This window comes from Rhodobacter sp. TJ_12, from assembly GCF_020023995.1.
GTDB lineage: Bacteria > Pseudomonadota > Alphaproteobacteria > Rhodobacterales > Rhodobacteraceae > Rhodobacter.
This window is the reverse complement of record NZ_NRRD01000006.1, coordinates 53,652-109,749: the sequence shown is the minus strand read 5'-3', so window position 1 is coordinate 109,749 and position 56,098 is coordinate 53,652. Positions and strand designations below refer to the sequence as shown.

Here is a 56,098-nt window from a genome sequence, read left to right as displayed (position 1 = left end):
TGTCCTCGGTGCAGACCGAAACCGTTGAAGTGCTGATCTCGCCCGGCTGCCGGATGATCGGGCGCAGCTTGGGCGATTTGCGGCTGCGGCGGCGCTATGGCGTTTATGTTCTGGCCGCGCATCGGCGCAACCAGAACATCGGTCGCAAGCTGGACGATCTGGTGGTCGTGGTGGGCGATACGCTGCTTTTGGAAGGCGCGCCGGGCGATATTGCGCGGCTGGCCGCCGATATGGACCTTGTCGATGTGACAAAGCCGACGATCCGCCCGTTCCGCCGCTCCAAGGCGCCGATTGCGGTGGGCGCGATGGCGGCGGTGGTGGGGCTTGCGGCCTTTGACGTGGCGCCGATCCTGCTGCTGGCCACTTTGGCGGTCGCAGTGATGCTTTTGTCGCGCGCGATTGACCCGGACGAGGCGTTTTCCTTCATCGAAGGGCGTTTGATGGCGCTTATTTTCGCCATGCTGGTTGTCGGCGTGGCGCTGGATCGGTCTGGCGCGGTGCAACTGCTGGTCGATGCGGTCGCGCCCGTCTTGCAAGGCGTGCCGCCGCAAATTGCGCTACTGGCCGTTTATCTGCTGGGATCGGTGTTGACCGAGACGGTGTCGAACAATGCCGTTGCCGTCATCTTGACCCCGGTGGCGATCCAGTTGGGGCATACGCTTGGCATCGATCCGCGCCCGCTGGTCGTGGCGGTGATGTTTTCGGCCTCGGCCTCTTTCGCCACGCCGATTGGCTATCAGACGAACACGCTTGTCTATGGGCCGGGCGGCTATCATTTCTCGGACTATCTGAAGGTTGGAGTGCCGCTGAACCTGTTGCTGGCGGGGGTGGCGACCTTTGTCATTCCGCTGATCTGGCCGCTGATCCCGGCCCCCGTTGCCCCCTGACCGATTGAAAGAGGTGTGTCCATGATCCCGCCACGCATTGCCCGTATCCTTGGCGCCACGCTTTTGGGGGGCGCTGTGCTGGCCGGTTGCGCGGGGCAGGGGGCATGGCCTGCGCGGCCCGATCAGGTCAGCTTGCATGGCACGGCGTTGAGCGTGCATTTCACCGATGGCGCGCGCTGCGGGGCCGATCTGGCGGTGGCGATGCAGGGGGATTTGGTCGGTTGTCCAACAGAGACCGCGTATCAGGTGGTTCAGCACCGCGCGATCTGGGTGCCAGGCGCGGAAGCCGTGCTGGAGCCCTATGCCACGATCACGCTGGTGCGCCACAGCGATGGGCGGCGCTTTACTTTCCGCACGCCCAAGGGCGGCGATCCGGACCCCGATCCCAATTACGGCCAGCCCGGCGGCGATGCCCTGCGCTGACAGCGCGGCTTGCGGCGCGCGCGGGCTGTGGCTATAGAAGCCGCCAACACGCGCAATGAGACGGAGACGGGCATGGCAGGCCATTCCAAATGGGCGAACATCCAGCACCGCAAGGGCAAGCAGGATGCGATCCGCTCGAAGATGTTTTCGAAACTGGCGAAGGAAATCACCGTCGCCGCGAAAATGGGTGACCCCGATCCCGACAAGAACCCGCGTCTGCGGCTGGCGGTGAAGGCTGCGAAAGCGCAGTCGATGCCCAAGGATGTGATCGACCGTGCGATCAAGAAATCGCAAATGGGCGATGCCGCCGATTACACCGAGATGCGGTATGAAGGCTACGGCCCCAATGGCATCGCGATCATCGTCGAGGCGATGACCGACAACCTCAACCGCACCGCGTCGAACGTGCGCTCGGCCTTTGCGAAGGCGGGCGGCAACCTTGGTCAGACCGGCTCGGTCAGCCACGGTTTCGACCGGGTGGGCGAAATCAGCTACCCGGCAGAGGCGGGCGATGCCGATACGGTGATGATGGCCGCGCTGGAAGCGGGGGCCGATGATGTCGAAAGCGACGAGGAAGGCCACTGGATCTATTGCGCGGTGGAAAACCTTTCGGAAGTGTCCGAGGCGCTGGAAAAGATCTTGGGGGAATCCACGGAATCCAAACTGATCTGGAAGCCGCAGGTCACCACCGAGGTCGATCTGGAAACCGCGCAAAAGCTGATGAAGCTGATCGATGTGCTGGAAGAAGATGATGACGTGCAAACCGTCACCCATAACTTCGACGTGCCCGAGGATGTGGCCGCGCAGCTTTAAGCTTGCGCGCATCCAGCCATGAAAAAGGCGCCCTGCGGGGCGCCTTTTGTTTTTGGGGGATAGCGGGGCCGTTCGATCCCGGCCCGCGCCCGGTGCGCCCGGTCAGGCGAGGCCCGCGTCGATCACATGGCGCGCCAGTGCCGCATAAGCCTCGGCCGCGGCGCCATCACCGGCTGCGATGGGCGTGCCCGCATCGCCCGCCATCCGCACCTCTAGCGCGAGCGGCAGCGCACCGAGGAACGGCAGGTTCAGCCGCTTGGCCTCTTCCGCGACGCCGCCATGGCCAAAGAGATGCGCCTCATGCCCGCAATTGGGGCAGACATAGGTGGACATGTTTTCAATCAGCCCAACGACCGGCACCTTGAGCTTGGCAAACATATCCAGCGCTTTCTTGGCATCCAAAAGCGCCACATCTTGCGGCGTGGACACGATCACCGCGCCATCAAGCGTGGTTTTCTGGCACAGGCTCAATTGCACATCGCCGGTGCCCGGCGGCAGGTCGATCACCAGCACATCCAGATCGCCATAGGCATTCCAGCGCACCTGCCCCAAAAGCTGCTGCATCGCCCCCATCAGCATCGGGCCGCGCCAGATCACCGCCTCATCCTCGCGCAGCATCAAGCCCAGCGACATCAGCACCACACCATGCGCCATCACGGGGGTGATGTTTTCACCGTCGTCCGACCCGGGGCGCTCGGTCGCGCCCATCATGCGCGGCTGGCTTGGACCGTAAAGATCGGCATCCAGAAGCCCGACCTTGCGCCCGGCCTTGGCCAAGGCTACGGCAAGGTTCGCCGCAACGGTGGATTTGCCGACGCCGCCTTTGCCCGAGCCCACGGCGATGATGTGGCGCACGCCCGGCACCGGGGTTGGCCCCGCCTGCGGCGTGGGATGGCCTCCGATCTTCACGCCCTGCTTGGGTTTGCCCATGCCTTTGGGCGGCCCCGCCGGGATCACCACGGACAGGGCATTAAGCCCCTCAAGCCCGCGCACGGCTTCTTCGAGGATCGGGCGTATCGCGACCAGCTCGGCTTCGGGCGCGCCCTCAAGCACAAAGCGCACCACCCCCGATTCGACGGCCAGCGCATGCACCAGATCGCGGCTGACGGCATCACCACCGCCCGGCAGGGGCGTGTTGCGCAGTTTTTCGAGCACCGATTCCTTCGTAAGGGCCATGAAAATCTCCTGTCGATTTGCGCGCGACTGTGGCGTTTTTGCCGCGCGCTGCAAGGGGCTTTGCCACCCCAAGCAAGATTCGCGCAAAATTTGAGCGCCAAATTTTGGAATTAACGCAGTTTGAAGGCGGAAACAGGTCAGAATCCGTTATGCATTTTTCGCAAGGCGGCGTTGCTTCTAAGCGCCATTGTGCAGATGCAGCAATTCCCCCATGTTAGCCCCAACAGCGACGGTGAACCACAGAGACATTCTGAGCCCACCGCGCAATGGTATCAAAGCTGAAAGACGAAAGAGACGACCGATGGCATTGGTGAGCGACATCCGCACTTCCGATATGGGCATGGCCCAGATCGTTGCCACCGTGCGTGAGGCGCTGGCGCGCCGCAAGGTCTACCGCCAAACGCTGGCGGAACTGCGCTCGCTTTCGGAACGCGAATTGAGTGATCTGGGCATGCACCGCTCGATGCTGACCCGCATCGCGCTGGAAGCAGCCTACGGCAAATAAGCATCCTGAGGCCTCTCCTCCTCCCTGGCCTCGGAGATCGGCGACACCCTCTCTCCTCCTCCCTGAGGGTGTCGCCAAACCTTATACCGGCCCCATCTGCCGGAATCGTATCAGGCCCCCTCCTCCTCCCTGGGGCTTGTAAAGAAGGCGGCGGCCTCTCTCCTCCTCCCTGAGGCCGCCGCTCCTTCGACCTGATACCGCGTCCTCTCCTCCTCCCTGGGCGCGGGATATGGTGCCGCTCTCCTCCCATTTGAGCGGTGCCGGACATACCAAGGCCTCTCTCCTCCTCCCTGAGGCCGCGGTTTTGAACGGCGGCGCCCCTCCTCCTCCCTGGGCGCCGCCGTTTTCATTTTTGGCGTGTTTCGCGGATCAAGGGGCCGTCTTGCTTGCAGGGGCGGGCCGTTGCAGGCAGGAAGGCGAAAAGGGGGACACCCATGCTGTCTTATCAACACGCCTATCACGCGGGAAATCTGGCCGATGTGCATAAGCATGCGCTCTTGGCCACGATGATCGATTACATGACCCGCAAAGAGAAACCGCTGAGCTACCTTGAAACCCATTCGGGCCGCGGGCTTTACGCGCTCGATGGGGCCGAAGCCGCGAAAACCGGCGAGGCGGCGGCAGGTATCACCCGCGCGCTGGCCGAGCGCTGGTTTGCCGACGATCATCCCTATGCCCGTGCGCTTAAAACCGTGCGCGCCAGCCATGGCAAGACCGCCTATCCCGGCTCGCCGCTTTTGGCGGCCACGCTGTTGCGCCCGATCGATAGTCTCCAGTTGTGCGAATTGCATCCGCAGGAATTTGCCGCGCTGAAAGCGGCGATGGCCGATCATGGCGGCATCTTTCACCAAAAGGACGGGCTGCAAATGGCGCATGCCATGTGCCCGCCGACGCCGCGCCGGGGGCTGTTGCTGATTGACCCGTCATGGGAGGTGAAGGCCGATTACGAGACAGTGCCGAAGCTGATGGGGCAGATGGCGCGCAAATGGAATGTGGGGGTGATTGCGCTGTGGTATCCGGTGCTGGCTGCCCATGTGCCGGTGGCCGAAGCGCAGGCGCGCATGGTGCGCACGCTCAAGGCCACGCATCCCGAGGGGCTTTTGTCCGAGGTGCGCTTTCCGCCTGCGCGGGCGGGGCATGGGATGGTCGGGTCGGGCATGTTCGTGCTGAACCCGCCTTGGGGCTTGGCCGAAGAGGCGGCTCGGCTCGACAAACGGTTCCACGCGCTTTAGCGGCACGGCTCAGCCAAACAAGATCAGATGCGAGCGCGCGATGGCATAAAGCGTCACCGCGCCATAGGCCGCAAAGCCCGCCATTGCCCACAGCGTGAGCCGCCGCAGCACCGGGGGCAGGGGGGCGCGCAAACTGCCACGCCGCTTGAACGGGGCCACCGCGCCAAGCCCCAAAGCCAGCGCCGTGGCGCCAAAAAGCGGGATGTAAAACGCATAACCGATATAGCCGTATTCAGGCTTTAGGATGCAAAACGGGCAATGGTGGTTCGGGTTTTCATAGACGTAAAGCGCGATCACTGAAACCATCGCGGTCAGCGCCACGGCAAAGAACACCGCCCCCGCCAGCGCAAAAAGGCCATGCCCGCGCCCGGTCTTGGCGGCAAAAGTACCTAGGGCCAGCACCAACACCTGTGCCCCCGCCAGCGCCCAAAGCGCAAGCGCGGGATCGACTGCGGCCATTTCATCGGAAATGCCTGCATTGGCCGGTGTGAACAGCTTGGAGCAACACGATGTAATCACATCTGTTTTTAGCCCCAGATACCAAGCCAGTTCCAACCCGCCCGCCACTATGACAAGCGGTGCAATCGCCAAAACCAGCGCATATTTCGCCCGTGTCAGCGGATAGTCGCGGCCCAGACGGTCCACATGGTCCATCACCAGCCAAACCGCCGCGGCGAAGAACACCCCGATCTTGGCGTAAAGCGCGGGGAAGCCATAGGGGTTCACATTCAGCGTGCCCACCGCGCACATCGCGCCGACGAACAGCGCGGCCATCCGGTCGGCGTTGAAGACAAACAGAAACAGCGCCACCGCTTCGGCCAGCATCACCATCGCAAACAGGGTTGAGATCAGTTCGGTACGCCGCTCCATCAGCAATTGCGCGCGGCTACCCGAGGTCAGATCCCACTGTCGCAGCACGCGTTGCCCAAACCATGCCGCACCCAAAGCCACCAAAATGGCAAGCGCCGAGACCAGAAGCAGCGTTAGAATGGGCGTGCGAAAGATCATCCCCGCCCCCTGACCATTTGGCCGTCGCGCATTTCGACCACGGCGGTTACGGCGCTGGCGGAAATGATGCGCGGGTCGTGGCTGGTCAGAATCACGGTTTTGCCCGCGTCGCGCAGACCGGCGACAATGTCCAAAAACCGATGCGTCAGCGCGGTATCAAGGTTCGCGGTCGGCTCATCGGCGATCAGCACGGGCGCGTCATTGACCAAGGCGCGCGCAATCGCGGCGCGTTGCGTTTCGCCGCCCGATAGCACTTCGACCGGCATCAAGGCTTTCTCTGCCAGACCCAGCGCCTCTAGCCGCATCATCGCGCGGGCTTGCACGGCTTTGGGGTCTTCGCCCGAGGGGGCGGCGGGCAGCATCACATTATCCAAGACGCTGAGACCGCGAATAAGGTTGAAACGCTGGAACACAAATCCAAATTTCACGCGCCGCAACTCGGTCAAGAACCGTTCGGGCAGGCCGGAAACCGGTTCGCCATCCAGCGTGATCCGCCCCGTGGTGGGGCGCGCCATGCAGCCCACAAGGCTTAAAAGCGTGGTCTTGCCCGAGCCAGAGGGGCCCATGAACACCGTCACCCCCGTGCGCGCGATATCAAGCGTGACGCCGTGCAGGGCGGTCACCGCATTCGGGCGCCCCTCGTTATAGGTTTTGGAGACATCGGAAAGAGAGATCATCGCATCACCGCATCGGGATCGGCACTTGCCACGCGCCACACGGGCACCACGGTTGCGGCGGCATAGGGCAGCACGGTCAGCAAAAACAGCGTGACCAGTTGCGCCGCATCAATCACCGGGGCTAGCGGAAAATCGGGGTAGATCACCGCCCAGCCTTTCAGCACCGGGGCAAAAAGCGTGGCGCCGAACCAAAACACATGCGCATAGGCGGCCACGCAGCCCAGCAAAAACGCGCCGATAGAGACGAGCCCGCCTTCCCACAGCTTCATCGCAATCACATCGCGCGTGTCCCAGCCGATGGCTTTTAAAATGCCAATCTCGCGCGATTCCTCGGCCGACAGGCCCGAGGCTTTGTCGGCGGCAAAAATCGCGAAAGCCAGCATCGCCATCGCCCCAAGGGCCACCATCAGCCCCTCGCGCCAATCGAAAAGCTTCATATAGGTGCGGGCAATGTCATCGCGGGTGACAAAGCGTTCATCGGGCATGATCCGCGTGGCTTTGTCGACGATGGTGGCCAGCTCATTGGCATTGCGCACCCGCGCGGCAATATCGGTATAAACCCCCGCCGGGACCGAAAAGAAGGCGCGGAAATCGGCCTCGTTCATCAACAACAGATCGGCCGTCAGCAGGGCAGAGTCACTGTCAAAGGTCTTGGCAATGTCAAACCGGCTCAGATCGCCTTGCTTGCGGCTTAGAAACAGCGGCGCGCCCTCCCAATCAAGGCCCCGCGCCCGCAAAACGCCTTCGCCCACGATGACCTGACCGGGCGGGGGCATCGCCCCGCCATCGGGCACCATCACCGTGTAATTCGCCCCCACCACGCGGTCGTAATAATACCCCCACAGCCGCCCGCGCACCTTGGACACGCCGCGAATGCTTTCCAGCTCGGCAATCCGGTCTTCGGAAATCATGCCCTGACGGCCAAGGCTCAGATGCTGCACAATCAGATCGGGCACGCCTTGCAGGGCGGTATCGGCTTCGTGCCGCAGCGCCGAGGCAAAGAACATTGCCGACGCAAGCAAAAACACCACAAGCGAGAACACGCCCACAAGCGCGCTATTCTTCACCTTTCGGCGGGCGAGGGCGGCCAGCGTGTAATCGGCCAGCGCGCGTTGGCGGCGTAGGGTTTTCATTGTGTGACCTCTTGCGCGTCAAAGCCGAGCCGCGCGGTGCCCCAAGGCCCGGCGGGCGGCACAAAGCTGCCCGAGGGGAAATGTTCGAAACTGCCCGGCGCATCTTGGAAGGGTGCGGCATGATCGGCCAAGGCCGGGTGGCGGGTGTAGCGCGCCTCGGTGAAAAGGGCGAGATCGCTGAGCCCAAGGTCGTGCACGATCTGCCGGTTGGCCGCGAGTCGGGCAGCCTGTTGCGGCGCGGTGGCCAGCGCATGCCCGCCCTGCGCCACTGCCAAAGCGAGCAAAAGACCAAGCGCGGTGAAAACCGGGGTCGAGGGGCGGCGGTAAGGGCGCGGTTGGGTCACTCGAAGGCGCCTTCATCCAGTTTGAAGGGCAGATCGGGCGTGATTTCGTCAAAGCGCAAAAGCCGCTGGCCCTTGTGGTCGGCCATGAAGTCGGTGGCATCGGCATCAGAGGCGAGCGGCACAAATTCATGCCCCATTGGGCCGAGCACATCTGACCCTACCGCATAAACCGCTTCGCGCGCATCGACGAGGCTGACCGCGTAATACTCCGTCACGCCCATGCCGGTGATTTGCTCGCGGGTGCGGCCCTGTGCATATTTGCCCGGGTCGTGCAGGAATTTGAAGAAATCCTTTGCGCCATCAAAATGGACCGCCTCGCCATCGGCAAATTGGATCGTCGCCACCCAATCGGGGTAGCGCGCCACGAACATGCCGCACACCGGGCAGGTGGCGCGCGGTCCGGGCGCGGGCAGGGCGATGGGTGTGGCTTTGGCGCGCGCCGTCTGCGGCGCCAGCGGAAGCGCGGTGGCCCCCAAAAGCAGCGCCAAGGTTGCGCGGCGGGTCGGGCGGGGAAGGGTGCACATGTGTATTGCTCCTGAACCAGCCACGCCCTTTCAGGCGTGGCCGGCCCTTTTACGGTGTTAGTTGCCCGCGGGCATATCCATGCCCATCTGCTTGCGTTTTTCGCCGCGCCGCTTGCGGATGGCGAGCGTATCTTTCGCCATGTCGAGATAGGCGAGCGTCAGCGCCTCTTCAAAGGTTGCGGTCTTCGCGGCCTCGCCTGCCGCTGCCGCTGCCGCTTCGGCCTTGGCCGCATCTGCATAGGCCCATTTGGACACGGCGGTCATCGTGCCGGGTTTGGCGGGGTCGATCACATAGGTCAGGGCGGATGTCTCGGCGAGCGGTTTCACCGCGCCCTCGGCCCCGGCATCGCCCGCATAAATTGCCTTGGGCCCCGCATCCATATTGAGCGAAAGCGAGATCGCCGCGCAATGCAGCGAGCAGGTGCCATCCACCGTGTCATTGCCATAAACGATCAGGTGGCGGGTATGCGAATACATCTGCCGCATCATCCCGCAATAGGGGCAGCGCGGGTATTTGGCGAATTCGTCGGTCAGCGGATCGGTGTCGTGTTTCAAAAACCGGGTCAGCCCGTTTTCATCGGTCCATTGCATCGGGCTGACGGGCTTTTCGCCGGGGCTCATCGCCATTTCGGCGCGTGCGGCGGTGCTGGCAAGCCCGGCCAGTGCCGCGCTGGTGGTGGTGCTCAAAAGAAAATCGCGACGGTTCATGGAAATCTCCGGAATGTGGCTAGAAGGCACCCGCGGGTGCCGCTTTGGCTTGGAAAATTGACAAGGTGTCGGGCGCCACAGGTTGAGCCTGTTTGCGCGCCCGACCGGGTCAGCCAAACTGCGGCGGGGCGCGGATATGCCCGGCGCGCAGCGGGGCCGCGACAAAGGCAAAAGGTTCAAAAAGAACAGGCTCTGCAATGGCTTGCAGGGTGAAGTTGGGAAGCGGTCCGGCCACATGGCCGGGGGCATCAAAGCTGCACACCCCGGCGCTGGCACAAACCGCGCAGCCGCCGTGATCGTTGGGCGCGGTCTCGCCCGGTGCGGTGACCATTTCGCCTGTGGCCGGGTCGTAAAGCGCGATCCCCTCGCCGGTGCAGATTTGCAAAAAGCCCAGCCGCTCGCCGGGGCTCAGTGGCCCAGCCGCATGAACCGCAGAGGCCCCCAGATGTTCGGCAAAGAACACCACCTGCACCAGCATCGCCAAAACCGCGAGCGCGCGCAGCACGGGGCTGCGAAACGGGCGCGAGGGGGCGGGGCGGGCAGATCTCAAGGGGGTTGTCTTTCCGGGCGGCTCAGTCTCGCGGCAGGTTCACCGCAGTTGGTTAAAAAAGCAATAACCTTTGCATGGCTTGCGGTGCGAAGCTGCGACATTTGCGCGCCGCCTTGCAAGCTGCGGCGCGGGCCTTTTGCGCGAAATCACGGCGATGATCTGGCGCGGCGCCCCGGCACAGGCTAGAGCGGGCCCGAAGGAGAGCGCTCATGTCCCCCAGTTTCGCCGCTGCTTTTGCCGGATTTCGCCTTGGTCTTGGGCTGATCTTGGCCATCGGGGCGCAAAACGCCTTTGTGCTGCGCCAAGGGCTGCGGCGCGAACATGTCTTTGCGGTGGCGCTGTTTTGTGCCGCCTCCGACGCGCTTTTGATCGCGCTTGGCGTGTCTGGCATGGGGACGCTGTCCAACCTTGCGCCTTGGGTGGCCGAGGCTTTGCGCTGGGGCGGCGTGGCCTTTCTGAGTTGGTATGGGATGCGCGCGGCACTGGCGGCCTGGCGGGGCGGCGAACGGCTAGAGGCGGGCACGGGTGCCGCGCCCACCCTGCGCAGCGTGATGGTGACGGTGGCGGCGCTGACTTGGGCGAACCCGCATGTATGGCTGGATACCGTGGTGCTGTTGGGGGCGGTCTCGGCGCAGTTTCCGGGGCAGGGGCTGGCGTTTGGCGCCGGGGCGGTTTGCGCCTCGTTTCTGTTTTTCTTTTCATTGGCTTACGGGGCGCGGTTGTTGGCCCCGCTGTTTGCCAAACCCATTGCATGGCGCGTGCTGGATGGGCTTGTGGCGCTGATTATGTTTTCGGTCGCGCTCAAACTGGCGCTGTCGCCGCTGTAACCGGCACAATCGGGTGCTTGCCAAGCGCCGGGCCGCGCCGCAGAAAAGAGATATGACTTCTGCCCCTGCCGCCCGCCCCGTGACACCCGCCGCCAAACCCGCCCAAGATCGCCCGCTGGCCGGGCTTTTGTGGATGCTGGGTACCACGCTCAGCTTCACGGCGGTAAATGTGATCGTGCATTACCTCGGCTCCAACCTGCCCGCGACGCAAACCTCTTTTGTGCGGTTCGCTTGGGGCTGGGTGTTCGTGGCGCCCGCGCTTTGGCATATTTTGCACATGAAGCTGTCGCCCAAGGTTTGGGGGCTGTTCGGTCTGCGCGGGCTTTTGCAGGCGATTGCGGTTTTGATGTGGTTTTACGCGATGGCGCGCATTCCGATCGCCGACGTGACGGCGATTGGCTACCTCAACCCGATCGTGGTGAGCCTTGGCGGCGCGCTATTGTTGGGCGAGGGCTTTGCGTGGCGGCGCGGGGTGGCCGTGGTGGTGGCGCTGATCGGGGCGCTGGTGATTTTGCGCCCGGGCATGCGCGCGATCGAGCCGGGCCATGTCGCGCAGCTTGGCGCGGCCTTTTTCTTTGGTTTATCCTATCTGATGATGAAGCGGCTTTCGGGCCTTGCGCCTGCCACGGTGGTGGTGGCGTTGATGACGGTGGTGGTCACGCTGTGCCTTGCGCCGCTCGCGATTTTGAACTGGCAGCCGATGACATGGTCGGAAAGCCTGTGGCTGGGGGCGACCGCGCTCTTTGCAACCTTGGGCCATTATTGCATGACCCGTGCCTTTGCCTGCGCCCCTGTTACAGTCACGCAGCCGGTGGTGTTCTTGCAACTCGTTTGGGCGTCGAGCGCGGGCTATGTGCTGTTTGGCGAGGCGCTGGACCCGTTTGTCTTCTTGGGCGCGGCGATGATCGTGGGGTCTGTCAGCTATATGGCGTGGCGGGAATCGGTGATCAAACGGCGCGCCGCACAGGCGGGCGGCTAAGCGCCGCCCGGCCCAAGCTTAAAGTTCCATGCTTTGCGGGTCGATCAGCCGCCCGATCACGCCTTCGCGGGTGACACGGCGGCCATCGCTCAGCGCCACGGCGGGGGCGGTGCGCAGCTTTTCCATCACCTCGATCACCGGCGTTTCGGGCGGCAAAAGCGCCCCGGGGGCGCGCCCCGGTTCGGCCACATCGGCGGCCGTCAGCACGCCGAGCGGGTTCATATGCGCCACGAAATCCGCGACATAATCATTGATCGGATTGGCGATGATCTCGCGCGCGGTGCCCACCTGCACGATCCGCCCGCCTTCCATCAAGGCAATGCGATTGCCGATCTTGAAGGCTTCATCAAGGTCGTGGGACACGAAGACGATGGTGCGCTTCAGCGTGGATTGCAGTTCCAGCAATTCATCTTGCAGCTTGGCGCGGATCAGCGGATCAAGCGCGGAAAACGGCTCGTCCATCAGCAAGATCGGCGCTTCGGTGGCAAAGGCGCGGGCCAGACCAACGCGCTGCTGCATGCCGCCCGAAAGCTCGCCCACTTTGCGGTCGGCCCAAGCTTCAAGGTGGACCAGTTCCAATTGCGCATCCACCCGCGCGCGCCGCTCGGCTTTGGTCATGCCGCCAAGCTCCAGCCCAAGCCCCACATTTTCGCGCACCGTGCGCCAAGGCAGCAGGCCAAATTGCTGAAACACCATGGCCACGCGGTTGAGCCGGATGCGCCGCAGGGTCTGGGCATCGGCATGGGTCACATCGACAAGCCCATTGCCGTCGCAGACCTCGACCTTGCCGCGGCACACTGGGTTGAGCCCGTTGACCGCACGCAACAGCGTGGATTTGCCAGAGCCAGACAGGCCCATCAGCACCAAAATCTCGCCCTCGGTCACCTCAAGCGCGCAATCATGCACGCCCAGAACCTGCCCGGTGCGTTCCTGAATATCGCCGCGCGACATCCCCTCATCCATCAAGGGCAGGGCGCGGTTCGGATGATCGCCAAAGACGATCGATACATTGTCGAACCGCACCGCGACGCCCGCGGTTTTCTTGGGGTCCATTTCCCTGTTCATTTCCGGCTCCCCATCCGCAGCATCCGATCCAGAATGATCGCCACGACGACGATGATCATCCCTGCTTCAAAACCAAGCGATGTGTTGACCGAGTTGAGCGCGCGCACCACTGGCACCCCAAGCCCGTTCGCGCCCACAAGTGCGGCAATCACCACCATCGACAGCGACAGCATGATCGTTTGGTTCAGCCCCGCCATGATCTGCGGCAGCGCATAGGGCAGTTCGACCTTCCACAACACTTGGCGCGGCGTCGCGCCAAAGGCGCGCGCGGCTTCCAAAAGCGCTTGCGGCGTGGTGGAAACGCCCAGATGCGTCAGCCGGATCGGCGCGGGCAATACAAAGATCACCGTCGAGATCAGGCCGGGCACCATGCCAATGCCAAAAAACACAATCGCCGGAATAAGATAAACGAAGGTAGGCAGGGTCTGCATCAAATCCAGAACCGGCTGCATCACGGTGTAAAGCCGGGGGCGATGCGCCGCTGCAATGCCAATCGGCACGCCAACCGCCATGCACACCACACAGGCCGACAGCACCAGCGTCAGGCTTTCCATGGTGGGCTTCCAATAGCCCTGATTGAGAATGTAAAGAAAGCCCGCCAGCACCAGCAGAACCATCTGCCATCTGCGCTGGGTGAACCATGTCAGCGCACAAAACAGCGCCACGATCACCAGCGGATGCGGGGTTTCGAGCAGCCACAAGATCCCGTCGATCAGGGCCTGCATCAGGGTGGAAAGCATATCGAAGAAGCCTGCGGCATTCTCCTTGAACCAGTCAAACACGACTTTCGCCGTCTTGCCGACCGGGATTTTGTGGTCCGTCAGCCACTCCATTGTGGGGGGAGCTCCTTGTCTTGTGCCGCGCCCCGGGGCACCGGGGAGCGGCTTTTCAAATCGCGCCTTAGTTCAGCGCTTCGGTCACGGCGGCCATCGCATCACCGCCGTCTTTCGTCGTCACACCGTCCAGCCAGGGGCCAAGCACCTCCGGGTTGGCCGCCAGCCACGTTTTCGCGGCCTCGTTCGGGTCTTCGCCGTCATTGAGGATCGCGCCCATGATCTCGTTCTCCATCGCGAGCGAGAATTCAAGGTTTTCCAGCAGTTTGCCGACATTCGGGCATTCGGCCACATAGCCCGCGCGCACGTTGGTCGCCACCTCGGCCCCGCCGAAGTTGGGGCCAAAGAAATCATCTCCGCCCGCCAGATAGGTCATGTCGAAATTGGCGTTCATCGGATGCGGTTCCCAACCCAAAAAGATCACCGGCTTGCCCGCCTTATCGGCGCGCTCAACCTGCGCCAGCATCCCTTGCTCAGAGCTTTCGACGACCTCAAAACCTTCAAGGTCAAAAGCATTGGCGGTGATCATATCCATGATCAGCCGGTTGCCGTCATTGCCCGGCTCGATGCCGTAAATCTGGCCATCCAGAGCGTCTTTATGCGCGGCGATATCGGCAAAATCCTTGATCCCCAGCGCGGCACCGGCGGCATTGGTGGCCAGCGTATATTTCGCGCCGGTCAGGTTGGTGCGCACGGTTTCAACGCTGCCATCTTCGCGATAGGGCGCGATATCGGCCTCCATCGTCGGCATCCAGTTGCCAAGGAACACATCCACATCGCCACCCGACAGCGCGGTATAGGTGACCGGCACCGACAGCAGTTTCACATCGGTCTCATAGCCAAGCGCATCCAGCACGGTCACGGTGGCGGCAGTGGTTGCGGTGATATCGGTCCAGCCCACATCCGAAAATACGACCGTGTCGCAATCGGCGTAGGCGGGCAGGGCGAGCGAAAGGCTCGCCGCACCGGCGAGAAGGATGGAACGAAGGGTCATTCAGGGTCTCCTGTTTGTTGCCCGGTTCGGGGGTCAGTCGTTTTTTGTTGATTGACGCGTCAATAAACTTTCATGTAGCTCCGGAATGCAAGGGATTTCTTTGACGGAGTCGCAAAACACATGCCGAAGCTTGGCGCAGAGCCTATTCGACGGGCAGCCTTGGTGAAAGCCACCATAGAAACAGTGGGGGAGGCCGGGTCGCTGGAGGTGACGGTCGCGCAAATCGCGCGGCGTGCGGGCATGTCCTCGGGCTTGGCGCATCATTATTTTGGCTCGAAAGAACAAATCTTTCTGGCCGCGATGCGCGCGATCTTGACGCTTTACGGGGCCGAGGTGCGCGGCGCGCTGGCGACGGCAAGCGATCCGGAATCGCGGCTGCGCGCGATTGTGGCGGGCTCCTTCGCGCCCGGCAGTTTTCGGCGCGAAACGATTTCGGCATGGCTCAACTTCTATGTGCTGGCGCAGACCAATGCGCAGGCGCATCGGCTGCTGCGTGTCTATCAGCGCCGCCTGCGGTCCAATCTGCGCCATGAATTGCGCCAGCTGGTTGGCGACCGCGCGGGGGCGGTGGCGCGCGGCCTCGGGGCGATGATCGATGGGGTCTATATCCGCGCCGCTTTGGCCGAAGATGCCCCGGATCCGCAATACGCCCTTGATATCGTTATGGAATATATCGACCGCGAACTGGAGGTGACGCCATGAAGGCACAACCGCAAGCCAGCCATTTCATTGATGGCACTTGGCACGAAGACAGTGCAGGCGAGGTGATCGAGGTCACCTATCCCGGCACCGGCGAGGTGATCGCGCGGCTTCATGCCGCCACGCCCGCCGTCATCGACGCGGCCATCGCTTCGGCGGCGCGCGCACAAAAGGATTGGGCGCGGCTACAGCCGGTGGAACGCGGGCGCATCTTGCGCCGCGCGGTAGACATCATCCGCGACCGGGGGGCGGAACTGGCGCATCTGGAAACGCTCGACACCGGCAAGCCGATTCAGGAAACCGAAGTGGCCGATTGGCCCTCGGGTGCCGATGCGTTGGAATATTTCGCGGGGCTTGCGCCGACGCTGACTGGCGAAACCATCCCCTTGGGCGGCGATTTCGCCTATACGATCCGCGAGCCTTTGGGGGTTTGCGTGGGGATTGGCGCGTGGAACTACCCCAGCCAAATCGCCTGCTGGAAGGCGGCGCCCGCGCTTTCAACCGGCAATGCGATGGTGTTCAAACCGTCCGAAGTCACGCCTTTGGGCGCGCTGAAATTGGCCGAAATTTTCATCGAGGCGGGCATGCCTGCGGGTGTGTTCAACGTGGTGCAAGGGCGCGGGCCCGTGGGCGCGGCGCTCTCGACCGATCCGCGCGTCGCCAAAGTCTCGCTTACCGGATCTGTGCCGACGGGCGAAAAGGTCTATACCGCCGCCGCTGCGGGTATGAAGCATGTGACGATGGAACTGGGCGGCAAGTCGCCGCTGATCATTTTCGACGATGCCGATCTGGAAAGCGCGATCGGCGCGGCGATGCTGGCCAATTTCTATTCTTCGGGCCAGATCTGTTCGAACGGCACCCGCGTCTTTGTGCAAAAGGGCATCAAAGAGCGGTTCTTGCAGCGGTTGGCCGAGCGCACAGGCACCATCGTCGCGGGCGACCCGCTGGACCCGGCCACGCAGTTTGGCCCACTCATCAGCGCCGATCAGCATGTAAAAGTCATGTCTTACATCGCCAAGGGTAAGGAAGAGGGCGCGCGGCTGGTTTGTGGCGGCGCGGCGGGCAATGAAGGCCCGCTTTTCGTGCAGCCGACGGTCTTTGCCGATGTCACCGACAGCATGACCATCGCGCGCGAAGAGATTTTCGGCCCGGTTATGGCAGTTTTGGATTTTGAGACTGAGGAAGAGGTGATTGCGCGCGCCAATGGCACGCAATTCGGCCTCGCTGCCGGGGTGTTCACCGCCGATCTGGCGCGCGGGCATCGCATGATTGGGGCGTTGGAAGCGGGCACTTGCTGGATCAACGCCTATAACCTGACGCCGGTCGAAATGCCCTTTGGTGCGGTCAAGGCCTCTGGCTTCGGGCGTGAAAACTCGAAAGCGGCGGTGGAGCACTACACGCAGGTGAAGTCCGTCTATGTCGGCATGGGGCCGGTGGATAGCCCCTATTAAGAAACTCGCCGGGGGCACCGCCCCCGGACCCGATGGTGTGTTGCAAGATGAAAGAGCACGGCATGGAAGCGGATTACGTGATCGTTGGGGCGGGCTCAGGGGGCTCGGCGCTGGCTTATCGGCTCTCGGAGGCCGGGAAAAAAGTCGTCATTATCGAACATGGCGGCTCTGACTGGGGGCCGTTCATCCAGATGCCCGCGGCATTGTCCTACCCGATGAATATGGGGCTTTACGATTGGGGCATGTCCACCGAGCCCGAGCCGCATCTGGGCAACCGCCGTTTGGTTACGCCGCGCGGCAAGGTGATCGGGGGGTCTTCTTCCATCAACGGGATGGTCTATGTGCGTGGCCATGCGCGCGACTTTGACCATTGGGCGGAGCAGGGCGCAAACGGCTGGTCCTATGCCGATGTGCTGCCCTATTTCAAGCGGCAAGAGAACTGGCATGGCGAGGATGATGGCGCCGATGCCGCCTGGCGCGGCCATCAAGGCCCGCTGCATGTGACACGCGGGCCTCGTGAAAACGTGCTTTTTGAGCATTTCATCCAAGCCGGTGCGGCGGCGGGCTACCCGGTGACGATGGACTACAATGGCCAGCAGCAAGAAGGTTTTGGTCCGATGGAGGCCACGATCTGGCAAGGGCGCCGCTGGTCCACAGCCAATGCCTATCTGCGGCCCGCGCGCAAGAACGGCAACTTGCAGATCGTGCGCGGCTTGGCACGCAAGGTGGTGATCGAAAACGGTCGCGCCGTGGGCGTGGAGTTTGAACGCAAGGGCAAAGTGCAGGTGCTGCGCGCCCGGGCCGAGGTGGTGCTCGCGGCCTCGTCGCTTAATACGCCGAAGCTTTTGATGCTGTCGGGCATCGGCGATGCCGAGCATCTGAAAGCGCATGGGATCGAGGTTTTGGCCCATCGCCCCGGCGTGGGCGCAAACCTGCAAGACCATCTTGAAATCTATATGCAATTTGCCGCGCAAGAGCCGGTGACCTTGTTCAAATACTGGAACCTTTGGGGCAAGATGACGGTCGGCGCCCAATGGCTCTTTATGAAAAACGGGCTGGGCGCATCGAACCAGTTCGAGGCTTGCGGCTTCATTCGTTCCGACAAGGGCGTTGAATATCCCGATATTCAATACCACTTCCTGCCGCTTGCCGTGCGCTATGATGGCAAGGTTGCCGCCGAGGGGCATGGCTTCCAAGTCCATACTGGGCCGATGCGGTCAAAATCGCGCGGCAATGTTACCCTGCGCAGCGCCAACCCGGCCGACAATCCGGTGATCCGCTTCAACTACATGTCGCATCCCGATGATTGGGCCGAGTTCCGCAAAGTGGTGCGGCTCACGCGCGAGATTTTTGCCCAAGCGCCGATGCAACCGCATGTGAAGCACGAAATCCAGCCCGGCGCCGATGTGCAAAGCGATGCGCAGATCGACGCTTTCATCCGCGAACATGCCGAAAGCGCCTATCACCCCTGCGGCACGGCGCGCATGGGCCGGGCCGATGACCCGATGGCGGTGGTCGACCCCGAGGCCCGCGTGATCGGGGTCGAGGGGCTGCGCGTTGCCGATAGCTCGATCTTCCCGCGCATCACCAATGGCAACCTCAACGGCCCCTCGATTATGGTGGGGGAAAAGGTCGCGGATCATATTCTGGGCCGCCGTTTGGCCGCAGAAAATGTCGAACCTTGGATTAATCCGAACTGGCAAACCGCGCAGCGTTAACGCTACATCTTGCGGTTTCGTTAAGGGGATCTACCGAATTTGCTTGCACGTGGCGCGGCGCGCGGTAGCGTCGCGCCATGGTGAAGTGGGTTTTTCTGATCATGGTGATGGCACTCCCGGCCTCGGCCGAGATGGTGCAGGGCCCTGCGCGGGTGATTGATGGCGACACGCTGGCGATTGGCGCGGTCCGGGTGCGGTTGCATGGGATCGACGCTCCCGAAAAGGCGCAACTGTGCAAGGATGCGGCGGGACGCGATTGGCGCTGCGGGGCGGCGGCAACGGCGGCGTTGCAGCGCATGACCGCGCGCGGCGAAACCCGCTGTGTGGGCGAAGACTATGACCGCTATGACCGTTTGATTGCCACCTGCCAAGCCGGTGGGCGCGATCTGAATCGGGCGCTGGTGCAAGAAGGCTTTGCCGAAGCCTATCGCAAATATTCGCAAGATTATGTGGCCGCAGAAGCGGCGGCCCGGGCGGCCATGCGGGGCATTTGGGCGGGGGCGCATCTTTCGCCTGCCGCCGTGCGCCGTGGCGCGCGCCTGGCCGGAGGGGACCCGCCGCCGGGTGCCTGTGTGATCAAGGGAAATATCTCGCGCGCGGGCCGGATTTTTCACACCACCGCCTCGCGCGATTACGCCGTGACAAAGATCGATACGCGCAAGGGCGAGCGGTGGTTTTGCACCGAAGCCGAGGCGCGTGCGGCAGGCTGGCGACCGGTGAAGCGCTGACGAATGATTGCGCTAACCTGAAGCGCGATTTGACACGGGTCAAAGCCCGCGCCGACTCGCGCCCCTAGGCTTTCCTTATAAACACAAGGGAAGGGGAGCCCCAATGTCCAACACACCGCATACGCTTGGCGAAGATTTTCCGTATGAAATTGAAAAAGTGCATAGTTTGAAAGTGGTCAATCTGCACTTTGCAAAATTGCTGGAAGACTATGATGAAGTGAATGACAAGGTGCATCGGGCCGAGACCAATGTCGAACCGCTCGAACATTTTGCCGAAGTGCATCTGCGCAAGCAGCGCGCGCATATCAAGGATGAAATCGCCTATATGCTGCACCATTCCTGAGCCTGTGAAACTGCGCTTAAGCCCCGGATATTCCGGGGCTTTTTTCATGCGATATCATAGGGCAGCAGGCCACGGCGATCGGGGTCCACCGTCAGGCGGCGTTCCAGCGGCGGCACCGAGCGCTGGTGGCATTCCTTGCGTTCGCAGATGCGGCACGAAATGCCAATCGGCTGATAGGCGCGCGGGTTGCCCAGTTCCATATCATCGGCATAGACCATGCCGCGCGCATGGCTGACCTCGCAGCCCAAGCAGATCGCGTAGCGGCGCACCGGGGCGGTGAAACTGCCCCCGGTTTTCGACACGTCCCGTGCCAGACAAAGATAGCGCACCCCGTCGGGGGTCTCTGCCAGTTGGCGCAGGAATTTCGTCGGTGTTTCAAAGGCTTGATGAACGTTCCACAAGGGGCAGGCGCCGCCGAAACGGGCAAATTGCAGCCGCGTGGCAGAGTGGCGCTTGGTGATCGTGCCCGCCTGATCGACGCGCACGAAAAAGAAGGGAATGCCCTTTGCGCCGGGGCGTTGCAGGGTTGAAAGCCGGTGTGCCACCTGTTCGATACTGGCGCCAAAAATATCGGCCAGCCGTTCCAGATCGTGCCGGGTCTCCTGCGCCGCTTCCAAAAAGGCGCGATAGGGCAGCAGCGCGGCACCGGCAAAATAGTTCGCCAACCCGATCTTGGCGATCTGGCGCGAGGTGTCCGATTGAAACCGCGCCAGATCGAGCGTGGCCTCCAGCAATTCATTTTGGGTCAGCAGCGCCACCTGATGCAAAAGCTGGAAAGCTTGGGTCGAGCGGCTGGCATTGGCGGAAAGCTGGATCTGGTCGCCGGTGCGGGTGCGCAATTCGGAAATGTTGGAAAACTGCACCGCGACCCCGCGGGCGGCCAGGGCGTCGATGGCCCGCGGGATCGGGTCTAACCGTTTGCCATCGGGGCAAGAAAAACGTTCTGCCGCGCGATCCACCGCATCGATATAGTTGTCGCAATAATGAAAGAAGTCCCGCACCTCTTCCCACGGGCTGACCACCGTCTGCGCGCCCTCGCGCCCCAAGGCTTCATCCAGCGAGGCCAGCCGTTCATGCGCCTGACGATAGGAACGATGGAGTTCCAAAAACGCACGGGCCAGCGCGGGCGCGTTGGAGGCCGCAAGCCGCAAATCGGCCAAGGGCGGGGTGCCGCCATCGGCAAAAACCGGATCGGCCAAAGCCTCGCGCATATCGCTGACCAGACGCTCGGCATCGCCTGCGGACAGTTCGGTTACATCAAGGCCGAATTCCCCCGCAAGGCCCAGCACCACCGCCGCCGAAACCGGGCGGTGATTGTTTTCCATCTGGTTGAGATAGGGCAGCGACACGCCCAGCCGGTCGGCAAAGGCTTTTTGCGTCAACCCAAGCCGTGCGCGGGTTTCGCGTAGCTTGACGCCCGCGTAAAGTTTTTGCGTTGCCATCGGCGCCTCCCCCGCGCTTTTGCAAAGCCAGTGTATGCTTTGCAAAGCCGGGGCGTCAAATGCCGAGCGCGCGGCGGCGTCGGCGCACCCACAGCATCATCACAACCGAAACCGCCGAGGAGCCGAACATCACCGCCACCAGCCGCAGCACCGAAACATGATCGCCCACCAGCGCGGCGGTCAGGCTGGATAGGGCCGCGCCGCAGCCAATCGTCAGCGTCGCGCCCAGCCCCGAAGCGGTGCCCGCCAGATCGGGGCGCACCGACATCATGCCCGCATTGGCCGAGGGCAGCGCCAGCCCGTTGCCCACGCCGGTGATCGCGACGATGGAAAAGAACAAGATCGGCGGCAGCGCCTCGGCCAGGGCCGCCACCAGCGCCAGCGCCAGCGCCGCCGTGGCCAGCGTTGTGCCCGCCAGTACCATCGCATCCATGCCGAGCCGGGTGGCGAACCGCCCCGACAGCCAATTGCCCACCAGATAACCTAAAGAGGGCAGGGCGAAGTAATAGCCCACCTCGACCGGGCTGAGCCCAAAGGCCTTTTCCCCCACCAAGGGCGCCCCGCCCAGATAAGCATAGAACAGCCCCGCCGAGGCCGAGGCCGAAAGTGCATAGCCCCAAAACCGTTGCGAGCGGATCAGCACCGGATAGGCGCGCGCCTGTGCCCGAAAGCCCAAGCCGCCACCCGCCACGGTTTCCCCCATATCGGCCCAGACCAGCGCGTATAGCGCGGCGCCAGCAACGGCCAGAACGATCAGGTTCGCCTGCCACCCAAAGGCGGTATCCAGCACGCCCCCCACCGCCGGGCCGATCATTGGCACCAAAGACATGCCCATGGTGACATAGCCGATTTGCGAGGCCGCTTCGGGCCCGGGGACCATGTCGCGCACGGCGGCGCGGGATAAAACAAAGGTGGTCGCGACCACCGATTGCACGAACCGCGCGAGCAAAAAGCTTTCTGCCGTGGGCGCGAACAGCGCCGCGACCGAGGCAAGGGTAAAGATCGCCACCACCGCAAGCGTGACCGGACGGCGGCCATAGCGATCCGAAATCGGGCCGATCAGGAATTGCGCCACCGCCGACATCGCCAGATAGGCCGAGATCGTCAGTTGCATCACCCCGTAATCGACACCGAAATGGCGTGCCATGCCGGGCAGCGAGGGCAAAAAGATATTGAGGCTTAGCGCGGCAAGCCCGGTGGCCAGCACCAAGGTCACGATATGCGGGGGGGTCTTACGGTCAAACGGCGTCATGCACAGCCGCTAGGCGGCGCGCGTCATATTGTCCACGGCAGAAATGTATGCGTCACAAGAATGCGCGTCGCCTGTGGCGGCGCCGGCGCAAAAGCATGATTTGGCCCGGGAAAGGGGGATTGGGGGGCCTGACCCCTGTTTCAACGGGCCTGAGGGGTATTTGCAATGTTGCAATTCGCAGCGCGAGCGCTGAGAATAATTTGCAAATTTTCGGAAATCCTCTTGGTAACAATGTTGCGTTCCATTAGGTTGCATTGAAATTCTCGGAGGGGACCGCAATGAAAGACATTCTGAGCGAGCTTGAAGCCCGCCGCGCCAACGCGCGCCTTGGGGGCGGGGAGCGCCGCATCGAAGCGCAGCACAAAAAGGGCAAGCTGACCGCGCGCGAGCGCATCGAACTTCTGCTCGACGAGGGTTCGTTCGAAGAATTCGACATGTTCAAGGCGCATCGCTGCACCGAATTCGGGATGGAAAAAGAGCATATTCCGGGCGATGGCGTCGTCACCGGCTGGGGCACGGTCAACGGCCGCATGGTCTATGTGTTTAGCCAGGATTTCACCGTCTTTGGCGGCTCGCTCTCCGAAACCCATGCCGAGAAGATTTGCAAAATCATGGATATGGCGATGCAAAACGGCGCGCCGGTGATTGGCATGAACGATTCGGGCGGGGCGCGGATCCAAGAGGGCGTGGCCTCGCTGGCGGGCTATGCCGAGGTGTTTCAGCGCAATATCATGGCCTCGGGCGTGGTGCCGCAAATCAGCCTGATCATGGGCCCCTGTGCGGGCGGTGCGGTCTATTCGCCCGCGATGACCGATTTCATCTTTATGGTGCAAGACAGCTCTTACATGTTCGTCACCGGCCCCGATGTGGTGAAGACGGTGACCAACGAGGTTGTCACCGCCGAAGAACTGGGCGGTGCGGGCACCCATACCAAGAAAAGCTCGGTCGCCGATGGCGCCTATGAAAACGATGTGGTGGCGATTGCCGAGACCCGCCGCTTGATCGATTTCCTGCCGCTGTCGAACCGCGAAAAGGCGCCGGTGCGCCCGTTCTTCGATTCGGTCGACCGGGTCGAGGAAAGCCTGGATACGCTGATCCCGGCCAACCCCAACATGCCCTATGACATGAAGGAGTTGATCACCAAGATCGCCGACGAGGGCGATTTCTTCGAAATTCAGCGCGATTTCGCAGGCAATATCATCACCGGCTTCATCCGCATCGAAGGCCAAACGGTTGGGATCGTGGCGAACCAGCCGATGGTGCTGGCGGGCTGTCTCGACATTGACAGCTCGCGCAAGGCCGCGCGGTTCGTGCGGTTCTGCGATGCGTTCGAAATTCCGATCCTGACGCTGGTCGATGTGCCGGGCTTTTTGCCGGGGACGGGCCAGGAATATGGCGGCGTCATCAAGCACGGGGCAAAATTGCTCTTTGCCTATGGCGAGGCGACGGTGCCGAAAGTCACGGTCATTACCCGTAAAGCTTACGGCGGTGCTTATGACGTTATGGCCTCGAAACACCTGCGCGGCGATTTCAACTACGCTTGGCCCACCGCCGAAATCGCGGTGATGGGGGCCAAAGGCGCGACCGAAATCCTGTATCGTTCGGAACTGGGCGATCCCGACAAGATCGCGGCGCGCACGAAAGATTACGAAAGCCGCTTTGCCAACCCCTTCGTGGCGGCCGAGCGCGGTTTCATCGACGAGGTGATCAAACCCTCCTCGACGCGGCGCCGGGTGGCGCGGGCTTTTGCCAGCCTGCGCTCGAAGAAGCTCGCTAACCCGTGGAAGAAACACGACAACATTCCGCTCTGAGGGGCGCGGAATGGGGCGTGGGGCCGGGCAGTTGGTCAAAGCCTTGCACGGGGTGGCGCTTGTCGCCCTGGTCTTGATGGCTGCCCGGCCTGTTTATGCACAAGAGCCCATCGCCGTGCCTTCGGGTCTGGCGGTGCACTGGTTCGAGACGTTGCGCGATAGCCAAGGCCCCAATGGGCTGACCTTGCGGTTTCGCTTCGTTGCGCCCGATCTGGCAGGCCCGGACTATGACCCGGATCTGGCCACGGCGGACCTACAGGCCTTGTGTGATGGCTATGTTTTGGCGCGGCTGCCCGAGATGGGGCCGCAACCCGCCGAGATCGTGCTTGATCTGGCAGACCGCGAAGTGCCGTTTGGCGAACCAAACGAGGACGCGGTGCAGTTCTTTGAGGCCTTTTCCGTGCAGCACGGGGCCTGTGTCTGGGAGTTTTACTGATGCGCGTAGTCGCGGCACCACAGGGCAGGACGGAGGCGGGCCGCGCGGGCGCGCTGGTCGCACCGATGCGCCCGGTCTGCCGTGGCGCTTTGGACGCGGCCGCGGGGGCGAAATCGCTCTCCAAGATGTTGAAAAATCCCCCCTTCTTTGAAGACGAAAGCCGCGATACGCTGGCCGGTGACGGGAATCGTTCTCGTCGCATCACCTTTGTGGCGGGCGTGGTTTGGGCGACCGTTCCCCCCCATGTCGGCCCGGTCAGGAGACACTCATGTCGAAAAAAGTTTTCATCGCTGTTGCCCTCGTCGCTTTTGTCGCCGCTTGCGCGCCGAAGCCGGAGCCGGTTGAGCCGGTCACCATCGAGCCCGTGCAAACCGGCAAATACTAAAGCGCTTCGGGGGCAGGGCCCGCGCCTTGCCCCCAGGCTCACGCCCGGCTTGAACCGGGCGCATCTGATGTGCCATGCCGCTTGCAAAGGAGGCACATCATGCTGAAACACCGTGGTTTTCCGTCCCGCCTGCCGGGCACTGACTATCAATTCACGATCCGGCGCGCCAACAAGCAGGGCGCGACCAAGATCATTCGCCGCGAACGCTACAAGGACCGCAATGCCGCCGACCGGCGCGCCGATGCGGGGTTTTTGGCGGCGCTGTGGGATCATTTTGGCGAAGAGCCGTTCGAACGCGGCAATCTGGATGCCGGTCGGCTAAGCTGGCTGATCGGGCGCGAGGTCGTCTGGGCCGAAGAACCGGCCGACCCCTGTTCCTATGACCAGCTTTTGCGGGTCGACCGCGCGCGCGCCGAAGCGGCCTTTCCGGAGGTCTTTGCAGAGCCCGAAACCTTCCAATGGGATGATCTCGACGACGAGGATTGGGATTGATGCCGGGGAATGCGCCGCATTTTCGGCAAGAAATTGCCGATTCTTGCAAAAAAGCGCCTGTGCGCTTTTGTAATTGCGCTGCGCGTCCCCAAATAATCCACAGGACGCCGCGTTTCGAAGCCGCGCCGTCTTTGAAAGCCCATGCTCTTGGTCTGCGGCCCGGGGTCCCGTTCGGGCCGCAGACATCCGGCACCAAGCAGGCATCCGCCGCACATGCGCGTCCCCGTCTTTGGGGCCATGCGCAAGGCTTTGCCGATCTCCGAAATCTTACCACGACATGTTGCGAAAAAGATTTGTGCGCGGCGCGTTCCGCGCTAGATTCATTGGCAATCACAATCGCCAATGGAGGCAGTTCACCATGCGCAGCAGCACCCTCATTCTTTCTCTTCTGGCCATCACCGCGCTTGCCGGTTGTATGGAAACGCAAGGCGACCGCGCCATCGCGGGCGCGGCGGCCGGTGGCCTTCTTGCCGATGCGACCGACAACAATGTTCTTACCGGCGCAGCGCTTGGTGCGCTGGCCGGCGGCGCGACCTGCAACGCGGGTATCGGCAACCCCTGCTACTGATTTTGCCTCCGCGCCCGGCGCGGTCAGGCCTGTTACGCGTGCCATCGGGGCTTTCCGCCCCGGTGGCCGTTTTGTTTTCGCCAATGACACCGCCATTACCAAGGGGGGCGCGGGGAGAGACGCGCCCGGAGGAAGGGACTGACCATGTTCAAGAAAATCCTGATCGCCAACCGCGGCGAGATCGCTTGCCGCGTCATCAAATCGGCGCGCAAAATGGGCATCCAGACGGTGGCCGTCTATTCCGATGCCGATGCGCAGGCGCTGCACGTCAAGATGGCCGATGAGGCGGTGCATATCGGTCCGCCGCCCGCGAACCAATCCTATATCGTGATCGACAAGATCATGGATGCGATCCGCCAGACCGGTGCCGAGGCGGTGCATCCGGGCTATGGCTTCTTGTCGGAGCGGATGGATTTTGCCGCTGCGCTGGAAAAGGAAGGCGTGGCCTTCATCGGCCCGCCGTCCCCGGCGATCGAGGCGATGGGCGACAAGATCACCTCGAAAAAATTGGCCAAAGAAGCGGGCGTGAACACGGTGCCCGGCTATATGGGGCTGATTGCCGATGCCGAAGAGGCGGTGAAAATCTCGGATGAGATTGGCTATCCGGTGATGATCAAAGCCTCGGCGGGCGGCGGCGGCAAAGGGATGCGGATCGCGTGGAATGCCGAAGAGGCGCGCGAAGGCTTCCAATCGTCGAAAAACGAGGCCGCAAACAGCTTTGGCGATGACCGTATTTTCATCGAGAAATTCGTCACGCAGCCGCGCCACATCGAAATTCAGGTGCTGGCCGACAGCCATGGCAATTGCGTCTATCTGCATGAGCGCGAATGCTCGATCCAGCGCCGCAACCAAAAGGTCATCGAAGAAGCGCCCTCGCCGTTTCTGGATGAAGCCACCCGCAAGGCCATGGGCGAACAGGCCTGCGCCTTGGCCAAGGCGGTGGGTTATACCTCGGCGGGGACGGTGGAATTCATCGTCGATGGCGATCGCAACTTCTACTTCCTTGAGATGAACACCCGTTTGCAGGTGGAACACCCGGTGACCGAACTCATCACCGGTGTCGATCTTGTCGAACAGATGATCCGCGTCGCGGCGGGCGAAAAGCTGCCCTTCACGCAAGAAGATATCAAGATCAACGGCTGGGCGATGGAAAGCCGTCTTTACGCCGAAGACCCTTATCGCAACTTCCTGCCCTCGATTGGCCGTTTGACGAAATACCAGCCCCCCGTCGAAGGCCCGACCGCAGGCGATGGCATCGTGCGCAACGATACCGGCGTGTACGAGGGTGGCGAGATTTCGATGTTCTACGACCCGATGATCGCCAAGCTGTGCACCTGGGGCGAGACCCGCGCGGCAGCAATTGAGGAAATGCGCCTGGCGCTTGACACGTTCGAGGTTGAGGGGATTGGCCACAACCTGCCGTTCTGCGCTGCTGTGATGGACCATGAGCGGTTCGTGTCGGGCAATATCACCACCGCCTTCATCGCCGAAGAATACCCCGAGGGGTTCGCAGGCGTGACGCTGGGGGCCGAGATGCTCAAGCGCGTGGCCGCCGCCACCGCTGCGATGTATCGCGTGGCCGAAATTCGCCGCACGAAAATCTCGGGTACGCTGGGCAACCACGAGCGGGTCGTGGGCGATGACTGGATGGTGTGCCTGCAAGGCGAATGCTTCCCGGTGAAAGTGGCCGCCGATAAGGCGGGCTCGTCGGTGACCTTTGAGGATGGCACCTGCCTGCGGGTCGAAAGCGATTGGACGCCGGGCAAGACGCTGGCCAAGCTGACGGTCGATGGCACGCCCTTGGTGCTGAAAGTTGGCAAAATCCCGATGGGCTTCCGCATCCGGGTGCGCGGCGCCGATCTTAAGGTCTGGCTGCAAACGCCGCGCCAGCACGAGCTGGCCAAGCTGATGCCCGAAAAGATGCCGCCCGATACCTCGAAAATGCTGCTCTGCCCGATGCCCGGCCTGATCGTGAAAATCTCGGTCGAGGAAGGCGACGAGGTGCAAGAGGGGCAGCCGCTGGCCACGGTCGAAGCCATGAAGATGGAAAACATCCTGCGCGCCGAGCGCAAAGGTGTGGTGAGCAAGATCAATTGCGAGGCGGGCGCGTCGCTCAAGGTCGATGACGTCATCATGGAGTTCGAATGACCGACACGCTCCGCAAGGTGCCGCAGGCGGAGGGGGCAGGGACCTTGGTCCTTGCCTCTGGCCTCGTGGCGCTTGCGGGGTTTGCCGCGCTTCAGGGCGTGGCGTCTTCCTTGGCGGGGGCCTTCGAATACCCGCTTGATGATGTCTATATCCATCTGGCAATGGCCGAGGGGATCGCAGCGGGCGGCTATGGGGTGAACCCCGGCGAATATGCCGCCGCCGATAGCTCGATCCTTTATCCGGCACTGTTGGTGCCCTTCGCGGGCAGTGCGTGGCAGCGCTATCTGCCGTTTTTGTGGAACATGGCCGGGGCGGTTGCCATGGCCGCGCTTTGGGGGGCGGCGCTGGCGCGGTCGGCCTTTCCGGCGGGCGGGCGCTGGGCATTGGCGCTGGTGGGGCCTTTGGCGCTCAATTTCGTGGGGGTCGCCTATACCGGCATGGAGCACAGCCTGCAGGGGGCGGCCGCTTTGGCGCTGGTGCTGGGGCTTTGGCACTTCTTGTCCGAGGGGCGCATTGGCGCGCTTTTGGTCGTGGGGGTGTTGGTCGGGCCGCTTTTGCGGTTCGAGGGGCTGGCGCTGTCGGGGCTCGCTTGTCTGGTGCTGGCGGCGCATCGCCGGTCTGGGACCGCCGTGCTTTTGGGGCTGGGGGCGGCGCTGCCGGTCGCGGCATTCGTCGCTTTTTTGCAGGCGAAGGGGCTGGGCAGCTTGCCCGCCTCGGTGCAGGCCAAGACCGCGCTGGCGATCCCTGAGGCGGGGCCGGTTATACGTGCCATTGCGACGCCTTTGCAAAATCTCGCAGATCCGCGCGGCGTCTTGCTGGCTGGGCTGACGGTGCTTTGCCTCGGGCTGCCCGCTGGTCTGGCTGAGATGCGCAAAACGCCACGGGGCTGGCTTTTGGGCGTGGTTGGGCTGGCCGGGGCTGCGCATCTGCTGGCGGGGCAGGTGGGCGGGATGAGCCGCTATGAAATCTACATTGTCGCCGCGCTGACAATGGCTTTGGTTTTGGCGAGTGCGGGGCTCTCGCGGCGCGCGGGGGCATGGGGCGCGGCTGGTGTGGGGCTTGTCTGCCTTTGCGCCGGGGCGGTTTATGGCCCAGATTTGTGGCGCAGCTATCTTTGGAACCCGCAATCGGTGCATCTGCAACAGGCGCAAATGGCGCGTTTTGTGGATGAATATCTGGATGCGCCCGTCGCGGTGAATGATCTGGGATGGGTTGCGTGGCAAAACGACCATTATGTTGTCGATCTGGTGGGGCTTGGCTCTTTGGAGGCGCTGAAAGCCCGGCTGGAGCAGCAAGACCCGTCTTGGGCGACGGCAGTAATGGCACGCCATAACGCACAACTGGCGATGATCTATGACAGTTGGTTCCAAGACATCGTCGGGCCCGATTGGGTGCGGCTTGGGACACTGTCGATCCTTGCGCCACGGGGACGATTGGGGGGCAACGAGGTTGCCTTTTATGCCAGCTCTGCCGAAGCGGCTGTGGATCTGCGCAAAAAACTCGAAGCCTTCGCACCAAGCTTGCCGCCCGGCGCCGTCTTCACCTTCGCGACCAACGCGCAGGGGGGGCTGTGATGGGCCGGTTGCGTTGTGAACCCGCCGGGAGGAGTGCGCCCTTGCGCGGCGCAAGGCTGGCGGGGCGCGGCCGCAGCCATCTGCCGCGGTTCGGGCGGTTGTCCGCCCTGAATATGCGCTTGGCCCCCCGAAAAATGCCCGTCGTTAAGCCGATGTTCCGATTTCGTTCTGCATATTGGACGCCGGGGCTGAAAGAGCCGTGCAGGACGCGCAGGCGCAGCCCGGTTTTGGGGCCGACGATGGACGTGATCTTGCATCTGGGGGCGCATCGCACCGCCACCACCTCGTTTCAAGGGTGGATGGTGCAAAACGAAGACAGTCTTACTGCTGCGGGGATTGCCGTTTGGGGGCCGCAAGTGACGCGGGCGGGCCGCTTTGCCGGGTTGACCAAGCGCCCGGAATGGCTGACCGGCGCGGATGAACAGCTTGCGCGCCGCTCTGCCGCCGAAATCCGCTATGAAATCGACAAGCTGGCGGCGTCGGGGCATCGCGCGCTGGTGATCTCGGACGAGAATTTTCTTGGCACCATGCCGCATTGCCTTGAACAGCTTACGCTTTACCCCGATGCGGGCGCGCGGCTGCGCCGGGTGATCGCGGCGATTGGCCCGCATCTGACGGGGCTGGCCCTCGCGATCCGGCGCCCGGATACGTTCTGGACCTCGGTGCTGGAGGATCAGCGCGCGCGCGGGCGGGCTGTGCCGGGGCCGCGCGGGCTGGACCGGCTGGCCAATCATCCGCGCGGCTGGAAACGGGTTGTGCAGGTGCTGCGCGAAGAGGCGATGGGGCGGCCGGTCACGGTCTGGCCGTTTGAAACGATGGTGGGGCAGAATACGGCGCAGATGCGCGCGCTGCTGGGGGCGCATCACCTGCCCGTGGGGCTTTTTGACCATGGCCGCGCAATGAATGCCGCGCCTGCGCCCATGGGCGCGCGCGTATCGCCCTTTAGCCTTGCGCAACGTGCGCAGATGGCGGCGGGCTACCGCGCCACGCTTGAATGGCTTTCGACCCCGCGTGAGGGGGTGCATTTCATCGCCGCGCCTGAAGGTCTGGGCGGGTTACAAACGATAGAACGGGGCCCGCCGGGGGCACATCCGGCCGGGTGGAGAGAGGAAGAAGGAAGGTTCCATGACCATGAAGAAAGAGGACTGGGCCAAGCTCGCTCAGAAGGAGCTGCGTGACAGACCGCTCGAGTCGCTGACCTGGAACACGCTCGAAGGGATCGCGGTCAAGCCGCTTTACACCGAGGAAGATACCGAGGGCTTGCCGCATATGGGCACGCTGCCGGGGATCGCGCCCTTCACCCGGGGGCCGCGCGCCACGATGTATGCGGGCCGTCCTTGGACGATCCGGCAATATGCGGGCTTCTCCACGGCGGAAGAGTCCAACGCGTTTTACCGCAAGGCGCTGGCGGCGGGCCAACAGGGCGTTTCGGTCGCCTTCGATCTGGCCACCCACCGCGGCTATGACAGCGACCACCCGCGCGTGGTGGGCGATGTCGGCAAGGCGGGCGTGGCGATCGACAGCGTCGAGGATATGAAAATCCTGTTCGACGGTATCCCGCTTGAGAAGATTTCCGTCTCAATGACGATGAACGGCGCGGTGATCCCGATCTTGGCGAATTTCATCGTCACTGGCGAGGAACAGGGCGTGGATCGCAGCCTGTTGTCGGGCACGATCCAAAACGACATTCTCAAAGAATTCATGGTGCGCAACACCTATATCTATCCGCCTGAACCCAGCATGCGGATCATTGCCGACATCATCGAATACACCTCGAAAGAGATGCCGAAGTTCAACAGCATCTCGATTTCGGGCTATCACCTGCAAGAAGCGGGGGCGAACCTTGTGCAGGAGTTGGCCTATACGCTGGCCGACGGGCGCGAATATGTGCGCGCCGCGCTTGCGCGGGGCATGGATGTCGATGCCTTTGCGGGCCGTTTGAGCTTCTTCTTTGCCATCGGCATGAACTTCTTCATGGAAGCTGCAAAACTGCGTGCTGCGCGTTTGCTGTGGCACCGCATCATGTCGGAATTCAATCCCAAGAAGCCCGGCTCGCTGATGCTGCGCACCCACTGCCAAACCTCGGGCGTCAGCTTGCAAGAGCAAGACCCCTATAACAACGTCGTGCGCACCGCCTATGAGGCGATGGCTGCGGCTTTGGGCGGCACGCAATCGCTGCACACCAACGCGCTGGATGAAGCGATCGCGCTGCCCACCGAATTCAGCGCCCGGATCGCGCGCAACACGCAGCTGATCTTGCAAGAAGAAACCGGCATCACCAATGTCGTCGACCCGCTGGCGGGCAGCTATTACGTCGAAAGCCTGACCCATGAGCTGGCCGAAAAGGCGTGGGAGTTGATCGAGGAAGTCGAGGCGATGGGCGGTATGACCAAGGCCGTGGCCTCGGGCATGCCGAAGCTGCGGGTCGAGGAAACGGCGGCGCGGCGTCAGGCGATGATCGACCGTGGCGAAGAGGTGATCGTCGGGGTTAACAAATACCGTCGCGAGACGGAAGACCCGCTTGATATTCTGGATATCGACAACGTCAAGGTGCGCGAGGCGCAGATCGCGCGGCTGGAGAAAATCCGCGCGACCCGTGACGAAGAGAAATGCCAAGCGGCGCTCTTGGAATTGGGGCGGCGCACGGTCGAAGGGGGCAACCTGCTTGAGGCGGCGGTGGAATGTGCCCGCGCCCGGGCTTCTGTCGGGGAGATTTCGCTGGCCATGGAAGGAACGTTTGGGCGTCACCGCGCCGAGGTGAAGACCCTGTCGGGGGTCTATGGCGCGGCCTATGAAGGCGATGAGGGCTTTGCCCAGATCCAGCGCGATGTAGAGGCCTTTGCCGAGGCAGAGGGCCGTCGTCCGCGTCTTCTGGTGGTGAAAATGGGGCAAGACGGGCATGACCGGGGCGCCAAGGTGATCGCCACCGCCTTTGCCGATATCGGCTTCGATGTGGATGTGGGCACCTTGTTCCAAACGCCCGAGGAAGCCGCGCAGGATGCGGTCGACAACGATGTGCATGTCGTCGGCATTTCCAGCCTTGCAGCGGGCCATAAGACGCTGGCCCCGAAACTGATCGAGGCGCTAAAGGAAAAAGGGGCCGAGGATATTTTGGTGATCTGTGGCGGGGTGATCCCGCAACAGGACTATGATTTCCTCAAGAAAGCCGGGGTGAAGGCGATCTTCGGCCCGGGCACCAATATCCCGCTGGCCGCGCGCGAAATCCTTGATCTGATTTCCGCCGCGCGGAGCTGAGGGCGGCGGGGGCTTGGCCCCTGTTGTGCCCCCGCGCCGCAGCCAGGCGGCACTCGACAATCGAAAAGGGCGCCCCTTACGGGCGCCCTTTTGCTTTTGAAAACGGGAAAGGATCGCGGCGCGGGCCTTGGTTGGGCCCGCGCCCGGTTGCTTATTGCGCGGGTTGCGCCTGCGCCTCTTCTTTTATCTCTTCCTTGGCATCCTTTGTTTGCGGCGCAAACCGCAGCACAAAGAAGCCAATCAGCGCCGAGATCAGCGACCCCGCCAGAACCCCCAAACGCACCGCGTTCATCTGCGTGTCAGCCTCGAAGTTCAGCGACCCGATGAACAGCGACATGGTGAAACCGATCCCCGCCAAAGAGGCAATGCCGTAAAGTTGCAACCAAGTGCTGGCAGTGGGCAGCCGTGCATAGCCGGCTTTCACCAGCGCATAGCTGGCCCCGAAGACGCCCAGTTGCTTGCCGATCACCAGACCCGCCGCAATACCCAGCGGCAGGGGCGCCAGAAGATCGCCCAGCCCAATGCCCTGAAGGCTGACGCCCGCATTGGCCAGCGCGAACAGCGGCACGATCAGGAACATCACATAGGGGTTGAGCGCATGTTCCAGCGCATGCAGCGGCGATTTTCCGTAGCGATCCTTAAGCGGGATAAAGAAGGCGGTGATCACGCCCGCAAGGGTCGCATGCACGCCCGATTTCAACACCAACACCCACAGCACCACGCCCAAGATCAGCGTCGGCGCAATCCGGTGCGCCCCGGTCCACAACCGCAGCGCCATCAGCGCCATCGGGATCAGTGCCAAAAGCAGATAGATCGGCTTCAATTCGGCGGTGTAAAAAAGCGCGATCACGATGATCGCCCCAAGGTCATCCAAGATCGCCAGCGTCAGCAAGAACAGCTTCAGCGCCGCGGGCACGCGCTTGCCCAAAAGCGCCACGACGCCAATGGCAAAGGCAATATCGGTCGCGGTCGGGATCGCCCAGCCCGAGACATGCGTCGGGTCGGACCAGTTCAGTGCCAGATAAATCAGCGCGGGCACCACCATCCCGCCCAAAGCCGCCACCCCGGGCAGCGCCACATTGGACGGGTTGCGCAGCGCGCCTTGGCGGATTTCGTGTTTCAGCTCCAGCCCGACCAGCAGGAAGAACATCGCCATCAACCCGTCGTTGATCCACAAGATCAAGGGTTTGGACAGGCCTGTTCCGCCCAGTTCGACGGTGAATTGCAGGTGCAGAACCTGTGTGTAAAGATCGGCATAAGAGGAATTCGCCAGCCCCAGCGCCAAGACTGTGGCGATCATCAATACGATCCCGCCCGCCGCTTCATGTTGGAATAGTTTTTCAATGCGGCTGAGCACGCGCTTTATCCTCCTGTTGCAAACGTTAGGCTGGAAAATGGGGGAAAAATGCCAATTTTCAAGGCAAAAACGGCTTGTGGAGGCGCTTTCGCCTTGCAGTTGCGCAGCGATTTGGCTCCGCGCGCGTCGCTTTGGCAACACGCAAAAATTTCCATCATTTCAATCGTCTTGCGCGGATGCAAAAGCCGGGGTGAGCCGCTAAAGTGACGGGATGGAGCGCAAGCCACCCCCGAAGCCATCCTTGTGGGCCCGCATCGGCGAGGCCGTGTCCTCGCTCACCCGTGCCGAGGGGCTGGCGGGGATATTTGAACGCACGCCGCCCGAACGCTCGGTCGCGTTCACCATTGCGATCATTGCGCTGGGGGCAAAGCTGTCGAAAGCCGATGGGCAGGTGACCCGCGATGAGGTTTCGGCCTTTCGCTCGGTCTTTCAGATCCCGCCGGGCGAAGAGGCGAATGCCGCGCGCGTTTTTGACATGGCGCGCACCGATGTGGCGGGGTTCGATGCCTATGCCCGCAAGATCGCCGATATGTTCGGGCGCGGCGATCCGATGCTGCAAGACCTGTTGGAGGGGCTTTTTTCCATCGCCATGGCCGATGGCGAATACCATGAAAACGAAGATGCCTTTTTGGCCGAGGTGGCGCGGATTTTCGGCATTGAGGATTTGCATTTCCGCTCGGTCCGCGCGGCATTCGTGCCCGGCGCGCCGCTGGACCCGTGGTCGGTGCTGGAACTGGAACCCGGCACCGATCTGAAGATCGTCAAGGCGCGCTGGCGGGATTTGGTGCGCGAGGCGCATCCCGACAAGGCGATGGCGCGCGGTCTGCCGCCCGAGGCGATCAAACTGGCCGAGGAACGGGTCGTGGCGCTAAATGAGGCTTGGGCGCAGATCGAAAGCGCGGCCAAGCAATCGGCGCTGTGAATGCGGATTGCCACTTATAATGTGGAATGGTTCACCGGGCTGTTCGACCGGCGCGGGCGGATTTTGGAGGATGGGGAGCGGTCCTCGCGCTATGGCGTGACGCGGGCCGAGCAATTGGGCGCGCTGGGGATTGTGTTTACCGCGCTGGATGCCGATTGCGTGCTGATCGTCGAAGCGCCCGACAATAACACCCGGCGCAAAACCGTGCCGATGCTGGAAGCCTTCGCGGCCAAGTTCAACCTGCGCCAGCGCCGCGCCTTGATCGGCTTTGAAAACGACACCCAGCAAGAAATTGCGCTGCTTTATGATCCCGATGCCGTGCAGGTGGTGCATGACCCCCATCCCGGCACGGAAGAGGCGCCGCGCTTTGACGGCAAGTTTCAGATCGATCTTGATATCGATGACACGCTGGACACGGTGATCTTTTCCAAACCGCCGCTGGAGGTCGCACTGGAAACGCGGGCGGGCACGCGGCTGCGGCTGATCGGGGTGCATGTCAAATCCAAGGCCCCGCATGGTGCCAACGACCCCGACAGCACGGTGCGGATCGCGATTGAAAACCGGCGCAAGCAATTGGCGCAATGCCTGTGGCTGCGCCGCCGGGTCGATGATTTGCTGGCGGCGGGCGACAGCGTGATGGTGCTGGGCGATTTCAACGACGGGCCGGGGCTGGACGAATATGAAAAGCTTTTTGGCCGGTCCGGGCTCGAAATCGTTTTGGGCGATGGGTTGCCGCACGCCCGGCAATTGCATGACCCGCACGCGCATCTGGGCAAGGGCCAGACCGAGGCGCAGCCCGCCTCGGCGCGGTTCTTCATCCCCGAGCCGGCGCCGGGCAAGTATTTCTCGGCCATGCTCGATTACATCTTGCTGTCGCGCGATTTGTTGCACCACAAGCCGCGCTGGCGGATCTGGCATCCGTTCGACGATCCGGGCTGCTATCACGCGCCGGAATTGCGCGAGGCCTTGCTGCAAGCCTCGGATCATTTTCCGGTCTCGGTAGATATTGCGCTGTAGCAGGCCTATATAAGGGGCATGAAACAGCGCATTCTTTTTGTCGGTGTCGCCGTGGCGGCCCTTGGGCTGGGGGGCTGGTTTGCCCTTGCACAGGACAGCGATCCGCAAGTGGCAGACCCGCCCGGCGCGGAACTGGAACTGCCCGAACCGTCGGGCCGCGATGATATGGCGGCGGGGAAATCCTTGGTGGAACGCGGCGCAGAGCTTTTCCTGCGCGGTCTTTTGGACGAGGTTTCCCCCCAGCTTGACGAGATGCAAAAGGGCCTGGGCGAGGCGGCAGAGGCTTTGGGCCCCAAGCTCAAGCAGGTTTTGGCGCTGATCGACGATATGCGCTATTACGGCGCGCCTGAGCGGCTGCCCAATGGCGACATCATCCTGCGCCGTATGCCCGACGCGCCCGAGCCGCCGCCGCTTTTGGACCCCGGTGACCGCGCCCCCGACAATGGCCCCGGCCCGGCGCCGATGGCCCCGATCACCGATCTTTAGGCCTCGGCGCGCTCCCGCAGGCATTGGGGCAAAAGTAAAGGCCGCCCGAAGGCGGCCTTTTGCATGTTTGTTGGGCTTGGCTTAGATGCCTTCGCCCACAAAGGCTTTTTCCACCACGAATTCGCGCGGCTCGGAATTGGCGCCTTCGCGCAGGCCGTAGCTTTCAAGCACCTTCATCACATCGACGTTGAAGGCGAGCGAGCCGCAGACCATCGCGCGGTCGGTTTCCGGGTTCATCGGCGCAAGGCCTAGGTCTTCGAACACTTTGCCCGAGGCAAGGTTGTCAGTGATCCGGCCCATGTGATGGAAGTCTTCGCGCGTTGTGGTCGGGTAGTATTTCAGCTTGCCCTCGACCATTTCGCCAATCAGCGGGTCATTTTGCAGCCCTTCCACCAATTCGCGGCCGTATTCCAGTTCGGCCACGGTGCGGCAGGTGTGCATCATGATGACTTCGTCGAATTTTTCATAGGCTTCGGGCTCGCGCATCAGCGAGGCGAAAGGCGCGATCCCGGTGCCGGTGGCAAGGAACCACAAACGCTTGCCGGGCAACAGCGCATCGATCACCAGCGTGCCCACGGGTTTGGGGCGCAAAATGATCTGATCGCCGGGCTGGATATGTTGCAGCCGCGAGGTGAGCGGGCCGTCTTGCACCTTGATCGAGTAGAATTCGAGTTCTTCATCCCACGCGGGCGAGGCGATCGAATAGGCGCGCATGATCGGCTTGTCGTTGTCATCGAGAAGCCCGATCATCACGAATTCCCCCGAGCGGAAGCGCAGGCTTTGCGGGCGCGTCACGCGGAAGGAAAACAGCGTATCGGTCCAATGCTTGACCGCGGTCACGGTCTGGGCATCGGGAAGAATCTTGGCGGGCGCAATGGGGGAAGTCACGTTCACGGTCGTCTCGTCTTTCGGGGCCCAAGGGCCAGTGAACAGTCACCGACGGGCGGCAGGCAGAAGGCTGCAGACCACGGGTCGGAAAGAAACATGTCTTGCGGATATCATAATTCCGCGGGCCATGCCATCTTTGCGGCAATGGCCCGCGAAGGGGGCAAAGTCAAGCGAGCAGGCTGTCGCAACCCTTATATCCAAGGCGTTTGCGGTAGTCATGGGCTTGCCAATCGGCCCGCGCGCGCCAATCTGCTTCGCTTTGCCGCGCCGCGATTTCTGCGGGAATCTCGACTTCGTCAAAGCCCGCGCGGCGCGCCATCGCATATTGATCGGCAATCAGCGGACCGCGGGCGCGCAGCCGCCCGGTGTAGCCTGCGGTTCGCACAAGGCGGCCCAGTGTGAAGCCCCGCCCATCGGCAAAGCTGTCAAATCGCACCGCAACCAGCCCGGCATTGGCCACCAAGGCGGCAATCTCTTCGGGGGCGGTGGTGGGCGCAAGCTCCACCGCCAGACCGTCGAAATCCTCGGCATGGAAGCCGTCGTCACGCACCAGAACGCTCATGCCACTTTCTCCGAATTTCCGGGGCGCACGATGCGCCCATTGACGAAATGGATGCCGCATTCGGTCTTTTCCTGACCCCGCCAGCGGCCCGCGCGCGGATCTTCGCCCGCCGCAACCGGCGAGGTGCAGGGCGCACAGCCAATCGAGGGGTAGCCGCGCGCCACCAGCGGGTGACGCGGCAGATCATAGCGGTCCATATAGGCGGCGATTTCGGTCCGGCCCCAATGGGCCAGCGGGTTGATCTTCATCCGCGTTGCGGTTTCCACCTCGAAATGGTCCAGATCGGCGCGGGTCTGGCCTTGGTAGCGCTTGCGCCCGGTCAGCCAGCCATCGAACTCTGCCAAGGCGGCCTCAAGCGGCGCGGTTTTGCGCAGCGCGCAGCAGGCATCGGGGTTGGTTTCATGCAATGTGCCATCGGGGTCTTGGGCCGCCAGATCCGTTTTGCTGGCGCGGATCACGCGCACATCGCGCAGGCCCAGTTGATCTGCCACTTCGCGCTGATAGGCCAGCGTTTCCTCAAACAGCATCAGCGTATCGACGAACAACACCGGCGTTTGCGGCGCGACCGTGGCCACCATGTGCAAAAGCACCACCGATTCCGCCCCGAACGAAGACACCAGCGCCACCCGCCCGGTATCGGGGTCGGCCAAGGTCGCATCCACCAGCGCCGCCGGATCATGGCTGCGGTAGCGGTGGTTCAACCCCGCCACCCGTTGCGAAAGCTCAAGCCGCATCGCTCACCTCTGCATATAGGGCCGCACGGAAGGGCGCGAGCCCCAACCGCCGCACGGCTTCCAGAAAGGTTTCCTCTGCCCCGTTGCGCAGTTCCAGATAGGCGCGCAACAGTCGCTCTAGGGCCGGAACAACCGCCTCATAGGCAAAGCCCGGCCCCATCTTCTCGCCAATCGCAGCCGGGTGGGTGCTGTCGCCCTCATGGCCGCCAATGGTGATTTGGTAGTTTTCTGCGCCTGCACGGTCAAGCCCGAGGATGCCGATATGGCCCAGATGGTGATGGCCGCACGCATTGATGCAGCCCGAGATTTTCAGGTTCAGCGCGCCGATTTCATCTTCCAGACCAATGGTTTGGAAATGCTGCGCAATCTCTTGCGCCAGCGGGATCGAGCGGGCCGTGGCCAGCGCGCAGTAATCCATGCCGGGGCAGGCGATGATATCGCTTAGCTTGCCCATATTGGCCGCCGCCAGCCCCGCGCGCAAAAGCGCGGCATGAACGGCAGGCAGGTCTTCGCGCGCCACATGCGGCAGCACCACGTTTTGGCTATGGGTGATGCGCAGCTCATTATAGCCATAGCGCGCCGCAATATCGGCCAGCGCGCGCATCTGATCGGCCGAGGCATCGCCCGGCTCTTCGCCCGCGACTTTCAGCGCGACCGTCACGCTGGCATGATCGGCGCGTTTGTGCGCGCTGACCGCTTGCGCCGCCCAAGCCGCGTAAAGCGGGTCCACCTTGCGGGTGGTGGCGTCATATTCGGCCATGTTCTCGCGCAGATCGGGCAGGGTGAATTGCGCTGCGATCTCGGCCAGAAGCTGTTGATCCTCGCCGGTATAGGCGGGGCGGATGCGGGCGAACTGGTCCTCGACCGCTTGGCGGAAGGTGTCGATCCCGTGTTCGAACACGGTGATCTTGATGCGCGCCTTATATTTGTTGTCGCGCCGCCCGGCGAGGTTATAGGCCGACAGAATGGCCTCCAGATAGGGCAGGAGCTCCGCTGAGGGGAGGAAGGGACGAAGCTCCTGCGCGAGCATCGGCGTGCGGCCCAATCCGCCGCCCACCAACACTCGAAAGCCGATCTCGCCGCCCTGTTCGACCAGTTGCAGCCCCACGTCATGGGCGGCAATCGCGGCACGGTCGTCCGGGCTGCCGGTGATGGCGATTTTGAATTTGCGCGGCAAAAACTGGAATTCGGCGTGATCGGTGGACCATTGCCGGATCAGTTCTGCATAGGGGCGCGGATCGGCGATTTCATCCGCCGCCGCCCCGGCCAAGGCATCGGTGGTGGTGTTGCGGATGCAATTGCCCGAGGTCTGGATCGCATGCAGCCCGACCGTTTCCATATGATCGAGGATGTCGGGAATATCGGTCAGCGCGACCCAGTTGAACTGGATGTTCTGGCGCGTGGTGAAATGGCCATAGCCCCGGTCCCAGCGTTCCGCCACCTCGGCCAGAACGCGCATCTGATCGGCGGACAGTGTGCCATAGGGAATGGCGGCGCGCAGCATATAGGCGTGCAATTGCAGATAGACGCCGTTCATCAGCCGCAGCGGTTTGAACTCGTCTTCGGTCAGGCTGCCCGACAGGCGCCGTTCCACCTGCGCGCGGAATTGCGTGTTGCGGTTGCGCAAGAAGGCTTGGTCGAATGCGTTATGCTGATACATGACGGGCCTCCGGGGTGGAGCGTTGTTTCGTGGGCTGGATCGAGGGGCCTTGCGCGCGGAACCGCTCGCGCAGCGCCACAGGCACCGGTCCTTCTGGCCCTTGCGTGACATCAACGAGATAGGCACCGACCACGACAGTGGCATGACCGATGGCGTCCAGCAGATGCAGTTGCGCCTCGGCCTCATCGGTGATGACTTCGGCTTGGGTGATATAGCGGCTCCAGCCGCCGGTCGCAGTGCGGTAGACGGTATGTCCGGCCCGCAGATCATTGGCCGAGATGACTTTGGCCTTGGGGTGGCTCATTGTGCGGCCTCCAGAATGTTTGCGGTTTGTGCGGCGCGGGGGGCAAGCCCCCACAAGATCACGGCGGGGCCATCCAGTTGCGCGGCAAGCGCGGGCAGATCGGCCAAGGTGCCGGTCAGGCGCCGTTCGGTGCTGCGCGAGGCATTCTCGACCAGCGTGACCGGGGTGGTGGCCGCGGCGCCATGCATCATCAAGCGGCCCTGAATGAAGCGCGCGGCCTTCTTGCCCATATAGATCGCGGCAATGCTGCCCGGGCGCGCGAGGCTGGCCCAATCGGCTTCGGCAAACCCTTCGGCACCATGGCCGGTCAGCAGGCGAAAGTCACGGTTGCGCCCGCGCTCGGTCAGGCTTTGGTGCATGCCCGCAGCGGCGGCGGCGGCGGCGGTGATGCCGGGCAGAACCGTGTAGGCGATGCCCGCAGCATCCAGCGCATCCAGTTCTTCGCCCAGCCGCCCGAAAAGGCCCGGATCGCCAGATTTCAGCCGCAACACATTGCGCCCCGACAGCGCGAATTCGACCATCATCGCTTCGATCTGCGCTTGCGGCATCGACGGGCCAAAGCCTTCCTTGCCGGTTTCGATCACCGTCGCTTGCGGCCCGGCCAGCGCCAGCACCTCGGCGGATACCAGCTTGTCATGCAAAACCACATCGGCGGTTTCGAGCGCGCGCGCGACAGCCAACGTCAGATGGCCCACCGCGCCCGGCCCGGCGCCGGCAAGGGTGACATGTCCGAAGGGAAGGGGATGTGTCATGGCGGTCTCCTTTGGGTGGAATATAGGAAATTTTCCCGGTCGGCCGCCAGTGGCTCTTGCGAATAAGGAACTTTGTTTCGTATCTCTGCGCAGGGGGAAGCAGTTTCCCCGGATGCGGGAGTTTTGACGAATGGTGGTCCGGCTAGACGAGATGGATCGGAAGATCTTGTTTCAGCTTCAGGAAGATGCGAGCCAATCGCTCGATGAAATCGCGCGCAAGGTGGGCTCATCGAAGACGCCGGTCTGGAACCGGATTCGCAAGATGAAGGATCTGGGCGTGATCGGGCGGCAAACGGTCTTGCTGGATGCCGAGGCCTTGGGGTTAGAGGCGTGTTTCTTTGTGTTGATCCGCACCTCGGAACATGAGGCAGAATGGCAAAACAAATTCCTTGCCACGCTGCGCGCGCGCCCCGAAGTGCTGGAGGCGCATCGGCTCGCGGGCGAGATCGATTATATCTTGAAAGTACGGGTCAAAAACGCGCGCGCCTACGACATCTTTTATCAGGCGCTGATTTCCGAAGTGAAAATCTACAATGTCACCGCGCTTTTGAGCATGGAAGAGATCAAATCGACCACGATCTTGCCGGTGTAAAACCGCGCGCTGCGCTGGGGCATAGCAAAAGGCGCCCGCGCGGAGCGCCCTTCCCGTCTTAGACTTTGTTGAAATATCCCGGGGGTTTGGGGGCAGCGCCCCCATCGCCCCCTTAGGCCGCGTCAAGTGCGGCCAGGATCGCGCCGAAATCGGCGGCTTTCAGGCTTGCGCCGCCCACCAACGCACCATCGACATTCGAGGTGGCAAAGATTTCGGTTGCGTTCGAAGGTTTGACCGAGCCGCCGTAAAGCAGCCGGATGCCCTCGGCCTCGGCGCCAAAGCGGGCCACCAGTTCGGCGCGCATGAAATCATGCACTTCGGCAATCTGCTCCAGCGTCGGCGTGCGCCCGGTGCCAATCGCCCAAACGGGTTCATAAGCGATGACGGTATTGGCCGCCGTCGCGCCTTCGGGCACCGACGTATGAAGCTGCTTGCCCACGACCTCAAGCGTGTCGCCCGCGTCGCGTTGCGCCTCGGTCTCGCCCACGCAGATCACCGCCGTCAGGCCCGCGGCTTTCGCGGCTTCGGCTTTCGCACAGACCATCGCGCTGCTTTCATCGTGATCCGCGCGGCGTTCGGAATGGCCCAAGATCACGTAAGACGCCCCGCAATCTTTCAACATCTCGGCGGCGACATCGCCAGTATGCGCGCCCGATTGCTTCATATGGCAATCTTGGCCGCCGACCGCGATCTTGCCGCCCGCAACATCGGCCATCGCCGCCACCAGCGTGGCGGGCGGGCACAGCAACACTTCGGATTTCGGGTCAGGATGGGCCGCGATCAGCGCCGTCACCTCGCCAAGGCTCGCCTTGGTGCCGTTCATCTTCCAGTTGCCCGCGGCCAATTTTCTGCGCATGCGCCCCTCCTTTGGTCAAATCCACGGCAGATTAGGCGGCTGGCGCGCGTGCGCAAGCGGTAAAACGCGCGGGTGAGGGCTGCGCGGGGCTTACCCCTCGGCGGGGTCGCGGAACTTGACGGATTCACCGCAGCCGCAACTGTCGACCACATTGGGGTTGCGGAATTTGAAGCCTGTTTCAAGCAGGCCCTCTTCATAGTCGATTTCCGTGCCCAGCAAGAACATCTGCGCCAGCGGCGCGATCAGCACCTTGGCGGGGCCCGCTTCGACCACGATATCCATCGGGTCCGCCTCGGCGGCGACTTCCATCGTATATTCCATACCCGCGCAGCCGCCCTTTTTTACACCGATGCGAAAGCCTGCCGCGCCCTCGCGTTCCATCAGCGCGGCGATTTGGGCGATCGCGGCGGGGGTAAGGCTCACAGGCGCTTGGCCGGGACTGGCGAACATTGGGGGGCTCCCTGCACAAAAGGGGTTTTCTCAAACATAGGTTTTGCGAAGCGCGCCCGCAAGGCGCGCCCCGCAGATCGGCTTAGCCAAGGGTGGGGTAATCGGTGTAGCCCTCGGCCCCGCCGCCATAGAAAAGCTCTGCCTTGGGGGGATTAAGCGGGGCATCGCGTTCCAGCCGCGCGGGCAGATCGGGGTTGGCGATGAAGGCTTTGCCAAAGGCCACGGCGGTCGCGGCACCGCTGGACACCGCATCCAGCGCCATTTCGCGGCTATAGCCGTTGTTGGCGATATAGGGCGCGGCGACCAGCGCGCGCAGCATTTCCAGCTCGCCTTCGGGCCAGTCGCGCGGCCCGCCGGTTTGGCCCTCGACCATATGCACAAAAGCCAGCGGGCGATCATTCAACTGCCCGATGGCATGGCCGAACAGCTCACGCGTATGGCTGTCGATCCCGACATTATTGGCGTTGGAATAGGGCGAAAGCCGCACGCCCACGCGCCCCGGCCCCCACACACCGATCAGCGCATCAATCGCGCCCAGCAAGAACCGGCAGCGGTTGGCGATGGAGCCCCCCCAGTCATCGGTGCGGGTGTTCGACGTGTCACGCAGGAATTGATCGATCAGATAGCCGTTGGCGGCATGCAATTCGACCCCGTCAAAGCCCGCTTGCTTGGCCAGTTGCGCAGCATGGGCGTAATCGAGAAAGGTCCGCTCAATGTCGTCGGCGCTCATTTCGCGCGGCATCGCGGTTTCAACAAAGTCGGTGCCGTCAAAGGTTTTCGCCGCTGCCGAAAGCGCCGAGGGCGCGACAGGCGTGGCCCCGTCGATCACGCTGGGATGCGACACCCGGCCCACATGCCAAAGCTGGATCACGATTTTGCCGCCCGCGTCATGCACGGCTTGCGTGACCTTGGCCCAGCCCTCGGCCTGTTCTTCGCTGTGAATGCCCGGTGTCCAAGCATAGCCTTGCGCCACCGGCGAGATTTGCGCCCCCTCGGTCACGATCAACCCGGCATGGGCGCGCTGGCGGTAGTAGTCCACCATCAGATCGGTTGGCACACGATCGGGCGCGCGGTTGCGCGTCAGCGGGGCCATCACAAGGCGGTTGGCAATGGAAATCTCGCCCAGATGTCCGGGCGAAAACAGCGTGTCGGTCATAAAACCCTCGTCATACAGCGGTTTCTTCGGCCTTTAGGGTAGGGGCGCGCGCCGCTGCGACAAGGGCAAAGCTTACATGAAGCCCAGTTCGAGCCGTGCCTCTTCGGACATCATATCCATGCCCCATGCCGGATCGAAGGTCATCTCGATCTCACAGCGTTGCACGCCCTCGATGGCCTCGACCGCATCCGAAACCCATTGCGGCATCTCGCCTGCCACGGGGCAGCCCGGCGCGGTCAGCGTCATGATGATATTCACCACCCCGTCATCGCCGATCTTGATCGTGTAGATCAGACCCAGATCGTAGATATTGACCGGAATTTCCGGGTCATAAACAGAACGGCAGGCATCCACCACCGCATCGTAAAGCGGGTGGTCGAGGTCAGAAGGGGCAATCAGCGGCGTGCCCTCTGGGAGCGGTTGCGCATCGGTCGTCATCGGTCATCCCTGCAAAATCCAAGAATTTATATAAGGTATCAGGGGCGAAGGTAAAGCCCGTCAAAGGCCGCAAGGGCGGGGAATGCCCATAGCGTGCCAACTGCGCGGCGCTGACGGGGCGGTTTGCGGGGTTTCTGGGCAAACGATGTGCCCCGAAGTCGCCGCGACAGCGCCGCGCAGACGAAAGATGCCGCGTGGTCTATTTGGGCAAGATCGCCATCGGCGTGGCCTTCATCGCCGCGGCGAGCGAGGCAAAGCGCGCCTCGGCCACCTCGCCAAACAGGCTGGCACCGCGCTTGGTCAGGCGCAATTCGATGCTGTTGGTCTTGTCATTATAGCTAAGTATCCCCGCATCGCCCGGATCGTGGATCGCAAACATCGCACCAAAGCGCATTGCCTTGCCCAGAATTTCCGCCTCGCGCAATTGTTCGGGGCCAAGCAGATCAAAGAGCGGGGCGAACCGGCTGCCGGAACGGGAATTCTTGTAGCGGTGCAAAAGGGCGACGCCCAAAAAAACCCGCTCCGGATGGCTGAGCGCGGCCATATTGGCGCGGGTGACATTGTCGAAACAGGCTTCGGCGCGGTAGTCGGGATGGGTGCGCCATGTCGTGTCATGCAACAAACAGGCGGCGCGCATCAGCCGGTAGCGCGCCGGGCTGATCTCGCCAAAAAGCGGCTCGATGAAGGCATGCAGCTTCTTGCCAAAGCCCGGAATGCGAGATTGATTGCGTTCGGCATGGCGACAGGCTTCAATCAGCGGATCGCGCGCGCGCAGCTTGTCGGGCATCTGCTCATACAAAAGCCCCTCGCGGATGCCGTAAGAGGAAACGTCGATTTCCTTGGGCTGGAAAGTCTCGATCAATTCGCGCAACACCAGCGAGGCCAGCGGCACCAATTCCATCCGCGCCTGCGAGGTGCCGGTTTTCGACCGCAGATCGCCCACATCCTGCTTGCCGATCCAATCCAGCGTTTTCAGCAGGCTTTCGGGCTCCATCCGGTATTCATGCAACACCAAAAGCGGGTATTTGTTGCGCTCCATATCCAGCCGGGCGATGGCGCGCCACGAGCCACCCACAAGGTAAAGACGGTCATGATCGGTGCCGACCTTGGTGGCCAGCCGTTCGATATGGGCGCGAATATGGGCCAGTTGCTCTTTCTTGCCGCCCTCGATCTGTTGCAGCCGGAACGGCCCGAGCGGGGAGGTGTCGCGCTTGCCGACCTTGCGCCCGCCCAGCACCGCCAATTCCATCGAATTGCCGCCGATGTCCGAAATGAGACCCTGCGCGTCGGGCCAACCCAAAAGCACACCTTGGGCCGACAGCCGCGCCTCTTCGGTGCCATCGATCACATGCAGCCGCAGCCCGGTTTCGGTTTCCACTTGGCGCTGAAATTCGGGGCCGTCCTTGGCATCGCGCACCGCCGCCGTGGCCACGCAGGTCAGCGGCCCGATATCCATGCCCTTGGCCAGTGCCGAAAAGCGTTTGAGCGCGGTCAGCGCCCGGACCCGCCCCTTGGGGTGCAGCATCCCGGTTTCGGTCAGCCCCTTGCCAAGCCCCGCCATGACCTTTTCGTTGAAGAAATAGGCCGGGCTGCGGGCCGCGCCGTCGAACACCACCATCCGCACAGAGTTGGAGCCGACATCCACCACCCCCACGCGCGATACAGCGCGGGCGGATGGATCATCGAAAAGCGGTTTCCCGAAAGCGTCCCAATCGTCGCCGTCTTCGTGGGCGGAAACGGTTTTTGCGGTCATCGGGCAGCCTTCCGAGTCAGTCGTCCAAGAGCGACCTCACGCTATCCTGTCTTCGGGCCCATGGGCAAGCACCGGCACGTCCTTTGCGCCCGCCGTGCCACGCCCCGAGAGCGAAGGGTTGTCCATGAAGAACTTGTGGCACGAAAATAGGTCTTTGCCTTCGGGCAGGGCGCGGATGAAACGCCCATCCGGGCCCAACACCCAACTTTGTGCGGTATCGGCCATGTTCGCCGCCATGATCTGGCCGACGATCTGCGCCTTGACGGTGTCGTTCTTGGCCTCGACCAGCGTTTCCACGCGTCGGGTGAGGTTGCGCCCCATCAAATCGGCCGAGGAAAAGAACACCCGTGCCTCGTCCGAGGGCAGCCCCCCGCCATTGCCAAAGCACATGATGCGCGAATGTTCCAAGAACCGTCCGACGATGGATTTGACGCGGATATTTTCGCTAAGCCCCTTGATACCGGGGCGCACGCCGCAAATGCCGCGCACCACCAGCGAGATTTTTACCCCGGCTTGGCTGGCGGCATAAAGCGCATCGATCACATCGGAATCGATCAGTGCATTGACCTTGATCCAGATTTCCGCCGGACGCCCGGCGCGGGCATGATCGGCCTCGGCGGCGATCAGTTCCAAAAGCCGCGGCTTGAGCGACGAGGGCGAGATGGCAAGGTTTTCAAGTCCTTCGGGGTGCACATAGCCGGACAGGAAATTGAAGACCTTGGTGGCATCGCGGCCAAGGTTCGCATCACAGGTGAAAAAGCTCAGATCGGTGTAAATCCGCGCCGTGATCGGGTGATAGTTGCCGGTGCCGTAATGGGTATAGGTCACCAGACTATTGCCTTCGCGGCGCACCACGGTCGAAATTTTAGCATGCGTTTTCAGATGCATGAAGCCGTAAACGACATGCGCGCCCGACCGTTCCAGCCGCCGCGACTGGCGGATGTTGGCGGCCTCGTCAAAGCGCGCTTTCAATTCGACCAGCGCGGTGACCGATTTGCCGTTTTCCGCCGCCTCGCACAGGGCATCCACAACCGGGCTATCCTTCGATGTGCGGTAAAGCGTTTGTTTGATCGCCAAGACATTGGGATCGTTCGCCGCCTGATTGAGAAAGCGGATCACCATGTCAAAGGTTTCATAGGGATGGTGCAGCAGCATGTCCTTTTGCCGAATGGCCGAGAACATATCGCCATCATGGTCTTGCACGCGCTCGGGCACGCGCGGCACGAAGGGTGTCCACAAAAGATCGGGGCGGCTGTCGATCACCAGTTCCTTGAGATCGGCAATCCCCAAAAGGCCCTTCACCTCGACCACTTCGTCTTGCGCGACGTGCAATTCTTCCATGATCAGGCGGCGCAGCGCATTGGGGGCCCCGGTGGTGATTTTCAGCCGGATCACCTGTCCGCGGCGGCGCCGTTTCAGTGCGGTTTCAAATTCGCGCACAAGGTCTTCGGCCTCGTCTTCGACCTCCAGATCGCTGTCGCGCAGCACCCGAAACGCGCAATGCCCTGTTTCGGTATAGCGCGGGAACAGCATATCGAGATGCAGCAAAAGCAGCTCTTCCAGCGGCAAGAAGCGCGCCTCGCCCGGCAGGCGCACGAACCGATCAATCTGCTGCGGGATCGGCAAGAGCGCCTGCATCCGGCGTTTGTCGGCGGTGCGTTCAAGCTCCAGCGCAAGGCAGAAGCCGGTGTTCGGGATGAAGGGAAACGGGTGCGCCGGGTCAATCGCCAGCGGTGACAGCACCGGGAACACATTGGCCAGAAAATACTCGGCCAAGAACTTGCGATCCGTCGCCGTGATCTTGGAGCGGGTCAGCAGGTGAATGCCTGCCTCTTCCATCTCGCGGCGCAAAGTGTTCCATGTGCTTTGCTGGGTTTCCATCAGCGCGCGGGCATCGGCATTGATCAGCGCAAGCTGTTCGGCAGGGGTCAGCCCGTCATCCGAAGGCACGGCATTGCGTTCGCGCACCAATTCCATCAGGCCCGCGACGCGCACGGTGTAAAATTCATCAAGGTTGGTGGCCGAGATCGACAAGAAGCGCAGCCGCTCCAAAAGCGGCACACGCAGGTTTGCCGCCTCTTCCAGCACACGCCAGTTGAAGGCCAGCCAGCTCAGCTCGCGGTTGAAGAAGCGCTTCGGCCCGGTCAGGTCTTCCTCGGGAAGCTCATGCGGGACGGGGAAGGGGGCGGTGAGAAAATCGGCCTGTGTCATGGGGGGCTTATGCGAGGAAATTGCGACGGTTGAGTGACAGTGTAGGGGGGCTTAACGCAGGCTGTCCAGCACCTCGCCAGCCATGGTGCGGGTAATGGGTTTGCGTTCGGCCAGCGCGCGGGCATCCAGCGCGGCCACCAGCGCGCGCGCCGTGCCCAAAGATCGCTCCATCCGGGGCACCAGCCAACTGACCAAGGTGGGCGGCACGATCAATTGCCGGTCGGCAAAAAGCTTGCCCAGCACCGCGCCCAAAAGCGCATCATCGGGCGGCGCAATATGCACCGCCGTTGTGGCCTCCAACCGGCTTTTCAGATCCGGCAGGCGCATCTGCCAATCGCGCGGCGGGCAATCGGCGGTGAACAGCAACAGCCCGCCCTCTGCCGCGATCAGATTGACCAGATGAAAGGCGGCCTCCTCGGCCTCGGGGGCGCCGCCCAGATGCTGCGCATCTTCAATCACCACCGCGCCGGTGGCGGCCAGACGCTCGGCCGCAGCATCGGTCAGCGCGCGCGCGTCGAACAGTTCCGCATTGCGTTCCTCGGCCCAGATCGCGGCCAGATGGGTTTTGCCAGCCCCTTCGGGCCCGATCAAAAGCATCCGGCCTGCGGCCCATGTGTCGGGCGTATCCAGCGCGGCCAGCGCCAGCGCATTGGCCGGGGCGACGAAGAAATCCTCGCGGCCCCGGGCGTGACGCACCGGCAGATCGAACGCCATCTGCCGTCCCATATCAGCGCTCTTTCTTTTCGCCGTCGGTCGGGCCGGGCGCGTCCGACAGGGAGGGGTCATGCAAGGTCGCGGGCGTTGACGATTGCTGCCATTCCAATCCGCGATAAAGCCGCCCCTCGCGGTAATGGTCGAGCGCGAAGCGCACCAAGACGCCGATCATCGCCGCCACCGGCACCGCCACCAACATGCCGACAAAGCCAAACAGCGTGCCAAAAGCCGACAGTGCAAAAATCAGCCAAAGCGGGTGCAGCCCAACCGAACTGCCCACCAGACGCGGGGTGATGATATTGCCTTCCAGAAACTGGCCCACGGCAAAGATGCCCGCCACGATCCCGATTGCGAACCACTCCCCCCAGAACTGGTAAAGCGCAAGGCCAATCGCCAAAACGCCGCCCACCAGCGCGCCGACATAGGGGATGAAGGTCAGCATCCCCGCCACCGCGCCCGCCAACAGGCCGAAATTCAGCCCCGCCGCCATCAGCGCGACGCCGTAAAAGGTGGCCAAGATCAAACAAACCGAAAGCTGGCCGCGCACGAAGCCCGACAGCACCCGGTCGATTTCGCGGGCCAGATGGCGGATCGTCGGGGCGTGATCGCGCGGCAAAAGCGCGTCGATCTTGGCGACCATGTGATCCCAGTCGAGCAACATGTAAAACGCCACCACCGGCACAACGATGATGAAGACCAGCGCATTGACCACGCCCATGGCCGAAGACAGCAGCGTTTGCGCCAGCTCCGCCCCGCGCGCCTTGATCGCTTCGCCAACGCCCGCCAAAGCCTCGTTTACCGCCGAGCCCGGCTCCATCAACGAGGGGAAGGTCGAGGTTAGGAAGGCTTGCAGCCGTTGCGCAATGGCGGGGGCGGTTTCCACCAGATCGCTAAGCTGGCGCACCAGCGTCGGCACGATGGCAAGCCCAATCACCACAAAGGCCGTGGTGGCGATAAAGGCAATGGTCGCCGTGGCCACCGCGCGGCTTGCGCCCGCCCGTTCAAGCCGGTCGGCCAAAGGGTCAAGGAAATAGGCAATCGCCCCGCCCACCAAGAAAGGCAAGATAACATCGCCGAGCCCCCAAAGGGTCAGCACCAGCACCGCCAAACCGGCGCCCCAATAGGTCATCTGTTGCCGCACCGGCAGTGCCATGAACTTCTCCGCGCAATCCTTTGAGCAAGATTGCGTTTTTACGACTGTGTTTCAAGCGTTCTCGCAGATGCAGCGACGATGTGACGGTTTTGTGACGGACGGCCTGGCGGCCGCCGGGCCGGTTGTCAGACCTCGACCTCGGGGGCGATGGTCATTTCCGCCTGTTTGGGGCCGGGGTAACGGAACACGATCCGGCACAGCGGCGGCGGCGACATGCGTTCCAGCACGCGGAACTTGACCGCGAATCCCTCGGCTTCAAGATGGGCCAGCACTTCGGCGCCCGCCTCGGGCGGCCCGCCAATCTGGCGCAACTCTACCATGCGCACCCCACGCAGGTGGTGGCGCATCAACGCGTGATCGGCCTCGGTCAGAAAAACGCCGGGCATGGGAAGGGCAAAGCTCTCGGTCATGTCCCAAGCATGACGTGCCACACTCCGGGTGCAAGCGCTAAAATGCGCGCAGGGTTTCACAATGCGCGGCGCTTTGCCGAAACCGGGGGCTTAACCGGCGCAGCCTTGCCGATCCGGCGGCCGGGCCGGATCGGGATTGCATGTCGCGCTGTCATTACTCTGCCAGTTCGGGCACACGGACCTGTTTTAGCTGGCCGCGAAAGCGCGCCTCGCCAATGCGGAAGCTGCCATGGCCGTTCCAATTGGCATCGACGGTGAATTCCCCGAAAAAGGGGATCAGCGCGGCGCGTTCTTGCGGGCCATGGGCGGTGATGACGACTTGGCCTTGCAACTCGCCCAAAAGGCCTAAGGCCCCGCGTTCCGGCGATAATTCCATCACGCCCTTGGCATGGCCATTAAGCTCTTGCAGCGCATCGACCCGCGGGCGCATCAGCCCATGCAAGCTGGCATCCAGCATCCGGGTTTCAGGATTGACGGCCAGTTCAAGCGACAGGGTCGCGGCCCCAACTCGGGCGGTTTCGAAATCCAGTCGGACGATATAGAGACCTTGGGGCATGGGGTGACCTTTCTTGGCGCGGTAAGGGCGGGACTCGGGAAAAGCGCGGACCAGACAGCCGGTCCGGCGGGGCTTACGCACGTTGAGCCGATGGATGCGCAGGAAGGCCAGCGCCGCACACCCGGTGGCAGGGCAGCGGCAAGGACGCAGGCAAGCGGCGAAACGCCGCACAACTATAGGGTGAGTCGCGCAAATCACCTAGCGGTTTTGGCGGGGCGGGTTCGCGTGGCCATCTTGCCCCGCGCCCCGGTTTCCGCTAGCCCCATTGGCAAAGAAATTCCCGAAACACTGCCAGAGGCCCGCCCATGCGCCTGTCCCGCTACTTCCTCCCCGTTCTCAAGGAAAACCCCGCCGAGGCGCAGATTGTCAGCCACCGGCTGATGCTGCGTGCTGGCATGATCAAGCAGCAGGCGGCGGGGATTTATTCTTGGCTGCCCTTGGGCTTCAAAGTGCTCAAACGCATTGAGCAGATCGTGCATGAAGAGCAAATTCGCGCCGGTCACATTCCGCTGTTGATGCCGACGCTGCAACCGGCGGATTTGTGGCGCGAGTCGGGCCGCTATGACGATTACGGCCAAGAGATGCTGCGCATCAAAGACCGCCATGATCGCGATATGCTTTATGGGCCCACCAACGAAGAGATGATCACCGACATCTTCCGCGCCCATGTCAGTTCCTACAAAGAGCTGCCGCTGACACTTTACCACATTCAGTGGAAATTCCGCGACGAGGTGCGCCCGCGCTTTGGCGTGATGCGCGGCCGCGAATTCTATATGAAAGACGGCTACAGCTTCGATTTGACCCGCGAAGATGCACTGCATGCCTACAACCGCCATATGGTCAGCTACCTGCGCACCTATGAGCGGATGGGTCTGACCGCGATCCCGATGCGGGCGGCCTCGGGCCCGATTGGCGGCGACAACACCCATGAATTCTTGGTGCTGGCCCAAACCGGCGAAAGCGAAGTTTTCTACGATGCGAAAGTGCCGGAACTGAAACTGGGCGACCGCGAAGTGGATTACGATGACCGCGATGCGGTGGCGGCGATCTGCGACGAGTTCACCACGCTTTACGCCCGCACCGATGAAACCCATGACGAAGCCGTCTTTAACGAGATCCCGGAAGAGCGTCGCTGCGTGGGCCGTGGCATTGAAGTGGGCCAAATCTTCTACTTCGGCACCAAATATTCCGAAGCGATGGGCGCCACCGTCTCCACCCCAGATGGCACCCGCGTGCCGGTGGAAATGGGCTCGCACGGGATTGGCGTGTCGCGTCTGCTTGGCGCGCTGATCGAGGCGAACCACGACGACAAAGGCATCATCTGGCCCGAGGGCGTGACGCCGTTCCATTGCGGGATCGTCAACCTCAAACAAGGCGATGCGGCGACCGACAGCGCCTGTAATGCGCTTTACAAAGCCCTGACCGAAAACGGGCTGGAGCCGCTTTATGATGACCGCGAAGAACGCGCGGGGGCGAAATTCGCGACGATGGACCTGATTGGCCTGCCGTGGCGCATCACCGTCGGCCCGCGCGGGTTGGGCAATGGGGTGGTGGAACTCACCTCGCGCCGCACCGGCGAAAGCGAGGAAATGGCGCCCGAGGCGGCGGTGGCGCGCATCGTCGAGATTTACGCCAACCACTAAGCATACCGCGAAGCGGGCAGGGGGCGCTGCCCCCCCCCCCGCCTTTCAGGCGCCCCCCGGGATATTTGGGCAAAGTCGACACAAGGCGCCGCCTGCCTTTTCGACTTTGTGCAAATATCCCGGGGGTGAATTTTCCGCAGGAAAAGAGGGGGCAGCGCCCCCCCCATGCGCCGCCTGCGCCCCTTCGTCCGCGCGGCAGTTCTTGACAGTTTCTCTCTATCGGCGCATAGCGGCACCACTACATAACCCGCAACCGGGCGTTCCGTGGGCGCCAAACCGACGAGGAGGACTGCATGTCCCAGGTCACTCTTTCCTTTCCCGATGGCAGTAAACGCGATTATCCCGCCGGTGTGACGGCGGCGGACGTGGCCGCCTCGATCTCTAAATCGCTCGCAAAAGCCGCGATTTCGGCGCAACTCGATGATGCGCATTGGGATTTGCAATGGCCGATCACCCGCGATGCGCGCATTTCCATCAATACGATGAAGGACCCGGTGCCGGCGCTTGAGCTTATCCGCCACGATCTGGCGCATATCATGGCGCGCGCGGTGCAAGAGATTTGGCCCGATGTGAAAGTGACCATCGGCCCGGTGCGGGATGCGGGCTGGTTTTACGACTTCGACCGCGAAGAGCCGTTCACCCCCGAAGATCTGGGCGAGATCGAAGCGCGGATGAAGAAAATCATCAATGCGCGCGAGCCGGTGAAAACCGAAGTCTGGTCGCGCGACGCGGCGCTCAAGCATTACGAAGAAACGAACGAGCCCTATAAGGTCGAACTGGTCAACCGCATTCCCGAAGACCAAGACATCCGCATGTATTGGCACGGCGATTGGCAAGACCTGTGCCGCGGCCCGCATCTGCAACATACCGGGCAGGTGCCCGCAGATGCATTTAAGCTGACCCATGTGGCAGGCGCTTACTGGCTGGGCGACAGCACCCGCCCGATGCTGCAACGGATTTATGGCATTGCCTTCCGTTCGCGCGATGACCTCAAAGCCCATATGACGATGCTGGAAGAGGCCGCGAAACGCGACCACCGCAAGCTGGGCAAAGAGATGGACCTCTTCCATATGCAAGAAGAGGCGCCGGGGCAGATTTTCTGGCACCCCAATGGCTGGACGATCTATACCCAGCTGCAAGATTACATGCGCCGCCGCCAGCGGGCGGACGGCTATGTCGAGGTGAACACGCCGCAAGTGGTGAACCGCAAGCTTTGGGAAGCCTCGGGCCACTGGGAAAACTACCGCGAGAATATGTTCATCGTCGAAGTGGACGAAGAAGGCGCGCGCGAAAAAACCATTAACGCGCTCAAACCGATGAACTGCCCCTGCCATGTGCAAATCTTCAACCACGGGCTCAAATCCTACCGCGACTTACCGCTGCGGATGGCGGAATTTGGCTCTTGCGCACGCTATGAACCCTCGGGCGCGCTGCATGGCATCATGCGGGTGCGCGGCTTTACCCAAGATGACGCGCATATTTTCTGCACCGAAGATCAGATCGAGGCGGAAACAAAGAAATTCATCGACTTCTTGGCGGCGGTCTATGCGGATTTGGGCTTTGATCAGTGGCGGATCAAACTGTCCACCCGGCCCGAAAAGCGCATCGGCACCGAAGAAAGCTGGGATCATGCCGAGGCAGCACTGGCCAATGCGGTGACGGCGGCAGGCCATGACTATGAAATCTTCCCCGGTGAGGGGGCGTTCTACGGGCCGAAGCTGGAATTCGTGCTGACCGATGCGATTGGGCGCGATTGGCAATGCGGCACGCTGCAAGTGGACCCGAACCTGCCGGAACGCTTGGATGCGCATTATATCGGTGCCGATGGCGCCAAGCACCGCCCCATCATGTTGCATCGCGCCTGTCTGGGCAGTTTTGAGCGCTTCATCGGCATCTTGATCGAAAGCCATGCCGGGAAACTGCCGCTGTGGCTGGCCCCGCGTCAGGTGGTGGTGGCCTCGATCGTGTCGGAGGCCGATGACTATGTCGAGGAAGTCGCCGCCCAACTGATCGCCGCCGGGATTCGCGCGGAATGCGATACCCGCAATGAAAAGATCAACTATAAGGTGCGCGAGCACAGCCTTGGCAAAGTCCCCTATATCTTCGCCATCGGCATGAAAGAGGTGGAAAACCGCACTGTTTCGGTGCGCCGTCTGGGCGATAACAAGACCCAGACCGTCGCCTTGGATCAGATCGTGGCGGAGCTGACCGCCGAGGCGACGCCGCCCGATTTGAGCTAAAAAAAGGCGGTAAAATTTTTTGCGACGGCGCGGCATCTGTAAGCCGCGCCGTTTTTTTGAACGCTTGATTATTTCAGGGCAGAGCCGAACCTTGCGCTTGCGCAAATGTTGTGCAGTCCGGCCTGATTTCGCGCTGTCCCTCCTGTAAAACAAGACAAACCGGGCAAATTGACGCGGGGTCTTGAACTGCCAGCCTGCGGCGCTTTGACCGTTGCTTTTTGAGGTGCGTGTGGCACGCTTCCCCTTGCGTGGGCAAACTCTTTC

56 protein-coding genes (1 of these 56 running past the window's edge) are annotated in these 56,098 nt (G+C 62.5%); 26 read left to right on the top strand and 30 right to left on the bottom strand.

The window, feature by feature from the left end; translation table 11 throughout:
• From CKO11_RS07320 to CKO11_RS07310, 3 genes are all read left to right on the top strand, one after another.
• Positions 1 to 887, top strand: the 3' portion of a protein-coding gene (locus tag CKO11_RS07320; protein ID WP_223635450.1) for an SLC13 family permease. It extends 913 nt beyond the left edge of the window; the window shows 887 of its 1,800 coding nt (coding positions 914-1,800); its start codon lies off the left edge, out of view; its stop codon occupies positions 885 to 887.
• Positions 888 to 908: 21 nt separating this feature from the next.
• A complete protein-coding gene (locus CKO11_RS07315) occupies positions 909 to 1,310 on the top strand; it encodes a hypothetical protein (RefSeq protein ID WP_223635435.1) in 402 nt (133 codons plus the stop codon).
• A 72-nt stretch (positions 1,311 to 1,382) separates the two neighbouring features.
• A complete protein-coding gene (locus CKO11_RS07310; RefSeq protein ID WP_223635432.1) occupies positions 1,383 to 2,123 on the top strand; it encodes a YebC/PmpR family DNA-binding transcriptional regulator in 741 nt (246 codons plus the stop codon).
• A gap of 102 nt (positions 2,124 to 2,225) precedes the next feature.
• On the opposite strand, the gene CKO11_RS07305 is transcribed toward CKO11_RS07310, so the two are convergent.
• Positions 2,226 to 3,299, bottom strand: a complete 1,074-nt coding sequence (locus tag CKO11_RS07305) for an Mrp/NBP35 family ATP-binding protein (protein WP_223635428.1) — start codon at positions 3,297 to 3,299, stop codon at positions 2,226 to 2,228.
• Positions 3,300 to 3,600: 301 nt separating this feature from the next.
• On the opposite strand from CKO11_RS07305, the gene CKO11_RS07300 reads away from it, so the two are divergent.
• Both CKO11_RS07300 and CKO11_RS07295 read left to right on the top strand, forming a co-directional pair.
• Complete coding sequence (locus CKO11_RS07300; protein WP_223635425.1) at positions 3,601 to 3,804, top strand: DUF1127 domain-containing protein; 204 nt, start codon at positions 3,601 to 3,603, stop codon at positions 3,802 to 3,804.
• Positions 3,805 to 4,238: 434 nt separating this feature from the next.
• Positions 4,239 to 5,036, top strand: coding sequence for a 23S rRNA (adenine(2030)-N(6))-methyltransferase RlmJ (locus tag CKO11_RS07295; protein ID WP_223635422.1), 798 nt, complete (start codon positions 4,239 to 4,241; stop codon positions 5,034 to 5,036).
• A gap of 9 nt (positions 5,037 to 5,045) precedes the next feature.
• On the opposite strand, the gene CKO11_RS07290 is transcribed toward CKO11_RS07295, so the two are convergent.
• The 7 genes from CKO11_RS07290 to CKO11_RS07260 form a co-directional block, all read right to left on the bottom strand.
• Positions 5,046 to 6,044: a hypothetical protein gene (locus CKO11_RS07290; RefSeq protein ID WP_223635404.1), complete on the bottom strand. Its 999-nt coding sequence runs from the start codon at positions 6,042 to 6,044 to the stop codon at positions 5,046 to 5,048.
• The gene (locus CKO11_RS07285; protein WP_223635401.1) at positions 6,041 to 6,721 is read right to left on the bottom strand and encodes an ABC transporter ATP-binding protein; all 681 of its coding nucleotides are present in this window, start codon (positions 6,719 to 6,721) and stop codon (positions 6,041 to 6,043) included. Before CKO11_RS07285 ends, CKO11_RS07290 begins: the two co-directional genes overlap by 4 nt.
• On the bottom strand, positions 6,718 to 7,854 hold the full coding sequence (locus tag CKO11_RS07280; protein WP_223635398.1) for an ABC transporter permease: 1,137 nt from the start codon (positions 7,852 to 7,854) through the stop codon (positions 6,718 to 6,720). The genes CKO11_RS07285 and CKO11_RS07280 overlap by 4 nt, the downstream gene beginning before the upstream one ends.
• Complete coding sequence (locus CKO11_RS07275) at positions 7,851 to 8,198, bottom strand: hypothetical protein (RefSeq protein WP_223635395.1); 348 nt, start codon at positions 8,196 to 8,198, stop codon at positions 7,851 to 7,853. The genes CKO11_RS07280 and CKO11_RS07275 overlap by 4 nt, the downstream gene beginning before the upstream one ends.
• On the bottom strand, positions 8,195 to 8,722 hold the full coding sequence (locus CKO11_RS07270; RefSeq protein WP_223635392.1) for a nitrous oxide reductase accessory protein NosL: 528 nt from the start codon (positions 8,720 to 8,722) through the stop codon (positions 8,195 to 8,197). Before CKO11_RS07270 ends, CKO11_RS07275 begins: the two co-directional genes overlap by 4 nt.
• Positions 8,723 to 8,779: 57 nt before the next feature.
• Positions 8,780 to 9,430, bottom strand: coding sequence for a nitrous oxide reductase accessory protein NosL (locus CKO11_RS07265; protein WP_223635389.1), 651 nt, complete (start codon positions 9,428 to 9,430; stop codon positions 8,780 to 8,782).
• A gap of 109 nt (positions 9,431 to 9,539) precedes the next feature.
• Entirely contained in the window at positions 9,540 to 9,980 is a 441-nt protein-coding gene (locus CKO11_RS07260; protein ID WP_223635383.1) for a hypothetical protein, read from the bottom strand.
• Positions 9,981 to 10,189: 209 nt separating this feature from the next.
• On the opposite strand from CKO11_RS07260, the gene CKO11_RS07255 reads away from it, so the two are divergent.
• Positions 10,190 to 10,807, top strand: coding sequence for a LysE/ArgO family amino acid transporter (locus tag CKO11_RS07255; RefSeq protein WP_223635380.1), 618 nt, complete (start codon positions 10,190 to 10,192; stop codon positions 10,805 to 10,807).
• Positions 10,808 to 10,859: 52 nt separating this feature from the next.
• Complete coding sequence (locus tag CKO11_RS07250) at positions 10,860 to 11,786, top strand: DMT family transporter (protein ID WP_223635376.1); 927 nt, start codon at positions 10,860 to 10,862, stop codon at positions 11,784 to 11,786.
• An 18-nt stretch (positions 11,787 to 11,804) separates the two neighbouring features.
• On the opposite strand, the gene choV is transcribed toward CKO11_RS07250, so the two are convergent.
• The 3 genes from choV to CKO11_RS07235 form a co-directional block, all read right to left on the bottom strand.
• On the bottom strand, positions 11,805 to 12,851 hold the full coding sequence (gene choV, locus CKO11_RS07245; RefSeq protein ID WP_223635373.1) for a choline ABC transporter ATP-binding protein: 1,047 nt from the start codon (positions 12,849 to 12,851) through the stop codon (positions 11,805 to 11,807).
• Entirely contained in the window at positions 12,848 to 13,684 is an 837-nt protein-coding gene (gene choW / locus CKO11_RS07240; RefSeq protein ID WP_223635370.1) for a choline ABC transporter permease subunit, read from the bottom strand. The genes choV and choW overlap by 4 nt, the downstream gene beginning before the upstream one ends.
• Positions 13,685 to 13,751: 67 nt before the next feature.
• Complete coding sequence (locus CKO11_RS07235; RefSeq protein WP_223635367.1) at positions 13,752 to 14,678, bottom strand: choline ABC transporter substrate-binding protein; 927 nt, start codon at positions 14,676 to 14,678, stop codon at positions 13,752 to 13,754.
• A gap of 120 nt (positions 14,679 to 14,798) precedes the next feature.
• On the opposite strand from CKO11_RS07235, the gene betI reads away from it, so the two are divergent.
• The 5 genes from betI (at position 14,799) to CKO11_RS07210 (ending at position 19,617) form a co-directional block, all read left to right on the top strand.
• A complete protein-coding gene (betI, locus tag CKO11_RS07230; RefSeq protein ID WP_223635365.1) occupies positions 14,799 to 15,380 on the top strand; it encodes a choline-responsive transcriptional repressor BetI in 582 nt (193 codons plus the stop codon).
• A complete protein-coding gene (gene betB, locus CKO11_RS07225; protein WP_223635362.1) occupies positions 15,377 to 16,828 on the top strand; it encodes a betaine-aldehyde dehydrogenase in 1,452 nt (483 codons plus the stop codon). The genes betI and betB overlap by 4 nt, the downstream gene beginning before the upstream one ends.
• A gap of 62 nt (positions 16,829 to 16,890) precedes the next feature.
• Positions 16,891 to 18,546, top strand: coding sequence for a choline dehydrogenase (betA, locus tag CKO11_RS07220; protein ID WP_223635358.1), 1,656 nt, complete (start codon positions 16,891 to 16,893; stop codon positions 18,544 to 18,546).
• Positions 18,547 to 18,623: 77 nt separating this feature from the next.
• Positions 18,624 to 19,274 carry a thermonuclease family protein gene (locus CKO11_RS07215; RefSeq protein ID WP_223635355.1) on the top strand — a complete coding sequence of 217 codons (651 nt, stop codon included), beginning with the start codon at positions 18,624 to 18,626 and terminating at the stop codon, positions 19,272 to 19,274.
• A gap of 103 nt (positions 19,275 to 19,377) precedes the next feature.
• Complete coding sequence (locus CKO11_RS07210) at positions 19,378 to 19,617, top strand: YdcH family protein (RefSeq protein ID WP_223635352.1); 240 nt, start codon at positions 19,378 to 19,380, stop codon at positions 19,615 to 19,617.
• Positions 19,618 to 19,661: 44 nt separating this feature from the next.
• Here CKO11_RS07210 and CKO11_RS07205 read toward each other — a convergent pair whose 3' ends face one another.
• Complete coding sequence (locus tag CKO11_RS07205; RefSeq protein WP_223635349.1) at positions 19,662 to 21,059, bottom strand: short-chain fatty acyl-CoA regulator family protein; 1,398 nt, start codon at positions 21,057 to 21,059, stop codon at positions 19,662 to 19,664.
• A 55-nt stretch (positions 21,060 to 21,114) separates the two neighbouring features.
• On the bottom strand, positions 21,115 to 22,311 hold the full coding sequence (locus CKO11_RS07200) for a multidrug effflux MFS transporter (RefSeq protein WP_223635334.1): 1,197 nt from the start codon (positions 22,309 to 22,311) through the stop codon (positions 21,115 to 21,117).
• 278 nt (positions 22,312 to 22,589) lie between these two features.
• On the opposite strand from CKO11_RS07200, the gene CKO11_RS07195 reads away from it, so the two are divergent.
• The 8 genes from CKO11_RS07195 (at position 22,590) to scpA (ending at position 32,980) form a co-directional block, all read left to right on the top strand.
• Entirely contained in the window at positions 22,590 to 24,122 is a 1,533-nt protein-coding gene (locus CKO11_RS07195) for an acyl-CoA carboxylase subunit beta (protein ID WP_223635331.1), read from the top strand.
• 10 nt (positions 24,123 to 24,132) lie between these two features.
• A complete protein-coding gene (locus tag CKO11_RS07190; RefSeq protein WP_223635327.1) occupies positions 24,133 to 24,558 on the top strand; it encodes a DUF6497 family protein in 426 nt (141 codons plus the stop codon).
• A gap of 484 nt (positions 24,559 to 25,042) precedes the next feature.
• Positions 25,043 to 25,435 (top strand): hypothetical protein, encoded by a 393-nt coding sequence (locus CKO11_RS07185; RefSeq protein WP_223635324.1) that lies wholly within the window; start codon positions 25,043 to 25,045, stop codon positions 25,433 to 25,435.
• A 358-nt stretch (positions 25,436 to 25,793) separates the two neighbouring features.
• Positions 25,794 to 26,003, top strand: a complete 210-nt coding sequence (locus CKO11_RS07180; RefSeq protein ID WP_223635571.1) for a hypothetical protein — start codon at positions 25,794 to 25,796, stop codon at positions 26,001 to 26,003.
• 144 nt (positions 26,004 to 26,147) lie between these two features.
• Positions 26,148 to 28,151, top strand: coding sequence for an acetyl/propionyl/methylcrotonyl-CoA carboxylase subunit alpha (locus CKO11_RS07175; protein ID WP_223635321.1), 2,004 nt, complete (start codon positions 26,148 to 26,150; stop codon positions 28,149 to 28,151).
• The gene (locus CKO11_RS07170) at positions 28,148 to 29,725 is read left to right on the top strand and encodes a hypothetical protein (RefSeq protein ID WP_223635318.1); all 1,578 of its coding nucleotides are present in this window, start codon (positions 28,148 to 28,150) and stop codon (positions 29,723 to 29,725) included. The genes CKO11_RS07175 and CKO11_RS07170 overlap by 4 nt, the downstream gene beginning before the upstream one ends.
• A gap of 239 nt (positions 29,726 to 29,964) precedes the next feature.
• A complete protein-coding gene (locus CKO11_RS07165; protein WP_223635314.1) occupies positions 29,965 to 30,903 on the top strand; it encodes a hypothetical protein in 939 nt (312 codons plus the stop codon).
• A complete protein-coding gene (gene scpA, locus CKO11_RS07160) occupies positions 30,851 to 32,980 on the top strand; it encodes a methylmalonyl-CoA mutase (protein WP_223635311.1) in 2,130 nt (709 codons plus the stop codon). The genes CKO11_RS07165 and scpA overlap by 53 nt, the downstream gene beginning before the upstream one ends.
• 151 nt (positions 32,981 to 33,131) lie before the next feature.
• On the opposite strand, the gene nhaA is transcribed toward scpA, so the two are convergent.
• Positions 33,132 to 34,337 (bottom strand): Na+/H+ antiporter NhaA, encoded by a 1,206-nt coding sequence (gene nhaA, locus CKO11_RS07155; RefSeq protein ID WP_223635308.1) that lies wholly within the window; start codon positions 34,335 to 34,337, stop codon positions 33,132 to 33,134.
• 211 nt (positions 34,338 to 34,548) lie between these two features.
• Here nhaA and CKO11_RS07150 point away from each other — a divergent pair, with 211 nt between their 5' ends.
• The 3 genes from CKO11_RS07150 to CKO11_RS07140 are packed head-to-tail and all read left to right on the top strand — an operon-like array spanning position 34,549 to position 36,762.
• Positions 34,549 to 35,259: a molecular chaperone DjiA gene (locus tag CKO11_RS07150; protein ID WP_223635305.1), complete on the top strand. Its 711-nt coding sequence runs from the start codon at positions 34,549 to 34,551 to the stop codon at positions 35,257 to 35,259.
• Positions 35,260 to 36,276: an endonuclease/exonuclease/phosphatase family protein gene (locus CKO11_RS07145; RefSeq protein WP_223635302.1), complete on the top strand. Its 1,017-nt coding sequence runs from the start codon at positions 35,260 to 35,262 to the stop codon at positions 36,274 to 36,276.
• 18 nt (positions 36,277 to 36,294) lie between these two features.
• Complete coding sequence (locus CKO11_RS07140; RefSeq protein ID WP_223635300.1) at positions 36,295 to 36,762, top strand: hypothetical protein; 468 nt, start codon at positions 36,295 to 36,297, stop codon at positions 36,760 to 36,762.
• An 81-nt stretch (positions 36,763 to 36,843) separates the two neighbouring features.
• Here the strand turns inward: CKO11_RS07140 and CKO11_RS07135 are convergent, their stop codons facing one another.
• From CKO11_RS07135 to cobA, 6 genes are all read right to left on the bottom strand, one after another.
• The gene (locus CKO11_RS07135) at positions 36,844 to 37,650 is read right to left on the bottom strand and encodes a ferredoxin--NADP reductase (protein ID WP_223635560.1); all 807 of its coding nucleotides are present in this window, start codon (positions 37,648 to 37,650) and stop codon (positions 36,844 to 36,846) included.
• 166 nt (positions 37,651 to 37,816) lie between these two features.
• On the bottom strand, positions 37,817 to 38,212 hold the full coding sequence (locus CKO11_RS07130; protein WP_223635297.1) for a DUF934 domain-containing protein: 396 nt from the start codon (positions 38,210 to 38,212) through the stop codon (positions 37,817 to 37,819).
• A complete protein-coding gene (locus CKO11_RS07125; RefSeq protein ID WP_223635294.1) occupies positions 38,209 to 38,946 on the bottom strand; it encodes a phosphoadenylyl-sulfate reductase in 738 nt (245 codons plus the stop codon). Before CKO11_RS07125 ends, CKO11_RS07130 begins: the two co-directional genes overlap by 4 nt.
• Positions 38,936 to 40,606: a nitrite/sulfite reductase gene (locus tag CKO11_RS07120; protein WP_223635290.1), complete on the bottom strand. Its 1,671-nt coding sequence runs from the start codon at positions 40,604 to 40,606 to the stop codon at positions 38,936 to 38,938. The genes CKO11_RS07125 and CKO11_RS07120 overlap by 11 nt, the downstream gene beginning before the upstream one ends.
• Complete coding sequence (locus CKO11_RS07115; protein WP_223635271.1) at positions 40,593 to 40,910, bottom strand: DUF2849 domain-containing protein; 318 nt, start codon at positions 40,908 to 40,910, stop codon at positions 40,593 to 40,595. The genes CKO11_RS07120 and CKO11_RS07115 overlap by 14 nt, the downstream gene beginning before the upstream one ends.
• Positions 40,907 to 41,662 (bottom strand): uroporphyrinogen-III C-methyltransferase, encoded by a 756-nt coding sequence (cobA, locus tag CKO11_RS07110; RefSeq protein ID WP_223635268.1) that lies wholly within the window; start codon positions 41,660 to 41,662, stop codon positions 40,907 to 40,909. Before cobA ends, CKO11_RS07115 begins: the two co-directional genes overlap by 4 nt.
• 130 nt (positions 41,663 to 41,792) lie before the next feature.
• Between cobA and CKO11_RS07105 the strand changes: the two genes are divergently transcribed.
• Entirely contained in the window at positions 41,793 to 42,254 is a 462-nt protein-coding gene (locus CKO11_RS07105) for an Lrp/AsnC family transcriptional regulator (RefSeq protein ID WP_223635265.1), read from the top strand.
• A 112-nt stretch (positions 42,255 to 42,366) separates the two neighbouring features.
• Here the strand turns inward: CKO11_RS07105 and tpiA are convergent, their stop codons facing one another.
• The 10 genes from tpiA to CKO11_RS07055 form a co-directional block, all read right to left on the bottom strand.
• On the bottom strand, positions 42,367 to 43,110 hold the full coding sequence (gene tpiA, locus CKO11_RS07100; RefSeq protein WP_223635263.1) for a triose-phosphate isomerase: 744 nt from the start codon (positions 43,108 to 43,110) through the stop codon (positions 42,367 to 42,369).
• Between the two features lie 90 nt (positions 43,111 to 43,200).
• Positions 43,201 to 43,560: a HesB/IscA family protein gene (locus CKO11_RS07095; RefSeq protein ID WP_223635261.1), complete on the bottom strand. Its 360-nt coding sequence runs from the start codon at positions 43,558 to 43,560 to the stop codon at positions 43,201 to 43,203.
• 82 nt (positions 43,561 to 43,642) lie between these two features.
• Positions 43,643 to 44,716 carry an alkene reductase gene (locus CKO11_RS07090; RefSeq protein ID WP_223635258.1) on the bottom strand — a complete coding sequence of 358 codons (1,074 nt, stop codon included), beginning with the start codon at positions 44,714 to 44,716 and terminating at the stop codon, positions 43,643 to 43,645.
• Between the two features lie 72 nt (positions 44,717 to 44,788).
• Positions 44,789 to 45,154 (bottom strand): SUF system Fe-S cluster assembly protein, encoded by a 366-nt coding sequence (locus tag CKO11_RS07085; protein WP_223635254.1) that lies wholly within the window; start codon positions 45,152 to 45,154, stop codon positions 44,789 to 44,791.
• Between the two features lie 199 nt (positions 45,155 to 45,353).
• Positions 45,354 to 46,907, bottom strand: a complete 1,554-nt coding sequence (locus CKO11_RS07080; RefSeq protein WP_223635251.1) for a Ppx/GppA family phosphatase — start codon at positions 46,905 to 46,907, stop codon at positions 45,354 to 45,356.
• 36 nt (positions 46,908 to 46,943) lie between these two features.
• Complete coding sequence (locus CKO11_RS07075) at positions 46,944 to 49,118, bottom strand: RNA degradosome polyphosphate kinase (protein ID WP_223635248.1); 2,175 nt, start codon at positions 49,116 to 49,118, stop codon at positions 46,944 to 46,946.
• A gap of 51 nt (positions 49,119 to 49,169) precedes the next feature.
• On the bottom strand, positions 49,170 to 49,844 hold the full coding sequence (locus tag CKO11_RS07070; RefSeq protein ID WP_223635245.1) for a DnaA ATPase domain-containing protein: 675 nt from the start codon (positions 49,842 to 49,844) through the stop codon (positions 49,170 to 49,172).
• 1 nt (position 49,845) lies between these two features.
• Positions 49,846 to 50,985 (bottom strand): AI-2E family transporter, encoded by a 1,140-nt coding sequence (locus CKO11_RS07065; RefSeq protein ID WP_223635242.1) that lies wholly within the window; start codon positions 50,983 to 50,985, stop codon positions 49,846 to 49,848.
• A gap of 125 nt (positions 50,986 to 51,110) precedes the next feature.
• Positions 51,111 to 51,395 (bottom strand): hypothetical protein, encoded by a 285-nt coding sequence (locus CKO11_RS07060; protein ID WP_223635239.1) that lies wholly within the window; start codon positions 51,393 to 51,395, stop codon positions 51,111 to 51,113.
• A gap of 154 nt (positions 51,396 to 51,549) precedes the next feature.
• Positions 51,550 to 51,951, bottom strand: a complete 402-nt coding sequence (locus tag CKO11_RS07055; protein ID WP_223635220.1) for a hypothetical protein — start codon at positions 51,949 to 51,951, stop codon at positions 51,550 to 51,552.
• A 305-nt stretch (positions 51,952 to 52,256) separates the two neighbouring features.
• Here CKO11_RS07055 and proS point away from each other — a divergent pair, with 305 nt between their 5' ends.
• Entirely contained in the window at positions 52,257 to 53,594 is a 1,338-nt protein-coding gene (gene proS / locus CKO11_RS07050; RefSeq protein WP_223635216.1) for a proline--tRNA ligase, read from the top strand.
• 293 nt (positions 53,595 to 53,887) lie between these two features.
• A complete protein-coding gene (gene thrS, locus CKO11_RS07045; protein ID WP_223635213.1) occupies positions 53,888 to 55,834 on the top strand; it encodes a threonine--tRNA ligase in 1,947 nt (648 codons plus the stop codon).
• Positions 55,835 to 56,098: the final 264 nt, after the last annotated feature.

Coding starts and splice junctions, on each gene's coding strand:
- CKO11_RS07315 (WP_223635435.1), top strand. CDS start 909: ATGATCCCGCCACGCATTGCCCGTATCCTTGGCGCCACGCTTTTGGGG.
- CKO11_RS07310 (WP_223635432.1), top strand. CDS start 1,383: ATGGCAGGCCATTCCAAATGGGCGAACATCCAGCACCGCAAGGGCAAG.
- CKO11_RS07305 (WP_223635428.1), bottom strand. CDS start 3,299: ATGGCCCTTACGAAGGAATCGGTGCTCGAAAAACTGCGCAACACGCCC.
- CKO11_RS07300 (WP_223635425.1), top strand. CDS start 3,601: ATGGCATTGGTGAGCGACATCCGCACTTCCGATATGGGCATGGCCCAG.
- CKO11_RS07295 (WP_223635422.1), top strand. CDS start 4,239: ATGCTGTCTTATCAACACGCCTATCACGCGGGAAATCTGGCCGATGTG.
- CKO11_RS07290 (WP_223635404.1), bottom strand. CDS start 6,044: ATGATCTTTCGCACGCCCATTCTAACGCTGCTTCTGGTCTCGGCGCTT.
- CKO11_RS07285 (WP_223635401.1), bottom strand. CDS start 6,721: ATGATCTCTCTTTCCGATGTCTCCAAAACCTATAACGAGGGGCGCCCG.
- CKO11_RS07280 (WP_223635398.1), bottom strand. CDS start 7,854: ATGAAAACCCTACGCCGCCAACGCGCGCTGGCCGATTACACGCTGGCC.
- CKO11_RS07270 (WP_223635392.1), bottom strand. CDS start 8,722: ATGTGCACCCTTCCCCGCCCGACCCGCCGCGCAACCTTGGCGCTGCTT.
- CKO11_RS07265 (WP_223635389.1), bottom strand. CDS start 9,430: ATGAACCGTCGCGATTTTCTTTTGAGCACCACCACCAGCGCGGCACTG.
- CKO11_RS07255 (WP_223635380.1), top strand. CDS start 10,190: ATGTCCCCCAGTTTCGCCGCTGCTTTTGCCGGATTTCGCCTTGGTCTT.
- CKO11_RS07250 (WP_223635376.1), top strand. CDS start 10,860: ATGACTTCTGCCCCTGCCGCCCGCCCCGTGACACCCGCCGCCAAACCC.
- choV (WP_223635373.1), bottom strand. CDS start 12,851: ATGAACAGGGAAATGGACCCCAAGAAAACCGCGGGCGTCGCGGTGCGG.
- choW (WP_223635370.1), bottom strand. CDS start 13,684: ATGGAGTGGCTGACGGACCACAAAATCCCGGTCGGCAAGACGGCGAAA.
- CKO11_RS07235 (WP_223635367.1), bottom strand. CDS start 14,678: ATGACCCTTCGTTCCATCCTTCTCGCCGGTGCGGCGAGCCTTTCGCTC.
- betI (WP_223635365.1), top strand. CDS start 14,799: ATGCCGAAGCTTGGCGCAGAGCCTATTCGACGGGCAGCCTTGGTGAAA.
- betB (WP_223635362.1), top strand. CDS start 15,377: ATGAAGGCACAACCGCAAGCCAGCCATTTCATTGATGGCACTTGGCAC.
- betA (WP_223635358.1), top strand. CDS start 16,891: ATGGAAGCGGATTACGTGATCGTTGGGGCGGGCTCAGGGGGCTCGGCG.
- CKO11_RS07215 (WP_223635355.1), top strand. CDS start 18,624: ATGGTGAAGTGGGTTTTTCTGATCATGGTGATGGCACTCCCGGCCTCG.
- CKO11_RS07210 (WP_223635352.1), top strand. CDS start 19,378: ATGTCCAACACACCGCATACGCTTGGCGAAGATTTTCCGTATGAAATT.
- CKO11_RS07205 (WP_223635349.1), bottom strand. CDS start 21,059: ATGGCAACGCAAAAACTTTACGCGGGCGTCAAGCTACGCGAAACCCGC.
- CKO11_RS07200 (WP_223635334.1), bottom strand. CDS start 22,311: ATGACGCCGTTTGACCGTAAGACCCCCCCGCATATCGTGACCTTGGTG.
- CKO11_RS07195 (WP_223635331.1), top strand. CDS start 22,590: ATGAAAGACATTCTGAGCGAGCTTGAAGCCCGCCGCGCCAACGCGCGC.
- CKO11_RS07190 (WP_223635327.1), top strand. CDS start 24,133: ATGGGGCGTGGGGCCGGGCAGTTGGTCAAAGCCTTGCACGGGGTGGCG.
- CKO11_RS07185 (WP_223635324.1), top strand. CDS start 25,043: ATGCTGAAACACCGTGGTTTTCCGTCCCGCCTGCCGGGCACTGACTAT.
- CKO11_RS07180 (WP_223635571.1), top strand. CDS start 25,794: ATGCGCAGCAGCACCCTCATTCTTTCTCTTCTGGCCATCACCGCGCTT.
- CKO11_RS07175 (WP_223635321.1), top strand. CDS start 26,148: ATGTTCAAGAAAATCCTGATCGCCAACCGCGGCGAGATCGCTTGCCGC.
- CKO11_RS07170 (WP_223635318.1), top strand. CDS start 28,148: ATGACCGACACGCTCCGCAAGGTGCCGCAGGCGGAGGGGGCAGGGACC.
- CKO11_RS07165 (WP_223635314.1), top strand. CDS start 29,965: ATGGACGTGATCTTGCATCTGGGGGCGCATCGCACCGCCACCACCTCG.
- scpA (WP_223635311.1), top strand. CDS start 30,851: ATGACCATGAAGAAAGAGGACTGGGCCAAGCTCGCTCAGAAGGAGCTG.
- CKO11_RS07150 (WP_223635305.1), top strand. CDS start 34,549: ATGGAGCGCAAGCCACCCCCGAAGCCATCCTTGTGGGCCCGCATCGGC.
- CKO11_RS07145 (WP_223635302.1), top strand. CDS start 35,260: ATGCGGATTGCCACTTATAATGTGGAATGGTTCACCGGGCTGTTCGAC.
- CKO11_RS07140 (WP_223635300.1), top strand. CDS start 36,295: ATGAAACAGCGCATTCTTTTTGTCGGTGTCGCCGTGGCGGCCCTTGGG.
- CKO11_RS07130 (WP_223635297.1), bottom strand. CDS start 38,212: ATGAGCGTTCTGGTGCGTGACGACGGCTTCCATGCCGAGGATTTCGAC.
- CKO11_RS07125 (WP_223635294.1), bottom strand. CDS start 38,946: ATGCGGCTTGAGCTTTCGCAACGGGTGGCGGGGTTGAACCACCGCTAC.
- CKO11_RS07120 (WP_223635290.1), bottom strand. CDS start 40,606: ATGTATCAGCATAACGCATTCGACCAAGCCTTCTTGCGCAACCGCAAC.
- CKO11_RS07115 (WP_223635271.1), bottom strand. CDS start 40,910: ATGAGCCACCCCAAGGCCAAAGTCATCTCGGCCAATGATCTGCGGGCC.
- cobA (WP_223635268.1), bottom strand. CDS start 41,662: ATGACACATCCCCTTCCCTTCGGACATGTCACCCTTGCCGGCGCCGGG.
- CKO11_RS07105 (WP_223635265.1), top strand. CDS start 41,793: ATGGTGGTCCGGCTAGACGAGATGGATCGGAAGATCTTGTTTCAGCTT.
- tpiA (WP_223635263.1), bottom strand. CDS start 43,110: ATGCGCAGAAAATTGGCCGCGGGCAACTGGAAGATGAACGGCACCAAG.
- CKO11_RS07095 (WP_223635261.1), bottom strand. CDS start 43,560: ATGTTCGCCAGTCCCGGCCAAGCGCCTGTGAGCCTTACCCCCGCCGCG.
- CKO11_RS07090 (WP_223635258.1), bottom strand. CDS start 44,716: ATGACCGACACGCTGTTTTCGCCCGGACATCTGGGCGAGATTTCCATT.
- CKO11_RS07085 (WP_223635254.1), bottom strand. CDS start 45,154: ATGACGACCGATGCGCAACCGCTCCCAGAGGGCACGCCGCTGATTGCC.
- CKO11_RS07080 (WP_223635251.1), bottom strand. CDS start 46,907: ATGACCGCAAAAACCGTTTCCGCCCACGAAGACGGCGACGATTGGGAC.
- CKO11_RS07075 (WP_223635248.1), bottom strand. CDS start 49,118: ATGACACAGGCCGATTTTCTCACCGCCCCCTTCCCCGTCCCGCATGAG.
- CKO11_RS07070 (WP_223635245.1), bottom strand. CDS start 49,844: ATGGGACGGCAGATGGCGTTCGATCTGCCGGTGCGTCACGCCCGGGGC.
- CKO11_RS07065 (WP_223635242.1), bottom strand. CDS start 50,985: ATGGCACTGCCGGTGCGGCAACAGATGACCTATTGGGGCGCCGGTTTG.
- CKO11_RS07060 (WP_223635239.1), bottom strand. CDS start 51,395: ATGACCGAGAGCTTTGCCCTTCCCATGCCCGGCGTTTTTCTGACCGAG.
- CKO11_RS07055 (WP_223635220.1), bottom strand. CDS start 51,951: ATGCCCCAAGGTCTCTATATCGTCCGACTGGATTTCGAAACCGCCCGA.
- proS (WP_223635216.1), top strand. CDS start 52,257: ATGCGCCTGTCCCGCTACTTCCTCCCCGTTCTCAAGGAAAACCCCGCC.
- thrS (WP_223635213.1), top strand. CDS start 53,888: ATGTCCCAGGTCACTCTTTCCTTTCCCGATGGCAGTAAACGCGATTAT.